Annotated in this window: 40 protein-coding genes and 1 pseudogene (1 of these 41 only partly in view); 25 read left to right on the top strand and 16 right to left on the bottom strand. The window is 63.2% G+C overall.

Features of this window, described 5'->3' with window-relative positions:
• Positions 1–237, bottom strand: partial view of a hypothetical protein gene (locus SIN08_RS17155; RefSeq protein ID WP_322452814.1) — the 5' portion only. It extends 114 nt beyond the left edge of the window; the window shows 237 of its 351 coding nt (coding positions 1–237); the start codon lies at positions 235–237; its stop codon lies off the left edge, out of view.
• Between SIN08_RS17155 and SIN08_RS17160 the strand changes: the two genes are divergently transcribed.
• Together SIN08_RS17160 and SIN08_RS17165 are read left to right on the top strand one after the other, a co-directional pair.
• Positions 182–1615, top strand: coding sequence for a glutamine synthetase family protein (locus tag SIN08_RS17160; RefSeq protein ID WP_416208094.1), 1434 nt, complete (start codon positions 182–184; stop codon positions 1613–1615). The genes SIN08_RS17155 and SIN08_RS17160 overlap by 56 nt on opposite strands.
• 105 nt (positions 1616–1720) lie before the next feature.
• On the top strand, positions 1721–3007 hold the full coding sequence (locus SIN08_RS17165; RefSeq protein WP_322452816.1) for an FAD-binding oxidoreductase: 1287 nt from the start codon (positions 1721–1723) through the stop codon (positions 3005–3007).
• Positions 3008–3026: 19 nt separating this feature from the next.
• On the opposite strand, the gene SIN08_RS17170 is transcribed toward SIN08_RS17165, so the two are convergent.
• A complete protein-coding gene (locus SIN08_RS17170) occupies positions 3027–4346 on the bottom strand; it encodes a homoserine dehydrogenase (protein WP_322452817.1) in 1320 nt (439 codons plus the stop codon).
• Positions 4347–4520: 174 nt separating this feature from the next.
• On the opposite strand from SIN08_RS17170, the gene SIN08_RS17175 reads away from it, so the two are divergent.
• From SIN08_RS17175 to SIN08_RS17185, 3 genes are read left to right on the top strand one after another with little or no spacing between them, the layout of a single operon-like run.
• Complete coding sequence (locus SIN08_RS17175; RefSeq protein ID WP_322452818.1) at positions 4521–5546, top strand: ABC transporter substrate-binding protein; 1026 nt, start codon at positions 4521–4523, stop codon at positions 5544–5546.
• 40 nt (positions 5547–5586) lie between these two features.
• Positions 5587–6357 carry an ABC transporter ATP-binding protein gene (locus SIN08_RS17180; protein ID WP_322452819.1) on the top strand — a complete coding sequence of 257 codons (771 nt, stop codon included), beginning with the start codon at positions 5587–5589 and terminating at the stop codon, positions 6355–6357.
• Complete coding sequence (locus SIN08_RS17185; RefSeq protein WP_416208095.1) at positions 6347–7201, top strand: ABC transporter permease; 855 nt, start codon at positions 6347–6349, stop codon at positions 7199–7201. Before SIN08_RS17180 ends, SIN08_RS17185 begins: the two co-directional genes overlap by 11 nt.
• Before the next feature lie 19 nt (positions 7202–7220).
• Here the strand turns inward: SIN08_RS17185 and SIN08_RS17190 are convergent, their stop codons facing one another.
• Positions 7221–7364, bottom strand: coding sequence for a hypothetical protein (locus SIN08_RS17190; RefSeq protein WP_322452862.1), 144 nt, complete (start codon positions 7362–7364; stop codon positions 7221–7223).
• Between the two features lie 64 nt (positions 7365–7428).
• On the opposite strand from SIN08_RS17190, the gene SIN08_RS17195 reads away from it, so the two are divergent.
• The 5 genes from SIN08_RS17195 to SIN08_RS17215 all read left to right on the top strand — a co-directional run bounded on the left by SIN08_RS17195 (position 7429) and on the right by SIN08_RS17215 (position 14306).
• Entirely contained in the window at positions 7429–8316 is an 888-nt protein-coding gene (locus SIN08_RS17195) for a PhnD/SsuA/transferrin family substrate-binding protein (RefSeq protein WP_322452820.1), read from the top strand.
• Positions 8313–9770 carry a HAMP domain-containing sensor histidine kinase gene (locus SIN08_RS17200; RefSeq protein ID WP_322452821.1) on the top strand — a complete coding sequence of 486 codons (1458 nt, stop codon included), beginning with the start codon at positions 8313–8315 and terminating at the stop codon, positions 9768–9770. Before SIN08_RS17195 ends, SIN08_RS17200 begins: the two co-directional genes overlap by 4 nt.
• A complete protein-coding gene (locus SIN08_RS17205) occupies positions 9760–11097 on the top strand; it encodes a sigma-54 dependent transcriptional regulator (protein ID WP_322452822.1) in 1338 nt (445 codons plus the stop codon). Before SIN08_RS17200 ends, SIN08_RS17205 begins: the two co-directional genes overlap by 11 nt.
• Positions 11098–11253: 156 nt before the next feature.
• Positions 11254–11775 (top strand): arsenate reductase (azurin) small subunit, encoded by a 522-nt coding sequence (locus tag SIN08_RS17210; RefSeq protein WP_322452823.1) that lies wholly within the window; start codon positions 11254–11256, stop codon positions 11773–11775.
• Between the two features lie 11 nt (positions 11776–11786).
• Positions 11787–14306 (top strand): arsenate reductase (azurin) large subunit, encoded by a 2520-nt coding sequence (locus tag SIN08_RS17215; RefSeq protein ID WP_322452824.1) that lies wholly within the window; start codon positions 11787–11789, stop codon positions 14304–14306.
• 52 nt (positions 14307–14358) lie between these two features.
• Here the strand turns inward: SIN08_RS17215 and phnE (SIN08_RS17220) are convergent, their stop codons facing one another.
• The 4 genes from phnE (SIN08_RS17220) to phnD all read right to left on the bottom strand — a co-directional run bounded on the left by phnE (SIN08_RS17220) (position 14359) and on the right by phnD (position 17839).
• Positions 14359–15174, bottom strand: a complete 816-nt coding sequence (phnE, locus tag SIN08_RS17220; RefSeq protein ID WP_322452860.1) for a phosphonate ABC transporter, permease protein PhnE — start codon at positions 15172–15174, stop codon at positions 14359–14361.
• Positions 15174–15983, bottom strand: a complete 810-nt coding sequence (phnE, locus tag SIN08_RS17225; protein WP_322452825.1) for a phosphonate ABC transporter, permease protein PhnE — start codon at positions 15981–15983, stop codon at positions 15174–15176. Before phnE (SIN08_RS17225) ends, phnE (SIN08_RS17220) begins: the two co-directional genes overlap by 1 nt.
• Positions 15980–16819, bottom strand: a complete 840-nt coding sequence (gene phnC / locus SIN08_RS17230) for a phosphonate ABC transporter ATP-binding protein (protein ID WP_322452826.1) — start codon at positions 16817–16819, stop codon at positions 15980–15982. Before phnC ends, phnE (SIN08_RS17225) begins: the two co-directional genes overlap by 4 nt.
• 72 nt (positions 16820–16891) lie before the next feature.
• Positions 16892–17839 (bottom strand): phosphate/phosphite/phosphonate ABC transporter substrate-binding protein, encoded by a 948-nt coding sequence (phnD, locus tag SIN08_RS17235; RefSeq protein WP_322452827.1) that lies wholly within the window; start codon positions 17837–17839, stop codon positions 16892–16894.
• Positions 17840–18015: 176 nt separating this feature from the next.
• On the opposite strand from phnD, the gene SIN08_RS17240 reads away from it, so the two are divergent.
• The 7 genes from SIN08_RS17240 (at position 18016) to SIN08_RS17270 (ending at position 22999) form a co-directional block, all read left to right on the top strand.
• Positions 18016–18348, top strand: coding sequence for a metalloregulator ArsR/SmtB family transcription factor (locus SIN08_RS17240; RefSeq protein WP_322452828.1), 333 nt, complete (start codon positions 18016–18018; stop codon positions 18346–18348).
• 11 nt (positions 18349–18359) lie between these two features.
• The gene (locus SIN08_RS17245; protein ID WP_322452829.1) at positions 18360–18869 is read left to right on the top strand and encodes an arsenate reductase ArsC; all 510 of its coding nucleotides are present in this window, start codon (positions 18360–18362) and stop codon (positions 18867–18869) included.
• A 64-nt stretch (positions 18870–18933) separates the two neighbouring features.
• Positions 18934–19977, top strand: a complete 1044-nt coding sequence (gene arsB, locus SIN08_RS17250) for an ACR3 family arsenite efflux transporter (RefSeq protein WP_322452861.1) — start codon at positions 18934–18936, stop codon at positions 19975–19977.
• Between the two features lie 166 nt (positions 19978–20143).
• On the top strand, positions 20144–20875 hold the full coding sequence (arsH, locus tag SIN08_RS17255; protein ID WP_322452830.1) for an arsenical resistance protein ArsH: 732 nt from the start codon (positions 20144–20146) through the stop codon (positions 20873–20875).
• 82 nt (positions 20876–20957) lie between these two features.
• A complete protein-coding gene (locus tag SIN08_RS17260; protein WP_322452831.1) occupies positions 20958–21278 on the top strand; it encodes a metalloregulator ArsR/SmtB family transcription factor in 321 nt (106 codons plus the stop codon).
• 424 nt (positions 21279–21702) lie between these two features.
• Positions 21703–22683 carry a sodium-dependent bicarbonate transport family permease gene (locus SIN08_RS17265; protein WP_322452832.1) on the top strand — a complete coding sequence of 327 codons (981 nt, stop codon included), beginning with the start codon at positions 21703–21705 and terminating at the stop codon, positions 22681–22683.
• 4 nt (positions 22684–22687) lie between these two features.
• Positions 22688–22999 (top strand): P-II family nitrogen regulator, encoded by a 312-nt coding sequence (locus tag SIN08_RS17270; protein ID WP_322452833.1) that lies wholly within the window; start codon positions 22688–22690, stop codon positions 22997–22999.
• 247 nt (positions 23000–23246) lie between these two features.
• Here SIN08_RS17270 and SIN08_RS17275 read toward each other — a convergent pair whose 3' ends face one another.
• Entirely contained in the window at positions 23247–24254 is a 1008-nt protein-coding gene (locus SIN08_RS17275) for a TerC family protein (RefSeq protein ID WP_322452834.1), read from the bottom strand.
• 98 nt (positions 24255–24352) lie between these two features.
• Positions 24353–24616, bottom strand: a complete 264-nt coding sequence (locus tag SIN08_RS17280; protein ID WP_322452835.1) for a zf-TFIIB domain-containing protein — start codon at positions 24614–24616, stop codon at positions 24353–24355.
• Between the two features lie 349 nt (positions 24617–24965).
• On the opposite strand from SIN08_RS17280, the gene SIN08_RS17285 reads away from it, so the two are divergent.
• Positions 24966–26153 carry an AI-2E family transporter gene (locus tag SIN08_RS17285; RefSeq protein WP_322452836.1) on the top strand — a complete coding sequence of 396 codons (1188 nt, stop codon included), beginning with the start codon at positions 24966–24968 and terminating at the stop codon, positions 26151–26153.
• Positions 26154–26472: 319 nt separating this feature from the next.
• On the opposite strand, the gene SIN08_RS17290 is transcribed toward SIN08_RS17285, so the two are convergent.
• Positions 26473–29106 (bottom strand): tetratricopeptide repeat protein, encoded by a 2634-nt coding sequence (locus SIN08_RS17290; RefSeq protein ID WP_322452837.1) that lies wholly within the window; start codon positions 29104–29106, stop codon positions 26473–26475.
• 314 nt (positions 29107–29420) lie between these two features.
• Here SIN08_RS17290 and SIN08_RS17295 point away from each other — a divergent pair, with 314 nt between their 5' ends.
• A complete protein-coding gene (locus tag SIN08_RS17295; protein ID WP_322452838.1) occupies positions 29421–33926 on the top strand; it encodes an autotransporter domain-containing protein in 4506 nt (1501 codons plus the stop codon).
• A gap of 176 nt (positions 33927–34102) precedes the next feature.
• Positions 34103–34357 (top strand): hypothetical protein, encoded by a 255-nt coding sequence (locus SIN08_RS17300; protein WP_322452839.1) that lies wholly within the window; start codon positions 34103–34105, stop codon positions 34355–34357.
• On the opposite strand, the gene SIN08_RS17305 is transcribed toward SIN08_RS17300, so the two are convergent.
• The 3 genes and pseudogenes from SIN08_RS17305 to SIN08_RS17315 form a co-directional block, all read right to left on the bottom strand.
• Positions 34296–34430, bottom strand: a complete 135-nt coding sequence (locus SIN08_RS17305) for a hypothetical protein (protein WP_416208098.1) — start codon at positions 34428–34430, stop codon at positions 34296–34298. The genes SIN08_RS17300 and SIN08_RS17305 overlap by 62 nt on opposite strands.
• 518 nt (positions 34431–34948) lie before the next feature.
• Positions 34949–35179, bottom strand: a complete 231-nt coding sequence (locus tag SIN08_RS17310) for a hypothetical protein (protein ID WP_322452840.1) — start codon at positions 35177–35179, stop codon at positions 34949–34951.
• 297 nt (positions 35180–35476) lie between these two features.
• A pseudogene (locus tag SIN08_RS17315) lies at positions 35477–36371 on the bottom strand (LysR family transcriptional regulator).
• 104 nt (positions 36372–36475) lie between these two features.
• Between SIN08_RS17315 and SIN08_RS17320 the strand changes: the two are divergent.
• Positions 36476–37339: an NmrA/HSCARG family protein gene (locus SIN08_RS17320; protein WP_322452841.1), complete on the top strand. Its 864-nt coding sequence runs from the start codon at positions 36476–36478 to the stop codon at positions 37337–37339.
• 40 nt (positions 37340–37379) lie between these two features.
• On the top strand, positions 37380–37853 hold the full coding sequence (locus SIN08_RS17325) for an SRPBCC family protein (protein WP_322452842.1): 474 nt from the start codon (positions 37380–37382) through the stop codon (positions 37851–37853).
• A 418-nt stretch (positions 37854–38271) separates the two neighbouring features.
• On the opposite strand, the gene SIN08_RS17330 is transcribed toward SIN08_RS17325, so the two are convergent.
• Positions 38272–38658 (bottom strand): helix-turn-helix domain-containing protein, encoded by a 387-nt coding sequence (locus SIN08_RS17330; RefSeq protein WP_322452843.1) that lies wholly within the window; start codon positions 38656–38658, stop codon positions 38272–38274.
• Positions 38659–38766: 108 nt separating this feature from the next.
• On the opposite strand from SIN08_RS17330, the gene SIN08_RS17335 reads away from it, so the two are divergent.
• Positions 38767–39474, top strand: a complete 708-nt coding sequence (locus SIN08_RS17335) for a glutathione S-transferase family protein (protein WP_322452844.1) — start codon at positions 38767–38769, stop codon at positions 39472–39474.
• 561 nt (positions 39475–40035) lie between these two features.
• Positions 40036–41022 carry a hypothetical protein gene (locus tag SIN08_RS17340; RefSeq protein ID WP_322452845.1) on the top strand — a complete coding sequence of 329 codons (987 nt, stop codon included), beginning with the start codon at positions 40036–40038 and terminating at the stop codon, positions 41020–41022.
• Here the strand turns inward: SIN08_RS17340 and SIN08_RS17345 are convergent.
• Positions 40981–42213: a winged helix-turn-helix domain-containing protein gene (locus tag SIN08_RS17345; protein WP_322452846.1), complete on the bottom strand. Its 1233-nt coding sequence runs from the start codon at positions 42211–42213 to the stop codon at positions 40981–40983. The two genes, SIN08_RS17340 and SIN08_RS17345, sit on opposite strands and share 42 nt — an antisense overlap.
• Before the next feature lie 132 nt (positions 42214–42345).
• On the opposite strand from SIN08_RS17345, the gene SIN08_RS17350 reads away from it, so the two are divergent.
• On the top strand, positions 42346–42849 hold the full coding sequence (locus SIN08_RS17350; protein WP_322452847.1) for a DUF6647 family protein: 504 nt from the start codon (positions 42346–42348) through the stop codon (positions 42847–42849).
• A gap of 75 nt (positions 42850–42924) precedes the next feature.
• On the opposite strand, the gene SIN08_RS17355 is transcribed toward SIN08_RS17350, so the two are convergent.
• Positions 42925–43240 (bottom strand): hypothetical protein (locus SIN08_RS17355; protein ID WP_322452848.1); only part of this gene is annotated, 316 nt, incomplete at its 5' end.

Genomic DNA, 43240 nt, shown 5'->3' on the forward strand with positions numbered 1-43240 from the left:
CGTCAATTCTTTCAGACTTCCTCCGGCCGTGGTGCACGGCAGATGCGCGGCCTGTCCTGGCCGCCACTGCGCTTGGAGCCATTGAGGTTTAAGGCGCTTGCTCGACCAAACCGCGTCATGCCCTTCCCAATCTCTTTTCTGGACGTCTATACTCGCGCATCCGAAAAACGCCTGGTGATCGATGCTGGACAACAAGAAGACGATACGGCCCCGCGGGCGCAACGGACGCACGCGCATGCCCGCATTCCTGAAAAATCTGCGCGGCGTGAAGAACTGGAAAGAGGCTTCGGCCTGGCTCGAGTGGCGCGGCATCGAGGATATCGAGTGCATCACGCCGGACCAGGCGGGTGTGGCGCGCGGCAAGATGATGCCGTCGAAGAAATTCACCTCCAACACGTCGCTGGCGCTACCCTCGGCGGTGTTCATGACCACGATCTCCGGCGGCTACCCGGAAAGCGGCAACGGCTTCATCTATCCGGAAGACGACGGCGATCTGAAGCTGGTGCCGGACCTTTCGACCCTTTCGGTCGTCCCGTGGGAAAGCGACCCAACGGCGCAGGTCATCTGCGACCTCGTCCACCAGGACGGGCGCGTCGTCGCATTCAGCCCACGCAATGTCTTGAAACGGGTGATCGCGAAATATGCTGAGCACGGGCTGAAGCCCATCGTGGCGCCGGAGATCGAGTTCTATCTCGTGCACAAGAACCCCGACCCCGACTACCCGCTGACCCCGCCCGTCGGCCGCTCGGGGCGACCCATCGGCGGCGGTCAGGGCTATTCGATCGCCGGCGTCAACGAGTTCGACGAGCTGATCGACGACATCTACCATTTCTCCGAAAGCCAGGGGCTGGAGATCGACACGCTCATCCACGAGGAAGGAGCGGGGCAGCTCGAGATCAACCTGCGGCACGGCGACCCGATGGAACTCGCCGACCAAGTGTTCATGTTCAAGCGCACCATCCGCGAGGCGGCGCTGAAGCACGACACCTACGCGACCTTCATGGCCAAGCCGATCCAGGAGCAGCCGGGCTCGGCCATGCATATCCACCAGTCCGTGGTCCAGGCAAAGACGGGCAAGAACGTCTTTTCCGACGCGCACGGCGAGGAGACGGACGCCTTCCGCCACTTCATCGGCGGCCTGCAGCGGCATATTCCCAACGCCCTCATCATGCTGGCGCCCTACGTGAACTCCTACCGCCGGCTGACCCAGGGCAACGCGGTGCCGGTCAACACGCGCTGGGGTTACGACAACCGCACGACGGCCTTCCGCGTGCCGCGCTCGGACCCGGGCTCCCGGCGCGTGGAAAACCGCATCCCCTCCTCCGACGCCAACCCCTATCTGGCGCTGGCTGCCTCGCTCGCCTGCGGCCTGATCGGCATTCTGGAAAAGACCCCGCCGGATGCGCCTGCCGGCACGGCGGTGAACCAGGATGAGATCGAACTGCCCCGCGGCCTTCTCGAGGCGGTGGCGCTGTTCGAGGGCGACGCGGCGTTGTGCGACATATTGGGTGAGCCTTTCACCACCACCTACGCGGCGATCAAGCGAGCCGAGTTCGAAACCTTCATGCGGGTGATCAGCCCGTGGGAGCGGGAGTATCTGTTGCTGAATGTGTGATTTGGGAAAAGGTGAATGGCTGACAGCATTTCGTAATTCTGCAGCCGCTCCAAATATCGGTCGCACCTCCATTCTCCATTTACCATTCACCATTCATCTATCCCCATGCCCTACCAATCCCCCATCTCTCCCGGCTACTCCTGGTATGAGGCCAGTATCGGCGAACGTCCGGAATATCCGGCACTCGATGGTGACCTGCAGGTCGATGTCGCCGTCGTCGGGGGCGGCTTCACTGGGCTTTCGGCGGCCGCGCATCTCGCCAAGGCGGGCGTGAACGTCGCACTGATCGACGCCCACCGCTTCGGCGACGGCGCCTCCGGGCGCAATGGCGGCCAGCTCGGCACCGGCCAACGGGCCTGGCCGGAGGAATTGGAAGCCGATCTCGGCTTCACGCGCGCCAAGGCGCTGTTCGATCTCGGCGAGGAGGCCAAGGCGCACCTGCTTTCCTTCGCCGAGGCGAACGGGATCGACATCGACTACATGCCGGGGCAGATGTCAGTCGTCCACAAGCGGCGCTACCTCGACGACTACCGCGCTCATGCCGGGATCATGGCCGAGCGCTTCGACTATCCGCACGTCACTTTCATGGATCGCCGGGAAACGGCGGAGCGACTCGGCTCCACCCACTATTTCGGCGGCATCCGCGATACCGGCACCGGCCATATCCACCCTTTGAAACTGGTCGTGGGCACCGCTCGCGTCGCGACCGCCGCGGGGGCGCGGCTTTTCGAGAAGACGCGGGCCGAGAGCATCAAATCGGACTGCGGCAAGGTGCGGATCGCCGCGGCGCGCGGCACCATCACCGCCGACAAGTGCCTGATCGCCACCAACGCCCATGGGGGCAAACTTGAGCAGACCACGGCGGCGCATCTGATGCCCATCGGCTCCTTCATCGGCGCCACCGTACCCCTGGGGGGCGACAGTCCCGTCCTGCCCGGCGGCGAAAGCGTCGACGATTCGCGCTTCGTTGTGCGTTATTTCCGCAAGACCGGGGATGGCCGGCTGCTCTTCGGCGGCCGGGAGGCCTATTCCAGAAACAACCCGGGCGGCATTGAAAAGGCGATTCGCCGCCAGATCGCCGATATCTATCCCGCGCTGGCCGATGTGGAGATCACCCACACCTGGGGTGGCTATGTCGGGATCACGCTGCCGCGCCGGCCTTTCGTGCGCGAGGTGATGCCGAACGTGATCGCCGCCGGGGGCTATTCGGGCCACGGCGTCATGCTGGCGAACTTCACCGGCAAGCTTTATGCCGAAACGGTGGCCGGCAATCGGGACCGGCTCAAGCTCTTCGAAGAGCTGAACATCCCGCCATTTCCCGGGGGTACGCGCCTGCGCCCCATCCTGCTTTTCCTGGCGCTCAACTGGTATGCGCTGCGCGACAGGATCTGAACAAACCCGATAAGCGCCCTCACCCGGCGGCCAGCACCATCTCATCCTGCCTGCGGCGCAGTTCCATGAGTTTGGTGCCGGGCACGGGCGCGGCATTGTCATAGGTCAGGAGCGCGCCCTTCCTTACCGGTGCGGTCACCGTGCCGCCTTCCAGGAGGCCGCAGGGAACCGCATTGGCCGCGCGCGCGTCCTCCACCGTCATGATCCAGGAGCGGTAGGTGTATTCGCCGATCGCGTCCAGCCTCTCCCCCCGCTGCAGGTCGCGCTTGGCTACCGCGCAAACCTCCGCCACCGGCCGGTCGAGCGGCACCATGTCGGCCTTGCCGTAAAGAACCGCGCGGGCGCAGGTGAGCGGCACCTCGAGGCTTGTCAGGTGATGCGGGCGGTAGAAGGTGAAGTAGGGCCCATCCCCGAGCTTCAGGTCCGCCATGCGCTCATGGAGCCGCGGATGAGCCATGTCGGCGATGACGAAGACCCCCGGGGCGACGCCCGGACCGACGGAGAAGTCCACGCAGCCCTTCTTCGACAACACGCCGCCATCGGAAACGGGGCACAGAACGCGCGGCAGGTCCTCCAGTGAGGCCATCGGGCCGTGCATGCCGGGCTTGTCCGGCACGAGGCCGGTTGCGTTGGCGATCGCCGCCATCTCCACCATGGTCTTTGAGCCGTCGACGAACTCCACCAGCATGCGCGGGTTCATGTTGCGGCGGGCGGCCTCCTCTCGATAATCGTCGGGAACGGCGTCGGGATTGAACGGGTTGTTCTTGCCCTTGCCGGCGGCAACGATCTCGTGGCCCATCGCCGTGACGAACTCGATGAGCTCCATGCAGGAGGACGGCTCGTCGCCGGCACCCACGGAATAGACCACGCCCTGCCTGTCCGCCATGCGCCGAAGATAGGCGCCAATGGTGACATCGGCCTCCACGTTCATCATGACGAGATGCTTGCCCGCCTCGATCGCCGCAAGGCCCAGTTCGGCGCCGGCGGCAGGCCTGCCGGTGGCGTCCACGACCACCTCGACGTCCGCGCATTCCATGAGCTGCATGGCGTCACCCACAATCGCCGTGCGGCCGGAGCGGATGACGTCCGCCATGGCACCCGGCGAGGCGGCCCGCGCGGCGCTTTCCGGCGGACGGCCGGCGATGCGGATCGCGGCTTCCGCGTTCACATAACGCCGGTCGACGATCGCCGCCACCTCGATGCCCTGCATCAGCGCGACCTGAGTGACGATGTCCGTTCCCATTTCGCCGCAGCCGATGACGCCGATACGCACGGGCCTCCCCTCTTCCGCGCGGCGGGCGAGGTCGCGCGCCAGTCCAGTCAGGGCCACATTGGTCATCGGCTTAGTCCCGGTATCGAATATGCGGCGGAGATAGAGGGGCCGCAGGAGGCTTTGTCAACCGTCGTGATCGCCGCGCCGCATGCCGCTGCAATCCGCGCAAATTTCCCTTGCCCCCCGGGAACCGCTGTGCGAGACCCCAGCGAAAATCCTAAAAGCCGAAGGGAGAGGCCCATGCCTATGATTTCGCGCAGGACATTCACCGCGCTGGCGCTCGCCGGAACCGCCGCCGGCATGCTGTCCGGCGGTGCTTCGGCGGCGGACAAGATCAATGTGGGCATCATTCCTTCGCTCACGTCCCATTCGCCCAGCATCATCGCCGAAGCCAAGGGCTATTTCGCCGAAAAGGACCTTGAGATCGAATTCGTCAGCTTTCAGTCCGCACAGCCCATGGCGGTGGCGATCGCCTCGGGCGACGTCGATTTCGGCATGACGGCGATCTCCGGCGGGCTCATCAGCCTGGCCGACAAGGGCGTCATCAAGGTGATCGGCGGCGCTCTGCAGGAAACGCCGGACATCGAAGGCCAGAAGATCCTCGTCTCCAAGGCCGCCTTCGACGACGGCGTAAAGACGCCGGCCGACCTGGAGGGCCGCAGCTTCGGCATCACCAGCACCGGTTCGTCCTTCCACTACATGGCGCACAAGATCGCCAATGGCGAGGGTTTCCCCCGCTCCGCGATCAGCCTGAAGCCGCTGCAGAAGGTGCCGGCCGTCATCGCCTCGCTGCAAACGGGGCAGATCGACGCCTGGTCCATCGTGCCCAGCATCGCCGGCAACCTGACGGCCGGCGGAGATGTGATCGAGATCGGAAAGATCTCGGACTACATCGACAACTATCAGGTGACGACCGTCTTCACTTCGGCGGCCAACACCCAGGAAAAGCCCGATCTGGTGGAGCGCTTCCTTGCGGGTCTTTCCAAGGGCATGGCCGACTATAACGCCGCGCTTGTCGACAAGTCGATGAGCGAGGACGAGACGGCCGAGATCGTCGCCGCGATCCACGAATATATCTATGCCGACCAGCCGCTCGAGAAGGCCGGTCCGCGCATTCGCGCCGGCGCCATGCGTATGAGCCCGGGCGCGGCCCTGAACCTTGCCAGCGTCGAAGACCAGCTCGAATGGTTCAAGTCCGAGGGTCTCGTTCCGGAAGGCGTAACCATGGACAAGCTCGTCGATCCAGGCTTCGTGGAAACCCGCTAAGCGCTTCCGCCGCCGGAGCGGCTAAGCCGGAACGGATGAAATGCAGCTCATCCTCACAGGCATCCGCCACTGCTATGGCGGCACGAGCGTCGTGGACGACATCTCGTTCACCGTCGGCGACGGGGAGATCGTCTGCATCGTCGGGCCGTCGGGTTGCGGCAAGTCCACCTTGCTCAGGATTGCCGGCGGGCTGGAACGGCCGGACGCGGGCGAGGTGCTGGTGGCGGGCCAGCCGGCGGACGGCTCGCTGAACCCCCTCACCTACATCTTCCAGGATTTCGCGCTCCTGCCGTGGCGCACGGTGGAGGGCAATGTCAGCCTCGTCCTTGAAGACCATGCCGTCGGGCGCGAGGACCGGCGTGCCATCGTCAAGGATGTGCTCGCCCGCACCAATCTTTCCGAGTTCGCCCGCGCCCTGCCGCGGCAGCTTTCCGGCGGCATGAAGCAGCGCGTGGCAATCGCCCGCGCGCTTGCGGTGAAGCCCGCAATCATGCTGATGGACGAGCCGTTGTCGGCGCTCGACAGCCAGACCCGTGAACTCCTGATGGACGACCTCGTAGCGCTGTGGCAACGCGAGCGCTTCTCGGCCTGCTACGTCACGCACAACCTCAACGAGGCAGTGCGGCTCGGCCGGCGCATCATCGTGCTTTCACGGCGGCCGGGTCGCATCCGCGAGGTGGTGGAGATCGACATGCCGCTGGCGCAAAGGCCGCAGCGGCTTGCGGAACTGGAAAAACTGCAGCGGCGGGTCTGGGAGATCATGCGCGAAGAAGCGCGCGAGGCCGACAGGGAGATTTCCGATGTCGCGTGAAGTGGTCGATGCCGATGACGAGAGGGCCGAGGGCAACCCGACGGCCGACATGCAGGCGGTGCGCCCCGTGCCTTTCCGCGGCGGCGGCTTCACCCATGGGCGGCGGCTGGGGCCCGTCGCGCCGCTGGTCTTTCTCTCGGTGCTTGTTCTTTGGGAGGCCGGCTCGCGCAGCGGCATCATCAGCCCCGTCGCCCTGCCCGCGCCGTCGGAGGCGCTCGGCGCGCTGGCCGATCTCGTCACCACGGGCATGCTGTGGAAGCATTTCGGCGCGAGCCTCTATCGCCTGGCCATCGGCTGGACGCTGGGCAGCCTTCTTGGCATCGCCGTCGGTCTTCTGATCGGACTTTTCTCGCTGGCGCGCGCCGGCCTCCTGCCGCTCGTCTCGGCCCTCTTTCCCATCCCCAAGATCGCCCTTCTGCCGCTCTTCATCATCTGGTTCGGTATCGGCGAAGGCTCGAAAGTGGCGACCATCCTGTTCGGCACGTTCTTTCCGACCGTCATCGCCACCTATGGCGGGGTCGACAATGTCGACCGCAACCTCATCCGCATGGGCCAGTCCTTCGGCCTGTCGTGGCTGTCGATCGTGCGCAAAATCATCGTGCCCGGCGCAATGCCGGCGATCCTGTCGGGCTTCCGAATCTCCGCCTCGATCGCCATCGTGCTTCTGGTGGCGGCCGAAATGATCGGCGCCGAACACGGCATCGGCGCCTATATCCTCATGGCGGGTGCGCTCTTTGCCACGGACCAGCTGATCGCCGGCGTGGCGCTGCTGTCGGCCCTGGGGCTGACGATCGGCTGGCTGATCGGCCGCGCCGAGCGGGCACTCCTGTCCTGGCGCACCTAGCTGGGCGCGCTGGCTGCCATCACCTTGCCGCCGTGTCGCGCATCCGGCTCTCCATCTCGCCGAGCACCTCCGCCGGGACCTTAAGCGCCGCGCCGTTCTCGTCGATACACCTGGCATCGTAACGGGACAGCACAAAGCTTTGAGCGTTGCGCAGTTCTGGCATGACCCAGTCGCATTTTGCGATCGCATACACTAAACTTTGCGGGCGACTTACTTGGGAGGACCTGATGGAAATCTCCGGCCGGCGCAGGAGCGCGGGCCTTTCACGTCGTGACGTTTCGCTCGCGTTGGCTGCGAGCCTCTTGGCCGCCAGTTCTGTCACGGTCCGCGCCGACGAGACCACGTTCAAATTCGGCCTGACGCCGGTCTTCCTGACCAGCGACTTGGAACTGCTTGGTCATTTGAGGAAATACCTGTCCGGTAGGATCGGCGGTCCGGTCGAACTGGTTATGCGGCGAACCTATCAGGAAATCACTGCGCTATTGGTTTCGGGCCAGATCCAGTCGGCATGGATCTGCGGCTACCCCTATGTGCAGTACCGGGAGCGGCTGGATCTGGTGGCCACGCCCTCCTGGCAGGGAAAGCCGCTCTACCAGTCCTATCTGATCGTCCCCTCCGATCGCGCAGCCAGCAACTGGCGGGACCTGCGCGGAGACATCCACGCCTTCTCCGATCCCGACTCCAATTCGGGTTTCCTCGTCACGCGCACGCTGCTTGCCGAGCACAGGATGATGCCGGAAGAATTCTTCGCGCGACACTTCTTCACCTACGGACATCGCAACGTCGTCCGCGCCGTGGCGTCACGCCTGGCGCAATCGGGAAGCGTCGACGGCTATGTCTGGGAGGTTATGCGCGAGACGGAGCCGGACCTTGTCGCTCGGACGAAGATCGTCAGACGCTCCGAATGGCTGGGCTTCCCACCCATAGCGGCGCCGAAATTCCTGGCCGACGAACCCGCGCTTGTGCGCTTGAGAAAGGCGCTTGTCTCGATGGCCGACGATCCCGACGGAAAGAAGGTGCTGAAGCTTTTGAGGCTGGACGGTTTCGTGGTGACAGAGCCTTCCTTGTTCGACACGATCGCCGCCAAGGTCGAGACGGTAAGGCGGTTCGGATGAAGCTGATCAATCGCATCAGATCGATCCCGATCTCCTATCGCATGCCACTGATCGTGGCACTCTTGATGGTAGCGGTCAGCGCGGCGATCTCCGAGCGGGTTCTCGACCGCCTGTCACGCACCCAGGAGCGATTCCTGGACGGGCTGGCGCAGACCTATCTCGACGGGCTCTCTTCCGCGGTTCTGCCTGCGGTGCTGCGTGCCGACGTGTGGGAGGTGTTTGACGCGCTTGACCGGTCCGCCTCTTCCTATGGCGCGCTGGCTCCGCTGGAAACGATCGTGACCGGCGCCGACGGGCGCGTGCTGGCGGCAAGCGATCCTGGAAGGATCGCCGCCTATTCCGAACTGCCGGATGGCTTTGTCGACCGATACGGTCCCGGTCTGGTCACCATCGACGAGACCTCGATGACGGGATTTACGCGTCGCGAGCTCGTCTACCAGGGGCTGCCGATCGGCACGATTCATGCGACATTCAACGTGGCGCACCTGTTTGCCGAGCGGCGCGAGATCCTCATCACGCTTCTCGTCACCAATGGCGCGCTGGCCGCCCTTTTTTCATTGGGGGGATTTCTGCTCGTCAGGCGGATGATCGGCCCGATGCGCGTGCTCGAAAGCCATATGCGGGCCGCAGCGAACGGGACAGCCGAGCCGATCTCACCGGGCGAGTTCCCCTCGCGGAACCCGGAAGTCGCAAGCCTGTTCCGTGGCTATAACGCCCTGGTGCACGCCGAGCGTGAGCGAGCGGACCTTGCAATGCGGCTCGCCGAGGAAGAAAAGGTGGCGAGCCTCGGGCGGCTCGCCTCCGGTATGGCGCATGAGATCAACAATCCGCTCGGCGGTCTGTTCAATGCTCTCGACACGCTGAAAAAGCACGGCAGCACGCCCGGGGTTCGCACAACCTCGATCAACCTGATCGAGCGTGGTTTGCAGGGCATTCGAGAGGTCGTCGAGGCGGCGCTCGCCAATTACCGCCCCGAACGCTCCGCTCGCCCGATTTCGCCGACGGACCTGGAAGACGTTCGCTTGCTCCTCAGGCCGGAGCTGCGGCGCCGCCGCCAGCGCCTTGCCTGGACCGTCGAGTGGAGCGACCAGGGCGAATTGCCGATCAAGAGCGCCCCCGTGCGGCAGGCAATATTGAATCTGCTCCTGAACGCGAGTGCCGTGACAATGGAAGACGGCGAGATCGGTCTTGCGGCCCGTGTCTCCAGCGGAGAATTGAGCATTGAAATTCACGATCAGGGTCCGGGATTTCCCGAAGACATCGCCGGTATACTGGTCGATGATGATCCCGGACCCGCATTGCGCGCTGGCGGCGGATTAGGCCTATGGATGGTGCGGCGCGTGGTTGACGATCTCCGTGGAGAGGTGAGAGTTGGCGAGAAGCCTGAGGGCGGAACCGTGGTGACCTTGATCTTGCCTTTTCCCGCTGAGGAGAGACGGGCCGATGCCGCCTGAACGCCCACGCATAGGATTGGTCGAGGACGACCCGGTGATGGGCGGGTCGATTGTCCAGCGGCTGGAGCTGGAGGGCTGGGATGTGACCTGGTGGCAGACGGGCCGCGCGGCCATCGAGGCCGTAGAGTCCGCTGCCGCCCTTGACCTCGTCGTCTGCGATATCCGCCTGCCGGACATGTCCGGAGAGGCCGTTTTCGGCGAGCTTGCCAAGCGGCCGGACACGCCGCCCTTCCTATTCGTTACCGGCCATGGCGAGATCGACCAGGCAGTGAGGCTTATGCGCTCGGGCGCCGTCGACTTCATGACCAAGCCCTTCATCATGGACGATTTCCTGAAACGCATCGAGGCAGGCCGCCGAACCTCGGCTTCGACCGCTCGCATCACGGGATGTCTCGGGGAATCCACGGCCATCCGGCAGGTCGAGGATTTGCTGCACCGTTACGCCGGCCACGATCTTCCGGTACTGATCACCGGGGAGACCGGATCGGGCAAGGAAGTGGCGGCACGGCTTCTGCACCAGATATCCCCGCGCGCCGCCGAACCTTTCGTCGCCGTCAACTGCGCTGCGATCCCGGCGGAGCTCCTGGAAAGCGAGATCTTCGGTCACGAGAAAGGTGCCTTCACTGGCGCACATGCGCGGCATCTGGGCTATGCCGAGCGCGCCGGCGGGGGCTCCCTCTTCCTTGACGAGATCGGTGACATGCCGCCCGCTCTGCAAGCGAAGCTCTTGCGCCTCATCGAGGACGCCGGCTTCACCCGGCTGGGCGGTGAGGCGATCATCCCTTTCCGGGCACGCATCGTCGCCGCCACCCATCGCGACCTGGCGGAAGGCGGATCGAACACGGGCTTCCGAGACGACCTCTATTTCCGCCTCGCCGTGCTGCCGGTTGAAATTCCACCCTTGCGCAGGCGCCCGGAAGACATCTCCTGGCTGTTGGACCGCTTTCTCGAGAATGCGGTCGCCCGCACCGGCGCGCGCATCCGTGGCTTTAGCGCGCTGGCCGAAGAGGCAGCACTGGCTCATCCCTGGCCGGGCAATGTCCGCGAATTGCGCAACCGGGTCGAGCGCGCGGCCGCACTCACCAACAATGAATGGATCATGCCGGGAGACCTTTTTCCCGAGCAGGCATCGGCCGCAGGCCATGCCGCCTTCACGCCCCTGGCCGAGATCAGGGACGCGGCCGAGCGCCGGCAGATCGAGCGCGCGCTTGCGGAGGCAGGCGGGCAGGTTGGCAAGGCCGCAGGGCTCCTTGCCATCTCGAGGACCACGCTCTGGGAGAAGATGACGCGCTTCGGGATGAAGGAGCGTGCACGTTCGGATTCCTGAACCATGGGCGGTGCGGCATGTCCGGAACTTCGAACGTGTCTCCGCCTGCGCGGCATCCGCTGACGCCACCGACCTTTTGGAAAACTTGCTTTTCACCTTCTGGCACGCAGCTTGCTTCACGTTCCCTGACGTCATCACACGCGAGGGGAGAAAGCCATGTCACGTTGCGACAGACTGGTGGATGTCGGCCGCCGCCAATTCCTGAGGGGAAGCGCCTTTACGGCCGCGGGCGCGGCGGCTGCGGCCACGCTTCCGCAAGAGGCAAGGGCGCAAGTCGCCATGGCCCGGGTTGAATACCCGGCGAACCGCCTGGCGAACATTGCCGACCTCACCGAAAACGAACCGTTCGACGTCGCCTATCCGGACGAGAACGCGCCCGGTGTGCTTCTGAAGCTCGGGACGCGCGTCGAAGGCGGGGCGGGTCCCGACGGCGACATCGTCGGCTTCTCGACTGTGTGTCCGCATAAGGGCTTTCCCCTGATGTACAGCGCCGAGGATCGGACCCTGAACTGCCCCGGCCACTACTCCCGCTTCGACTGCGAGGCGGGCGGCCAGCAGATCTGGGGCCAGGCAACCCAGAACCTGCCGCAATACACGCTGCGCGTCGACGACAAGGGCGACATCCATGCCGAGGGGCTCGACGAGCTTCTCTACGGCCGCCTGTCCAACGTGCTTTGAGGGAGGGGAACATGGCTTACAAAAGACAGATCGACCGCCTGCCGATCATCCCGGCGGATGCCACCCGACACAATGTCGTCTGCCACTACTGCATCGTCGGCTGCGGTTACCACGCCTACTCCTGGCCGGTGAACAAGCAGGGCGGCACCGACCCTTCCGCGAACGTTTTCGGTGTCGACCTCGCCGAACAGCAATATGCCGAGACCGATGCCTGGTATTCGCCGTCGATGTACAACATCGTCAAGCAGGACGGGAAAGACGTTCATATCGTCATCAAGCCGGACCGCGAATGCGTGGTGAACTCTGGCCTCGGCTCCGTGCGCGGCGCGCGCATGGCGGAGATGAGCTATTCCCAGGCCCGCTCCACCCAGCAGCAGCGGCTGACCGATCCGTTGGTCTGGCGCTACGGCCAGATGCAGCCGACGAGCTGGGATGACGCGCTCGATCTCGTTGCTCGCGTAACCGCACGGATCGTCGCCGAAAAGGGCGAGGACGCGCTTTTCGTCTCCGCTTTCGACCATGGCGGTGCCGGCGGCGGCTACGAGAATACCTGGGGCACGGGCAAGCTCTATTTCGGGGCGATGAAAGTGAAAAACATCCGCATCCACAACCGCCCGGCCTATAATTCCGAGGTCCATGCCACGCGCGACATGGGGGTGGGCGAGCTCAACAACTGCTACGAGGATGCCGAGCTTGCCGACACGATCATGGTGGTCGGCGCCAATCCGCTGGAGACCCAGACCAACTATTTCCTCAATCACTGGGTGCCGAACCTGCGCGGCTCCTCGCTCGGCAGGAAGCAGGAACAGCTTGCCGACGAACCGCACGACCGCGGCCGCATCGTCATCGTCGACCCGAGGCGCACGGTGACGGTTGCGGCCTGTGAAGCGGAGGCCGGCAAGGAGAACGTGCTGCACCTGCAGATCAAGTCGGGCACCGACCTGGCGCTCTTCAACGCACTCTTCACCGAAATCGTCGACAACGGCTGGGTCGACCAGGCCTTCATCGACGCCAGCACGACCGGCGAGGCGGGAGAAGGCGACGGCAGCGACCCGGCTCATCCGGCCGTCTTGACTAGTTTTGCCGCCGCCCGCGAGGGCAATCGCATGTCGGTCGAGGGAGCCGCGGAGATCACCGGCCTTGCGCCCGACGACATCCGCAAGGCCGCGAGCTGGATCGCCGAGCCCAAGGAGGGCGGCGCTCGCCGCCGCACAATGTTTGCCTACGAGAAGGGCCTGATCTGGGGCAACGACAATTACCGCACCAACGGTGCGCTGGTGAACATCGCACTCGCCACCGGCAATGTCGGCCGTCCCGGCGGCGGCGTGGTCCGGCTCGGTGGTCACCAGGAAGGCTATGCCCGTCCGGGCGATGCCCATGTCGGACGGCCGGCGGCGTATGTCGACAAGCTTTTGATCGAGGGCCAGGGTGGCGTTCACCATATCTGGGGCTGCGACCACTACAAGACGACGCTGAATGCTGCGGAATTCAAGCGCATCTACAAGCAGCGCACGGACAAGGTGAAGGACGCGATGAACGCCGTGCCCTACGGCGATAGGGAAGCGATGGTCGATGCGATCGTCGCAGCGATCGAGGATGGCGGCCTGTTCGCCGTCGACGTGGATATCGTGCCCACCAGGATCGGCGAAGCCTGTCATGTCGTCCTGCCGGCGGCCACATCGGGTGAGATGAACCTTACCTCGATGAACGGCGAGCGACGCATGCGCCTCACCGAGCGCTACATGGACCCGCCCGGCCGGGCCATGCCCGACTGCCTGATCGCCGCGCGCCTTGCCAACCACATGCAGCGCATATTGGGTGAAACGGGCCACGCCGACCTCGCCGCAAATTTCGACGGCTTCGACTGGCAGACCGAAGAAGACGCCTTCATGGACGGCTATCATGCCATCGCGCATGGGGGCGAGCACGTCACCTATGAGCGGCTGCGTGCCATGGGGACCAATGGCTTTCAGGAGCCGGCAACGGGCTTCGAGGACGGGAAAATCGTCGGCACGCAACGCCTTTATGCCGACGGCAAATTCGGTACCGAGGGTGGAAAGGCACGCTTCATGCACGCGGCATGGCGCGGCCTGCAGGCGCCGGGCAAGAAGGAGCAGCAGGAAAGCTACGACTTCCTGATCAACAACGGGCGCGCCAACCAGGTCTGGCAGTCCGCCTATCTGGATGTGGAGAACGACTTCGTCATGGACCGCTGGCCGTTCCCCTTCATCGAGATGCATCCCGACGACATGGCGAAGGTGGGCGTAAAGGAAGGCGATCTTGTCGAGGTCTACAACGACGCCGGATCGACCCAGGCGATGGTCTATCCGACGTCCTCGGCCCGGCCCGGCGAAACCTTCATGCTCTTTGCCTATCCGACCGGCGTACAGGGAAACGTTGTCAATGCGGGCACGAACGAACTGATCATCCCGAACTACAAGCAGACCTGGGGCAACATCCGCAAGATCGCGGACGCGCCGGCCTCGGTCGCGCATCTGACTTTCAAGTCGAAGGAATACAGCGCCGTCTGATTTGTAGTGCGACAGAGCTGCCGCGGGAGCCACGGCAGCTCGATTGCGTGGCCTATATGATCGCGCGCCGTACCTGCGACGACACCCATTCCGAAAGGATGACGGTGATGAGGATGAGGGCGAAGATGACGGTGACTTGCGACCATGCCAGTACGTTGAGCGAGGCCTGCAGTTGCAGTCCGATACCGCCGGCGCCGACAAGGCCGAGAATGGTGGATTCGCGGATATTGATGTCCCAGCGGAAAACGGTGATGCCCGCGAATGCGGGCAGCACCTGCGGGACGATGCCATAGTCGATGACCTGCCAGCCGCCGGCTCCGGTGGCGCGCACGGCCTCGACCTGGCTCTCGTCAATCTCCTCGATGGCCTCGTAGAGCAGTTTGCCGACGAAGCCGATGGAGCGCAGCGCAATGGCGATGATGCCGGCAAGCAGCCCTGGGCCGAGGATCGCCACGAGCAGCAATGCCCATATCAGGGAGTTGATCGAACGCGAGGCAACGATGATGAACAGCGCGATCGGCCGCAGGACGAGAGCCGAAGGCGTGGTGTTGCGCGCGGCAAAGAAGGCGGTGGGCACCGCCAGCACGGTACCGATCAGCGTGCCGAGCGTGGCGATGTTGATGGTGTCCCAGAGCGGAGCCCAAAGCCTGTTCAGATAGGACAGTCGCGGCGGCCAGGAGCGCGACAGGAGATCGGCTGCCTGGCGCGGCGCGTCCTGCACGAAGGTCCAGATCGTGTTCTCGTTCATGATCCGCCAGGAAATGACGAACAGCACCGCGGCGGCGAACCAGCCGACCCAGACGGCCCATTCGCCCGCCGTCGTGCGTTTCGTCCAGGCTTGCCCCGAGGTGGTGGAGCCGACGGGCATCACTGCACCCACTTACGGATATGGCTGGAGCCGTACTCGGCCAGCATGACGAGGATGATAATAAAGATCAGGATTGCCCCCGCCGTATCGTAATCATAGCGCTGCATGGAGGTGTTGAGCGTGGCGCCGATGCCGCCGGCACCGACGATGCCGATCACCGCGGACTCGCGGAAATTGATGTCGAGCCGGTAAAGAGACAGGCCGATCAGGCGCGGCATCACCTGCGGCTGGATGCCGTAGTTCACAACCTGCCACCAGCTTGCGCCGGTGGCGCGCGTCGCCTCCGCCTGGCTCTCATCGATCTCCTCGATGTCGTCGGCAAGCAGCTTGGCAAGGAAGCCGATGGTGGCGAAGGACAGCGTCAGAAAACCGGCAAAGGGACCGAAGCCGAACATCGCGACGAACAGGATCGCTATGACAATCTCCTGGAACGCGCGGGACACGGCTATGATCGATCGGCAGAAGAGATAGATCGGCGCCGGCACCAGGTTGCGCGCGGCGCCAAGGCCGATGGGTACGGAGATCAGCACGCCGACGATGGTCGAGCAGACGGTCATAGTGACGCTCTCGACCATGCCGCGCCAGATATCTTCGGCGCGCGTGAGGAAATCAGGAAGCAGAAAGCCCTGCGCAAAGCGCGCACCTCGATCAAGGCCTTCGTAGACCCGCTGCCAATTGATCTCCAGCGTGCCGAACGCAGCGACGAAGTAGATCAAGGCCCCGCCATAGATGACCCAGCGCCAGAAGCGGCTCTGGATCAGCACCGGTGGGCGCCGCCATTGGCGCGGTGCAGCGGCGACTTGCGTCATAAAAGGCCTGCCATGCGCTCTTCGCGGGCCTGCTCGAAGGCGGCTACCTCTTCCTCGTCGCGCGCCTCGTCCTCCTTTTCCTCGCGCATGGCGTGCCAGTCCTCCTCGCCGTAGATGGCGGTAAGGGCCTTCTCGTCCAGCGCATCGGGCGGGCCGTCGAAGACGACGCGGCCGGCCTGCAGGCCGACGATGCGGTCGACGAACATCTGCGCCAGCGTGACGTCGTGGATATTGATGATCGCCGGCAACGAACGCTCGCGGCAGACCTCGCAGATGAGCCGCATGATCTGGCGCGAGGTCTTCGGATCGAGCGAGGCGGTCGGCTCGTCAACCAGGAGAAGCTCGGGGTCCTGCTCGAGCGCGCGCGCTATGCCGACGCGCTGGCGCTGCCCGCCCGAGAGCGCGTCGGCACGCTTGTCGACATGGTCGGAAAGGCCGACGCGGTCGAGCAGGGCAAACGCCTTCTCGACGTCCTTTGCCGGAAAGCGGCGGAAGAAGGAGCGCCAGAAGGGAACGTAGCCGAGGCGGCCGGACAACACGTTCTCCATCACCGTCAGGCGTTCCACCAGGGCGTATTCCTGGAAGATCATACCGATGCGGCGGCGCATCTTCCTGAGCGCCGGGACGTTGAGCGTGGTCAAGTCCGTCCCGTTCAGAAGCACCTTTCCGGCAGTGGGCTCGACGAGGCGGTTGATGCAGCGGATGAGGGTCGACTTGCCGGCGCCCGAGGGACCGATGAGTCCGACGACCTGGCCGCGATCGACGGTGAAGGAGACGCCGTTCAGCGCCCTGTCACCCGTCCTGTAGCGCTTTTCCAGATTGTCGATCGTTAGCATGCAGGCCACCTCGCATAGGCCAAGGGCGGGAACCCGGTGGGGGGTTCCCGCCCTTGAGCGTTCAAGCAGTTTCTACTGGCAGTCGTAGGAAACGTCGTTGGCTTCATCAATCTGGCGAATCACGGCCCAGTCATCCTTGAAGGTGATCTCGATGAACTGCGCTTCGCCGGACTTTGAGAACTCTTCCTGCAGTGCAGAGCCTTCCCAGGGGAAGGAGAAGAAGGCCTCCCGGATCTTCTCCTGCAACTCCGGCCGCAGGTTGTAGACGGTGCCGTACCCTGTGGTCGGGAAGGTTTGCGACTTGTAGATGGTCTTGATCTGGTCCGCGGAAATGACCTCACGCTCGATCATGCGGTCCTTCACGGAATTCGCAATTGCTGCAGCTTGATAGTCACTATTGGCGACGCCGAGAATGGAGGTGTCGTGGGAACCCGAGAAGGCGGGCTCGAAGTCTTCGCCGGCTACCATATTGAACTCGCTCTTCAGAATGGCCGACGGCGCCTTGAAGCCCGAATTGGAAGTCTCCTGCGTGAAGGCGATCTGCCCGCCGCGCAGATCCTCGATCTCGTCGGCTTCCGAATCCGCCGGTGCGATGATCTCCATCTCATAGCCGAACGAACCATCCGCGGCGGCCATCATCGCGAAAGGGCGGAAGCCCGCGCAGGCGACGGCGATCGGATTGGAACCGGTGTTGAAGCCGGAGATGTGAAGCCGACCCGCGCGCATGGCTTCCAACTGGGCGGCGTTCGACTGAACCGGGAAGAACTCGACCTTCTTGCCGGTGACCTCTTCCATGTGCTCCAGAAACCCGGCCCAGACGTCAGCGTAAACTGCCGGATCCTCGACAGGCGTGTAGGCGAAGATCAGCGTGTCCGGATCGACGAGCTGGCTTTCGTCGGTGGGAATATCGGCCACGAGATCGCCGTCGGCGTCCTGGTACCGGCTATCAAGCTGGAATTCGGCGTGCGCTGGAAGTGCGAGGGCCACTGTGGCGGCCAGAGCGGCGACGATACTTTTCATGACGTTCTCCATCGGCTGAATGCTTGGACCGAGGCCGAGCTATCGCAGGCGCGTATCAGTTATGTGACAGTTGTTGTGCCGCTCTTCCCTCCCACGCCCCCCTGCCCTCAAAGTTCGAGGTTTACGCGATGTGGTCCTCAATGCTATATGACGCATAAATCGGGAAATACAGATATATGGAAAAGAGATCTGCTCTTGTCGCCCTGGCGGCGCTCGGCCAGGAAACCCGGCTCGAAATCTTTCGACTCCTGGTCAAAGCAGGAGCGGACGGAGTTCCGGCGGGCGAAATCGCTTCGCGGCTCAATACCGTGCAGAACACGACCTCGACTCACCTGAAAACCCTTACCCATGCGGGACTGGTTCGGGCCCAGCGCGAGGGTCGCGTCATCCGGTACTACGCCGATATGACCGGCTTCCGCGATCTTCTCGCTTATCTGATGGAAGACTGCTGCAACGGTGCGCCGGAACTTTGCCGCCCCGTGATCGAGGCCGTGACATGCGACTGCTAGGAGATGGTCCTGTGAATGATAGAGCTTTCAACGTCCTGTTTTTGTGCACGCACAATTCGGCCCGGTCGATTATCGCCGAATGCCTCTTGAACCGGCATGGAGAAGGCCGTTTCAAGGCCTTCAGCGCCGGCAGCCAGCCGCGCGGCAAGGTGCATCCCTACGCGCTCGATCTGCTCCGCCAGAGGGGCTACGAAACCGCCGGGCTGCGTTCGAAGTCCTGGGACGAATTTGCGGGGCCGGACGCGCCGAAGCTCGATTTCGTTTTCACCGTCTGCCACGATGCCGCCAATGAAACCTGCCCGGTCTGGCCCGGCCAGCCGATGACGGCCCACTGGGGCGTTCCGGATCCGTCCACCGCAACCGGAACCGAGGCGGAACAGCGCTTTGCCTTTGCCGATACGCTGCGCATGCTGCGGCAGCGGATTTCGATTTTCGTCAATCTTCCGGTAGGCAGCCTCGACAGGCTCAGCCTGCAGAACCGGCTGGACGAGATCGGCCGTAACATGGCGAAAGCCGGCTGAAACAAAGACAAGGACCACCATGACCGATCATGCGATCGAGACCGGAGAAGCCGCTCCGGCAGGCATCAGCTTTTTCGAGAAGTACCTGACCATCTGGGTGGCGCTGTGCATCGTCGCTGGAATCGCCCTTGGTCATGCGCTGCCGGGGGTCTTCGGCATCATTGCCGCCGCCGAGGTCGCGCAGGTCAACCTTCCGGTGGCTGTGCTGATCTGGCTGATGATCGTGCCGATGCTGCTCAAGGTGGATTTCGCCTCGCTCGCCCGGGTCGGCAACTACTGGCGCGGCATCAGCGTCACGCTGCTCGTCAACTGGGCGGTGAAGCCGTTCTCGATGGCCTTGCTCGGATGGCTGTTCATCGGCTGGCTCTTTCGCCCGTACCTGCCAGCGGACCAGATCGACTCCTATATCGCCGGCCTCATCATCCTCGCCGCCGCTCCCTGCACCGCGATGGTCTTCGTCTGGTCGAACCTGACGCGCGGCGAGCCGAACTTCACGCTTTCCCAGGTGGCGCTCAACGATGCGATCATGATTGTCGCCTTCGCGCCCATCGTCGGCCTGCTGCTCGGCCTTTCGGCGATAACAGTGCCTTGGGAAACGCTGCTTCTGTCCGTGGTGCTCTACATTCTTCTGCCGGTCATCGTGGCACAGGTGCTGCGCCGCAGGCTGCTGGCGACGGGCGGCCAAGCCGGGCTGGACGGGTTTCTTGCGAAATTGCAGCCGCTCTCGTTGGTGGCACTGCTTGCCACGCTGGTGTTGCTCTTCGGCTTCCAGGGCGAGCAAATCATTGCCCAGCCGCTGGTGATCGCGCTTCTGGCGGTGCCGATCCTGATTCAGGTCTATTTCAATTCCGGTCTCGCTTATCTGCTCAACCGCCTTTCCGGCGAGCAGCATTGCGTGGCCGGCCCTTCGGCGCTGATCGGGGCATCGAACTTCTTCGAGCTCGCCGTCGCCGCGGCCATCGTGCTCTTCGGCCTCAACTCGGGTGCCGCCCTTGCCACGGTCGTCGGCGTGCTGGTGGAAGTTCCGGTGATGCTGTCGGTGGTCTGGATCGTGAACCGCAGCAAGGGATGGTACGAACGCGGCGGGGCAGTTCGGGCGAAGACTTAACGGGGGTCGCGCCGTGGTGCTCGATGCGGACGGCCGGCGCGTCCGTTAAATTCCATATTCTTCGAAATAGGGTTGACTGCGTTTTCCAGTACCGCTATCGGTATTTCGAGTTAAGTCGAAATACCGATAGCGGGTGACGCACCTGCGCTCGTCCGGGAGAATGCGAATGACCGATACCGCCCAGCCGGTGGACAGTTTCCCCAGCCTCGTTGAAGAGCAGTTCCGGCCGATCGATCCCACGGCATTGTTCGTTGCGCCCCGCTCAATCCATCCGCCGCGCATCCTCATGCTCTACGGTTCGCTGCGACAGCGCTCCTATTCCCGGCTGGCGACGGAGGAAGCGGCGCGGATTCTCCGGCGGTTGGGCGCGGAGGTGCGGATTTTCAGTCCCGCGGGCCTGCCGCTGCCGGACTCCACATCGGCCGACCACCCGAAAGTGCAGGAACTGCGGGACCTTTCCATGTGGTCCGAAGGCCATGTCTGGTGCTCGCCGGAACGTCACGGGTCGATGACCGGCATCATGAAGGCGCAGATCGATTGGCTGCCGCTCTCGCTCGGCGGTGTGCGGCCGACCCAGGGGCGCACGCTCGCCGTCATGCAGGTCTGCGGCGGTTCGCAGAGCTTCAACGCCGTCAACCAGCTTCGCGTGCTCGGCCGCTGGATGCGCATGTTTACCATCCCCAACCAGTCCTCAGTCGCCAAGGCGTTCGCCGAGTTCGACGAGGCCGGACGCATGAAGCCGTCGCCCTACTACAACCGCATCGTCGACGTGATGGAGGAATTGACGAAGTTCACGCTGCTCCTGCGCGACCGTGCGGGCTATCTCACTGACCGCTATTCAGAGCGGGTGGAGAACGCGGAAGAGGTGGCGAAACGGGTCAACCAGCGTTCGCAGTGAGGCCTCTTGCTCCAGTCGCGTAATTTCGATCTTCATCGAAACTCAATTGACCCGCCCCCGCACGCGCGCATAGGCTAATTCCATGAACCACGAACAGGCCGCAGCACAGCTTGAGGCACTGGGAAACCCGACCCGACTGAAAATCTACCGCATACTGGTGCGCGCCGGCGCGGAGGGTATATCGGTTGGCCGGGTACAGGAGAAGCTTGGCATTCCGGCTTCGACGCTCTCGCACCATTGCAAGCGCCTTTGCGACACAGGCCTGGTTACCCAGGAGCGGCAGGCGACGACGCTGATCTGCCGGGCCAGTTATCCGAGCATGCAGGCGCTCATCGGGTACCTGGCGGACGAGTGCTGCCTCGATGGAACCTGTCCGCCGGTGGCAAGAGAAACGGCATCCTGAGCGGCTCTTTTTGCCTCAGTCGTTCGAATTTACGAGAAAATTCATATGGGTGATGTGCCAGCAGCCTCTCCCGTGGCCGTCATCGGCACTGGCCCTGTCATACCACGCGCACGTAGCCTTAGAGGGTGAAACCGCTCAGGACCGCATTTTCGGAACCTGGGCCGCAGTCGCTGGAATCTGGTGGTCGAAAACATCGCCACCTGTTCCCGCTGTCAAACTCCACCCAGCCTGGAACCGTCGAGCGTTTCAGGAAGGGTAAAAGGACGGGTGACCTTCAGCATGTCAGACGCGGAATCCGCTTAGGCTGACGCTCTAAAGCCGGTGCGGCAATAGATCGCCTATGCGAGCTGGTCGCCGAATGACCGGCTGCCTTTTCGTACCGCAAACTTCCCTCTATGTTCCCGCGAGTTTTCAAGGAACGGGTATGGACGGTATCCTGGCGCTGGCGGCGGCCAATCTGGTTTCGCCGATCATTCTGAGTTTCGTGCTCGGGCTCGCGGCGGCTCTCGCCCGTTCCGACCTGAGCTTTCCCGAAGCGATCGCCAAGGGGTTGTCGCTCTATCTCCTGTTCGCCATCGGCTTCAAGGGCGGGGCGGGCGTGGCGGCCCATGGGGTCGATGCGCGGCTGGTGGCGGCGCTGCTTGCGGGTGTGGTGCTTTCTCTCCTCCTGCCCTTCATCGCCTTCGTGCTGCTGCGCTCCCTTTCGAAAGTGTCCGCCATTGATGCGGCAGCGGTTGCCGGCCACTACGGATCCATCTCGATCGTCACCTTCGTCGCCGCAAGCTCGCTTCTTACCGGGCTAGGAATCGCGGCCGAGAGCTACATGGTCGCGGTGGCCGCGGCGATGGAGGCACCGGCGATTCTTTCAGCGCTGTGGCTTGCGACCAAGCGTGGCGGCAAAGCCGAGCAGGTGGGAGGCGAGCTGTGGCGCGAAATCCTGCTCAATGGCTCGATTGTCCTGCTTCTCGGCGCGTTCGCCATCGGTTGGGTCACGGGTGAAAAGGGGCTGGCGGAGATCGGCAGCTTCATCGTCGAGCCGTTCAAGGGGGTGCTGTGCCTGTTTCTGCTCGATATGGGCCTGGTGGCGGGCCGGGGGCTGCGCGGCAGCCGGGGCGTGCTGTCGCCGGGTGCCGTCGCCTTCGGCCTTCTGATGCCGCTCGTCGGCGCCGTGCTCGGCCTTGCCGGCGGGCTGGCGCTGGGGCTGTCCTTGGGCGGTGTGGTGCTGCTCATGGTCCTGGCGGCGTCCGCCTCCTATATCGCCGTGCCCGCAGCCATGCGGGTGGCGCTGCCCGAGGCCAATCCCGCCTTGTCGCTGACGCTCGCCCTGGGAGTGACCTTTCCGTTCAACCTGACGTTCGGCATTCCGCTCTATATGATGCTGGCCGCCGCCGTGACGGGGAGCTGAAGACATGAAGATGCACAACGCCAAGCGCGTGGAGATCATCATCGAAGCGGTGATGGAGCGGCAGCTTACCAACGCGCTGAACGGTGCCGGCGTGACCGGCTACACCGTACTGCCGGTGAGCGGTGGATCGGGACGCTCGGGCCAGTGGAGCCGAGAGGGCCAGGTTGGACGCGCCGGCGGCATGGTCGCCGTCATCTGCCTCATCCGCCCGGAGCGACTGGACGACCTGCTCGAAGCTGCCTTTGCTGTCGTCGAACGTCACATCGGGGTCGTCAGCGTGTCCGACACGCAGGTGCTCCGAGCCGAGCGCTTCTGACCGGCCCTGCGGGCCAAAGGGTCAGGGCCACCATGGATATTGCCACGACCGCCACTTCAGCCAGCCGCGCCCACAGCGGCGGGCCGGCATACCGGCCCGCGCAGCGAATAAACCATCACGACCGTGACCAGCAGGTACGGCAGCGGAAGGAGATGAACGGCAAGCGCCGCCGCTGCCGGAATTCCGGCAGCGAGCAGTGCGAGGACTATCCCCGGGAAAGCTGGCCCGCCCGCAACGCGCGCATCGGCTACTCCGTATCGGCGGGCTTCTCGGCCGCTCTCTCGGCGGGGCTCCCCGGCACCCAGCCCGTGGGCAGGGCCTGGGGCTCCGGAGCCATGCCGCGCGTGCGGATGAGCGACAGGACGATCGAGCCGCCGATGAGCACCACCGTAATCAAAAGCGCAAGCTCCGTGGGCACGAATTTGCCGCCATAGAAGTAGTTCGCGATCATCTTGAAGCCGATCACGACCAGCACCAGCGACAGCGCGTATTTCAGATAGATGAAGCGCGGCACGATGCCGGCCAGCGCGAAGTAGAGCGCGCGCAGGCCCAGGATGGCGAAGACGTTCGACGTGTAGACGATGAAGGGGTCCGTGGTGATGGCGATGATTGCCGGAATGGAATCCACAGCGAAGACGAGGTCCGTGAACTCGATCATCACGAGCACGAGGAACAGCGGCGTGGCGGAGAGCAAGCCGTTCTCGCGGATGAAGAAGCGCTTGCCGTGAAAGGTCTCGGTCAGACGAAAACGCCGCCGAACCGCTCTCAATACGATATTGTTTTCGAGGTCCGGCTTCTGATCGGCCACGATCAGCATCTTCACCCCGGTCACGATGAGGAAGGCGCCGAACAGGAGGGCCATCCAGGCGAACTGGTGGATGAGCTGCACGCCGGCGAAGATGAGGACGCCGCGCATGAAGAGCGCGCCCAGGATGCCCCAGAAGAGCACCCGGTGCTGGTACTGCGCCGGCACCGAGAAATAGGTGAAGATCAGGACGATGACGAAGATGTTGTCGACGCTGAGCGACTTCTCGATGAAATAGCCCGTCAGGAAGTCGATGCCGTCCTGACTGCCCCGCAGCCAGAACAGGCCGGCGCCGAACAGGAGGGCGAGCACGATATAGAAAAGGCTCAGCCACAGGGCTTCGCCGACCTTGATCTCGCGCTCCTTGCGGTGGAGGACGCCGAGGTCGAAGGCCAGCAGCGCCAGGACGAACAGGTTGAACCCGACCCAGAGCCAGATATTCGATTCCATGGATTTGCTTCCGCTGATCCTCCCGTGCCGGGAGGGGAAAAATGGAGATGGACGAAGAATGGCCGGGCCCTGGCGGGCCGGCCGTCACCGGATGGCTGTCAGAAATCGAACAGTTCGCCGAGCAGCGACTTGCGCTTCTTGTGGCGCGGCTGGTCGTATCCGGACTCGCGATATTGCGGCCGAGCCTCTTCCTGCCGATGTGGCCTCTCCGCGCGCGGCGCTTCGGCGGCGCTGGACCGCTCGATCAGCTTGTCGAGCTCCCCGCGGTCAAGCCACACGCCGCGGCATTTCGGGCAGTAGTCGATCTCGATCCCCTGCCGCTCCGTCATCATCAGTTCTGTCTGGTCGATCGGGCATTTCATAGTGTCGCTCCATGATCCGGCCGTGCCGCGGCCAATCGGGCTGCGGCTTGCGACCATACCTGGAGGACGACGGGGCTTTGAAAAGGGTCGGCCAACAAGCAAGATGCGCGTATCGCAGCTAACTCGAAGTCCGACATCACAATGCCGATGGCACTGCCAGAGGGGCCCGGACCGGGGGAAATCTGGGAGTGCGTCGGGCGGCTTTCAAGCCCGTGCGCTGAGAATTTCCCGAAGATCCTTCGGCTTGTTCTCGATGCCTTGCTGCCCTGACGGTCATGCGCCGGTTTTGCCCTTGCATTATGGCTCATCTCATGGCTCCGATGCTCGATGGCTTTGGAAAGGTTCGGTTATGGATCCACGCGACGGTGAACTTTCGAAGAGACGCTTGGAGCCTCGCTGGCTCGGCTCCTCTTCTCCGTCGCGCATTGCTCTGATCCCGCCGCTGTCGGTTGCTCGTTGGCTTCTGGTCCTCGTCCTTGCCGCCGGAATCTATTTCTTTCGCGACTTTTTGGTGCCCGTCCTTGCCGCGCTGGTCATCGGCTTTGCGAGTTGGCCGCTCTACAGGACGCTCCTGAAGCAGGTCGGCGGCAATCGAACGGTCGCGGCGACCATCGCCATCCTCCTGATCCTCGCCTTTCTCATCGTACCGATCGTCCTGGCGATGAGCTACGCAATCAAGGAGATCGGCATCTGGTTCACCTGGGCGGTGGAGACGAACGAATTGGGTGCGCCCACCCCAGACTGGATCGCGGCCTTGCCCGGTGTCGGTGAATGGCTGAGCCGGCAGTGGGGCAGATATGTCGGCGAACCGGGCGCGATCGGCGAGATGGTGCAGATCATCAGCGGCGCCAATATCGGCAACATCTCCCGCGCGGTGCTGGCGGCTGGGAGCGGGCTGTTCGATCTGTTCCTCACGCTGCTGTTCATGATGATCGTGCTCTTCTTCGTCTACCGCGACGGCGAGAGCTTCGTTGCCCAACTCGACAGGCTGGGCGAGCGCATTCTACCGGCGCGCTGGGAGCGGATCTCGCGTGTGGTGCCGGCAACCATCGGTTCCACGGTGACAGGGATGACGCTGATCGCGATCGGCGAAGGCATCGTGCTCGGGATCGCCTATTGGCTCGCCGGTGTGCCTTCGCCCGTGACACTGGGCGTCCTCACCGGGTTCATGGCGCTCGTGCCCGGCGGCGCGCCGCTGTCCTTCACGCTGGTGTCGATCTACCTCGTGGCGAGCGGTTCGCCCATCGCGGGCCTCGCCCTCTTTGCATGGGGCAGCACGGAGCTCTTCATCGTCGACAAGACCCTCAGACCAAGGCTGGTCGGCGGGCCGATCCAACTGCCTTTCCTGCCGACCTTCTTCGGCCTCGTGGGCGGCGTGAAGACCATGGGCTTCCTTGGTCTGTTCGTCGGCCCGGTCCTCATGGCGTTGCTGGTGGCCATCTGGCGCGAGTGGCTTTTCGAGACGATGCCGCCGACATTGCCCTCCAGGGATCCCGATCCCGTGGGGTCAGGTCGGACGTCCGAGCCTGATCAGTGACCGATACCAAATGGAAACCCGACCGACGCTTCGCTGGTCCGGTTCCACGGGAGCATTCCAACTCGTGTTGCCGGTTCTCGGACGATTTGATCCGCATGAAGCAGCACTCTGCGAGAATGCAACCATTCGCTTCATGAGTTACTCCGTCCAATGTGGCACCGCATCGCCACCCGCTACGACAAGCTCGCCGAACGTTCTTTAGCTTCGTAAAGCTCGCAACCGTCATGCTCTGGCTCAAATGACCAAACTGTCACTACAGCCTAGTCTAGAAGGAGCATATCGCTTCCTCTACGTCCTTTACTTGCCTGTTCGATCGCACTCAATCTGTATGCGACCCGGATGGCTCCGCCGGTTTCAAGGCAGTCAGCAGCGGCATAAGATATTGCTCATAAGCTCGCCAGCGGCCAACAGAGCTTCCATAGATCGGCCGGCGAACCTGTGTGGCGCTGGCTGTGCGCACGGGTCGCGCCGTTTTGTGAAAGGCGAGGCAGCGCGGGTTCCAGTCAAGATCGCAATGGGCGAGGAGGCGCCGTGCCTGGACTTCCAGATCGTCCACCAGCTCTTCATAGCGCACGTCGAGAATCCGCCCCGGGGGCAGTACCTCGTACCAATGCGCCATGAGACCCTGATAGCGCCGGTAAAAGCGGCCCAGCTCGCCAAGGTGATAGGAGTAGTTCAACTCGTCTGAAAACAGTTTCGAGAAGCAGGATACGCAAGTGTCCACGGGATCGCGCACCGTATGGATGATTACCGCATTCGGCAGCGCAAGATGTATCAATCCGGCAAAGAAGAAATTGGCAGGCATCTTGTCCGTCACGCGCGGCGCGTCGCCGGCAAGCTTGCCGAGCTGCTCGACATAGCGAGCGCCGAGTTGACGGAACTCTTCGCCCTTAAACGCGGTGACAAACTCGGGATAGGCTATGGGAGCCCCGTTTCCCGCGCGCACCTCTTGGGCGAGGTGATCGAGTATCTTGAGCTCGCCCGCGCCATGGACGGCAGGATGGCTCGCCAGAATCTGTTCGACCAGCGATGTCCCCGAGCGCGGCATGCCGAGAATGAAGATGGGCAGCCGGGACGGGTCGCCTGCGCCCCTTTTCGCTTCCATGAGATCGGGGGTAAATGTCCGCTCGATACGGTCGAAAAGCGCGAACGTCGCCGCCTCGTCATAGTCGATCTGTTCGCGCTTGGCGGCATTGCCCTTCAGCAAATGTTCGAACGCGCGGTCGTGGTCCTTGAGATCGGAATACGCCTTGCCGAGCGCAAAATCGAGCGGCATGCGTTCGGTTATAGGAAGATCCGCCTTGGACGCAGCCGCCTCCATGGCGGCAAGATGCGGGTCGTCGGCGGTGAATTTTTTGCAGTCGGCCAGATTGACGAAGACACCCGCGCTTTCAGGCTTCAGCGCCCGAACCTCGTCAAAAGCTTCCAATGCCTCGGAGAACTGCCCGAGCTGTTTCAACGCGTTGCCGATCGTGTTCCAGGCACCGCTGGTCTTTGGATCGATTGTCAGCGCTCGGCGGGCATGGGCAAGTGCGGCGTGAGGATCGCCTTGTTCAAAGGTGACGCGAGCTTTCAGCTCAAGGGCTTCGGGGTCGTCCGGTGCCAGCGCGATTGCGCGCTCGACCGTCTCCGCTGCCGTGTCGAACTTGCGCTGGCGTATCGACAGGCTGGCTGCGTGAATATGCAGTTTGGGGTTGCGCGGGGCGATTGCGCATGCCCGGCGAAGAAGCTCAAAGCTCTCATCCAGCCGGTCGAGATCCTTTAAAAGAAGGGCGAGATTATCGAGTGTGCCGGGGTCGTCGGATGCCTCCTTGAGCGCATTGCGATAGGCATCCTCCGCCTCTTCCGGCCGCTCCATCTCCCGCAGCGCCGTGCCGAGATTGTTCCAGGCGGAGGCGAAGCGCGGCTTGAGCTGCAATGCGCGGCGAAGGGCGGTTTCTGCCTCCTGCAACCGCCCGAGGGCGCGCAGCGCATTGCCGCGATTGCTGTGGGCATCGGCGAAATCCGGATCGAGCGCGATTGCACGGTCGTAGCAGGTGAGCGCTTCCCCGTAGCGCTCCAACTCGTAAAGCGCGACACCGAGATTGTTGAGGGCTGCAGGATAGTCCGGCCGCAACGCGAGGGCGCGGCGCGCTTCGGCCGTTGCTTCCTGCGGATTTCCGCTCAGCCGGTACATCTCGCCGAGATCGGCATGGATGACCGCGCTGTCATCGCGCTCAATGGCATGGCGCAGATGGGCGATTGCGGCGTCGAGCCGGCCTCTGCGGTAGGCAAGAATGCCCAGAAAGTGCTCGGCATCGGCCCTCTGCGGTGCGGCGGCGAGGACGCGGCGGCACAGCGCCTCCGCCTCATCGAGGCGCCCCGCGCGCGCATGCTGTCCCGCCAGCGCAAGTGCCTGCGCGGGCGTATGCCGTTGCGCCGGTGCTGTTCCCGCCGCCGAGGCCGTTGCCGTTGCATAGCGGGGGTCCAGTGCCGCGGCGCGGCGCCGGCTCTCCGTGGCTTCCTCAAAACGCCCGAGGCTGTGAAGCGCGCTGGCGAGATTGGCGTGGGCGAGCGCGAAATCGGGTTTCAGCGCAATAGCCCGGCGGTGGCATTCGGCCGCTTCCTCGTATTTCCCCGCGTCGAACAGTGCCGCACCGAGATTGCTATGGCCTTCCGGGTGGTCCGCTTTCAGCCTGACAGCACGGCGCGCTGCCGCGATAGCCTCCTCGATGTGCCCGGCAAGACGGTATAGTTCGCCCAGATTGGCATGATAGGACGCCACCTTCGGTGCCAGCGCGACGGCCCGTTTCAGATGATCGAGCGCCTCGTCGCGCCGGCCCGACTGATAGGCGATGAGCCCGAGTAAATGGAGCGCTTCAGCATCGTCGCGCCGGGCGGCCAGGATCTGCCGGCAGTGTGCCTCCGCCTCCACCAGTCGCCCGGCGAGTCGCAGTCGTTCAGCGTGCGCCAAAGCTTCTCGCCGCATTTTCGAGGCTGTATTTCGCATGATGGTAGATTTTCCCACCCAGAATTATCCGCCTAGCGCGGAGTTTTCAATTCGGGTAATGCGTTCAGAAAAGCATGTCGAGGCAAATAGCCTCCAATTTCTGCTTCAATATTGCATTCTACCGGCGTTTTCTGAAACAGCCCGTATTTTGCTGAAATAAATCTGCCCCGTTTGTTGCTACTCGGATATGCGGCGATCGATCCCATCGATTCGCCCAAGGGGGGCGTGCCCGCGCGGGTGTACCCAAAGAGTGTGCACGGGAATTGGAAGGATTACATATGAACATATGGATCGGTGAAGCGTCGGGCATTCACGCTGTGAAGTCGCGGTTGCTGTTGACTTCGACCGCGCTTGTGGGAGGCGCGTTTCTCGCAATGCTCGAGACCTCGCCGGCCACTGCGCAATGTGCCGTCACGCACAGCGGCACCACCGAGCCATCCGTGACGAACGCGACGACGATTGACTGTATCGACCTTACAAACGTGACGGTCGAGGGCGATGTCACCAATTCGGGCACCATCACCGGAGCGGGTGGCGGGACCGACGTAGGTATATCTATTTTTGATTCGACCATCGACGGCGCGATCGACAACTCAGGCTCGATTTCGGGCAGCGACAACGCGGTTCAGATCAGTAACACATCGATCGGCAACGGTATTACCAACAGCGGGTCCATCAGCGGTGGCGATCACGGGATAACAATGATCGGAGGATCGTTGTCGGGCGGCATCGTCAACGCGGCAAGCGGCGTTATTGAGAATAGCAGCACCGTTAGCAGTCACGGCGTTGTTCGCCTAAATGGCCTTACTTCCTTTACCGGCGGTTTTGTCAACGACGGCACGATCAACGGAAATTATGGTTTCTTCCTCGACAATGTGGTTACGACGTCGGGAGGCATCGTCAACAATGGCGTGATGAATGTCTCGGGCGGCGGGCTCGTCACCGCTGGGGCCAGTATCGACACTATCACCGGCGGAATGACCAATAATGGCACTATTACCTTCGGAACATCGGGCCTTTCGGTCGGAGATGCCGCGACTTTCTCGGGCGGCATCACCAACACCGGCGTGCTCGAAGGGACTGAATCCTGGTCAAGTGGCATCATTCTAGCCGGTGTGGGGGATTTCTCCGGCGGTATCGACAATAGCGGCTCGATCTCAGCGGGCACCGGCATTGCCGTATGGGACTTTGGGACGACAATCACGACTTTCAGCGGCGGCATCAACAACAGCGGCACGATCACCGCCGATACGGGCATCCTGGTCGAAGCGATAACGGATTCTTTCCTCGGCGGTATCGTCAACAGTGGAACGATCACCGCTGCTGATGGGACCGGCATTCACGTCGAAGGGCAGCAGAACTTCGAAGGCGGCGTGACGAACACCGTCGACGGCGAGATAACAACCAACTCAGCCCCGTTTTTCGGTTCGGCAAACGGTATTACCCTGGAGAATATTGTTTCCTTCACAGGCGGCGTGACCAATGCCGGTGTCATCTCGGCGGTCGAAAACGGTCTTTATATAAACAATGTCTCCTCCTTCGAGGATCCTGTTTTCAACGCCGCCACTGGCGAGATCACCGGCTCATCGGGCATCGTGGTATCGGGGTCGGATTCGATCACCATCACCAACGCCGGCACCATCACCGGCACGGACGGAACGGCCATCGACCTGAGCGGCACGTCGAACGCAAACACCATCGAGCAGCAGGATGGCGCCATCGACGGCGATATCCTGCTGTCCAGCGCCGCCGACCAGCTCACCGTGACCGGCGGCGATATCCAGGGCGACATTACCGGGCAGGGCCCGGCCAACATCGATTTTCAGATGGGTGCCGGCACCTTCACCTATGGCGCGCCGCACACGATCAGCGGCATCGACAATATCTCGGTGCATTCCGGTACTGTGCAGCTCGACGGCGCTTCGACCTCCAATACCGTCGACGTGCTCGGCGGCACGCTTCTGGCCAACAACACGCATGGCGGCGATGTTTCGGTGGCGAATGGCGGCAGCCTGGGCGGCACGGGCAGCGTCGGAGATACGGTGGTTGCCGATGGCGGCACGCTTCTGGGCGAGGCGGGACAGGTGCTCTCGCTGGCCTCGCTCTCCCTTGCGCCGGATGCGCAGGTCAACGTGGCACTGAGCGCGCCAAGCACCAACGGTCTTTTCGATGTCACCGGTGACCTGACGCTCGACGGCGAACTGAACATCACCGATGTTGGCGGCTTCGGGGACGGTGTCTATCGGCTGATCGACTATGGCGGCGGCCTGACGGATAACGGCCTGGAGATCGGCTCGACGCCTGGCGGGGTGATCGCGGCGGATCTGACGGTGCAGACGTCGGTCGCCAACCAGGTCAACCTGATCTCGACGGCTGGCATCGATTTCTGGTTCTGGGACGGCGGCAACGCCGCCCTCCACGAAAACAACCAGGTCGACGGCGGCACGGGCGTCTGGGACGCGACGAACGGTAACTGGACCGATCAGGACGGCATTCACAGCGGGCCGATGAAACCTGTGCCGGGCTTTGCCATCTTCCAGGCGAATGCCGGGAACGTGACGGTCGACGATGGCGCCGGCCAGGTCAGCGTCACGGGAATGCAGTTCGCCAGCGACGGATACACGGTCGGCGGCGATGCCGTCGAGCTCGCCGACCCCGATGGCGCGAGCACCATCCGCGTCGGCGACGGCACGGCAGCAGGCGCGGGCTTCACCGCCACGATCGCGTCCGAGCTGACGGGTGCGAACGATCTCGTAAAGGACGATTTGGGCACGCTCATCCTGACGGGCGCCAACAGCTATGGCGGTGATACGCTGGTTGCAAACGGCACGCTGATCGGCGATGCGGGCTCGATCCGCGGCGACCTCCAGAACGCCGGCACCACGGTGTTCGACCAGGCGGCCGATGCGAACTTCACCGGCGACGTTTCCGGCCTCGGCGGCACGGACGGCTCCATGATCAAGCGCGGCGCCGGAACCCTGGCGCTTGCCGGCACCAGCACGCTCGACTGGACCGTCGAGGCGGGCGGCCTTTCTTCTTCGGCGGAGGGCTTCACCGGTGACGTGGACATCGACACCGGCGCCGCCTTCATCTTCGACCAGGCGACCGCCGCCGCCTATGCCGGTATCGTCTCCGGCGATGGCGACTTCTCCAAGACCGGCGGCGGCACACTGACCCTGACCGGCAATTCCGGCGCGTTTGGCGGCCAGACCGATCTCGCCGGCGGCACGCTTGTGGTCGACGGCACGCTGGGTGGTGCCTTGTCTGTACGTTCCGGGGCAACCCTTGGCGGCAGCGGCACGGTCGGCTCGACCACGGTGCATTCCGGCAGCACGCTGAACGCTGGCGGAGTCGACAACGTAGGCACCCTGAAGGTCGAGGGCGACGTCACCTTTCAGTCCGGCTCGGTCTACGCGGTGGATGTGGAGCCAGGCGGGACGGGCAGTGACCTGCTCGACGTTGCCGGCCAGGCGTTCCTTGGCGAAAGCGTTGCCCATGTTGGGCTGGACGGCGCCTACGATCCGGTCTCCGTCTACACAATCCTTACGGCGGATTCGGGTGTTCGCGGCACCTTCGCCTCGGTCTCTAGCGACTACGCCTTTCTCGATCCACTCCTGAGCTACGATACCAACAACGTGTATCTGCAGCTCGAGCGCAACAACATCGATTTCGCGGCTGTCGCGCAGACATTTAATCAGCGCAATACGGCGCAGGCCTTGGATGCCCTTGGTTCCAATAGCGCGGTCTGGAATGCTGTCGTTCAGCTTGGCGAGGACGAGGCAAGCGTGGCCTTCGACAGCCTTTCGGGCGAGGTGCACGCGTCGACCGCGGGCATGCTGCTGGACGACAGTAGGTTCCTGCGCGAGGCGGTGTCGAAGAGGGTCAACTCCGCCTTCGATACGGAAGCCACGTTGCCGGAGCCGCTGGCCTTTGGCCCCGATGGGGTCAAGGCGCTCCCCGGCGATGAGCGACTGGTCTTCTGGACCAGTGGCTACGGTTCATGGGGAGAACGCGAAGGCGACGATAATGCTGCTGACTTTGATCGCTCGCTCGGCGGACTTTTCCTGGGCGCGGATGCACAGGTCTCGGACAACTGGCGTGTGGGCGCCATCGCCGGCTACGGTCGGTCGAGCTTCGATGCTGACGACCGCGCTTCCAGCGGTTCCGTAAACAGCTATCATCTGGGCTTGTACGGTGGAGCTCGTTATGGAGCTGTGGGAGTGAACCTCGGCACCGCCTACACTTGGCATGACGTGGAAACCGAACGCATGGTTGACTTCTCCGGCTTCCAGGAGACGCTGTCGGCCGATTACGACGCCTCGACCGCCCAGGCTTTCGGCGAAATCAACTATCGGATCGAAACCGAAAGGGCGACCTTCGAGCCGTTCCTGGGCCTCGCCCATGTCAGGGTCGACACCGACGGCTTCCGTGAGAATGGAGATGCGGCGTTGACCGGAGATGGGTCGGTCGACGCCACCTTCAGCACGATAGGTGTCCGGGCCGCCACGGAGTTTTCGGTTGGCGAAACGCAGGCGCGGGCACACGGCCTGGTGGGCTGGCGCCACGCCTTCGGTGATACGACGCCCCAATTCAGCCATTCCTTCGCAGGCGGTGACCGCTTCAGCGTCGCCGGAGCGCCGATTGCAAAGGATGCAGCGGTGCTACAGGCGGGGATCGATTTCGATCTTTCGCCGGATGCCACTCTGGGCGTGTCCTATTCCGGGCAGTTTGCCGACAATGTGTCGGACCACGGGTTCAAGGCTGATTTCAAGGTAAGGTTCTGACGATACGGCAGACTGCGCTGGCGTCGCCAATGCGGTCTGCTGCAGGACAAGGTCGACGACATTGCGGCTGCCTTTGGCTTTGTTCTCCGGCTCCACATCATAGACATCGGCGTGGGTGGGAAGCTGGAACGCTCGAACTGACCCGGACGCTGGAGCAGGAGTGCCAGCGCATCGGCATGGACCAGTACGATCAGACGCTGGACCTGACCCGCATCATGCGCGACATGGAACTGGCCGATGGCGCGGGCGGACCGCGCGCACGTCGTCAACCGTCTACAGGATTGCATCTAGGATCTGATCTCCGGCGCATCATCGATACCGCGGTGCCGACGCTCCTCGAACTGTTCTGCTTCGTTCACGCGCGGCGCATCAATCTGGAGCGGGCGGTGGGCGACAGGGCCGCACCTCCGAACGGAAGCTCGGATCGCTGATACAAGTGGTCCCACCGCCGATAAGGACGATAGGCCTATGGCCTGGCTGCTGAAGGCGGCGAAGCGTTATGATCGGAAGAAGGTGGCCTACATGAAGACTGACGGCTGTTGCATCGGAACTCTCTTAGTTTGCCGTCAGGGGTTCTCCAGAAATGAGTAAAGTCGCCCGACGGGGCTTGTTTCAAAGCATGATCGAAACGCGCCGCTCCTTATGGAAGCGTCACATAATAGATGGCAGTGGTGAACGCGGTTTCGATCATGCGGCGGCTCACACCGAACTTCGTCCCGAACATGCCGAAGCTGAATGGCTTTTTGGACTTGAACCACGACTTTCCAGAAGAGGCATCTAAGGGCAGCAAAGGTCGTGAACGGAACGACCGTTTATCGATCGCACCATTCCGAAAGTCAGCTGACGGCTCTCGGCCCCCGATCAGACGGAAGTCGAGGTCCGGTTTGCATCCCGCGACTGAAGTAGTGCAACGTCGGAGCGTCGGTTTGGGATTCCGCTTCGGCCAGAACCACAGCGCTAGCACACTCGCAAAGGCAGCACCGGATCCGCCGCAAAACGCTCAAACACGGTGGGTGGTCCTACTAGGTTGAGAACTTCACGCTCACACCGCGCTGCCGAAAATAGGCCTGCATCATCTTGCGTCCCGAACGGTTGTTTTGTGCCAGCTTGGTCGGATCGAAAACTGCTTCTTTGGCGCCCTCCCGGGCCAGTGCTAGCTTGAGGGTCGCTATATGTTCGTCGATGTCAGCATTGTCCGATTGGAGCGATGCATAAATGTTGTCGGTTGCTTCGGCCACGGTCGGCTCGCTCACGGTTTGTACTCCTTCGCCTATTAAACTGACCGGCTACAACAAATTGGCGGATGGACCTACCGCAGGGCCGCAAGTGATCATCAGCATATACGCACCGCAAGGCCTCGATCGTCGTCGCTCTGCTTTCGGTCCCGCATAGCCGGAAATCGATTTCCGCTTTCAGCGTGCCGCTATTCTCGGACAACGTCCCGGATTGATGGTTAGCGCCCTGTCCGCTTCAGAAGGCATGTGCAGCAAACCAGACGTGGGCGTGTCGCGAACCGCCCTCGACGCTAAGGCCATTCGGCAAGCTTCGCTTTACCTTCCCATATACGCGGCCAGTTCGTCCGGTGTCCCTTGCGGAAAGGCTTCTCTCAAAAAGTCGAGAAACGCCGACACACGGGCGCTCAGCAGCCGACGTGTTGGATAGAGCGTCCACAGAGCGATGTCCGGTCCTTCCACGTCACCCCAATGCACCAGCGTGCCGGCAGCGAGGTCGTGACCTACCAGCGACACGGGAAGACGCCCGGCGCCCACCCCCATTCGCACTGCATCGCGGACCATGACGAGTGATGACAGGCTCAGGACAGGATTGACCGCGATCCTCGATTTTCCCGTCGGCGTCGTCACGTTCCAGACATCGCTTTGGCGGACCGGCCCGCGCACGACGGCCGGAACGGCCGAGCCGTCCGCGGCTGGCGTCAGGTCCGGGCTCGCCACGACCACCAGCCGATCGTGAAGGAAGACCCGTCCGACAAGGCTTTCATCCGGCTCCGGGTTGACCCGGATCACCAGATCATAGGCTTCCTCGATCAAGTCGACAGACCGGTCCTCGGTCGTGACCTCAAGCCGGACCTCCGGATATTTCAGCGCAAAACCAGCGGCGAGCTTTCCCATCGCGATCTGAGAAAAGAGCAAAGGCGCACTTATCCGCAATCTACCCCGGGGACTGTGTCCACCCGAGGCGATCGCCGCAGCCCGTCTCGTCGAGTTGGGTGAGCAACTGGCCCGTCCGCTCAAACAGTGCCCGTCCTTCCTCGGTCAGCTTCAGTGTGCGCGTCCCCCGCTCGAACAGGCGCAAGTCGAGGCTGGCCTCCAGTTCCGCGACACGGCGAGACAGCGTCGCCTTCGGGCGCCCCGCGGCTCGCGAGGCTTTTCCGAACCCGCCATGACGGGCAACCAAGTTGAAATCGACGAGGGCACGAAGGTCCATTCGTTCCACCAGTGAGACGGTTTGTCTAGATATAGCGTCTATCACCGTGAATGTGGATCGCTAATTTCGGGACAGCCAAACGGCTCAACCAAGGAGTGACCCCAATGACTATTCTGGTAACCGGCGCGACCGGGAATGTCGGCCGCAACGTCGTCGAACAACTCGTGAAGCGTGGCGCCGATGTGCGCGCTCTGGTGCGCGACCCTTCGAAGGCCGACTTCCCCGGCTCCGTCATTGTCGTTCAGGGTGACCTGCTCGACGTCGACTCGCTGCGCAGCGCTTTCTCAGGCGTCTCCACGCTGTTCCTGCTCAACGGAGTTGTCGCGGACGAATACACCCAGGCGCTGATAGCGCTCAACGTCGCCCGCGAGGCCAAGATCGAGCGGATCGTCTATCTCTCGGTTATTCACAGCGACGTCTACGTGAACGTGCCGCACTTCGCCGGCAAGTACGGCGTCGAGCGGATGATCGAGCAGATGGGGCTCAACGCCACTATCCTGCGCCCGGCCTACTTCATGGACAACGACGTCACGATCAAGGACATCATCGGCAGTTACGGCATCTACCCGATGCCAATCGGCAACAAGGGCCTCGCCATGATCGACGCGCGCGATGTCGGCGAGATTGCCGCCATCGAGCTGATCCGCCGCGAGCAGTCGTCCACGCCGCTCCCGCTCAACCGCATCAATCTGGTCGGTCCGGACACGCTGACGGGCGCAGGTGCTGCGGCCATCTGGACCGACGTCCTCGGCCATCAGATCGCCTATCCGGGCGACGACACCGCGGGGTTCGAGCAGAACCTGAGGGCATTCATGCCAAGCTGGATGGCGCTCGACATGCGCCTGATGGCCGAGCGCTTCCTGACGGACGGCATGGTCCCGGATGCCGGTGACGTTGACCGGCTGACCAACTTACTGGGTCGCCCGCTGCGCTCCTATCGCGATTACGCCGCCCAGATCGCGGCTTGATCGCCACGGGCGACAAACATCCCCATCCAGGAGACATACCATGATCTATTCGACCGCCACCGTTCCGGTGAACCCGCACGGCGAAACCAAGCTCACCCGCGAGGAGGCCTGGAAGGGCCTCGAGCTGAAGGCGCGCGATGCGCGCCCGTTTCTCCCGCCCGGCCTTTGCACGCGCTGCGATGTCGTGGAGGAGAGCGCGACCCACTTCGTGCGCGAGGCTACGATCGCCGGCGCCGACCTGCGCGAGATCATCACCCTCGAGCAGCAGAGCAAGGTTACCTTCTTCCAGGCGGCCGGTCCTCGCGAAGGCGCGATCATCAACGAACTGTTCGAGGATGATGCCGGCGAATTGCAACTTCGGTTCTACTGCTACATCGGCCTGCGCGGCAAAGAGCCGAACGGCCCCGAGGAGCAGGCCGAGCAGGCGCAGTTCGACAGCGACCAGGGCTACAAGGCTGCCCTCTTCTCGACGCTGAAACGCACCCGCGAGTTGCTGGCGGATGGTTCGCTCTAAAACGGGTTGAGCGACCAGGTGGCCTGTCTCATTTCCAGCAGGCAGGCCCGCCCTCCTTCCATGAAGCAAGCGCCTATCGCGACCGGTAACGACATTCGCGACGATGCGATATTTGCGCCAGCGCCTCCTGGATGAACGGCCGCTTCCGGGCACTGACAGATGTGGCGGTATGACCGGATGCGGGCTCGGTCGCCGAACGGCGGCTTATTGCAAGTCTGAACCGGACCCGGACAGTCTGGTATGCGGCCCCCTAAGCTGCCGAGCAGCAATGCGCTGAACTTAACCCGACAACGGACAGACCGCTTGCGGCCCCGAAGTCGCCTAATCGGCTGCCATGGGTGGATTGCGGAGTGTCCTCTTATTGCTTCGGCGCTGAGAAAACGGACAAGTTCTCCCGGATGGTAACCCGATCAAATAATCAATTCGCAGCCTGACGAATGTGAGCCGTTTGCGTGCCTGCTGCACCGGAGCTTACCGCGTCCTGTCCTTCATCATTACCATTGGTCGCTACCCACCAATCGCCCAGCGCATCCATGAGCGGCACAAGTCGCTCTCCGGCGGGCGTCAGATCGTATTCGACACGAAGCGGATAGCCTCCGAACTCTGTGCGGCGGACAATGCCGGCGTCCTCCAGCTTGCGCAGTTCGAGCGCCAGCATCTTGTGCGAGATGGTGGGATTGTCCCGGCGCAGGTCGCTGAAGCGCTTGATGCCATCTTTGAGGTAATAGATGAGCAGCGTTGGCCAGCGGCCGCTCAAAACCTGCATCACTTCTTCGATGGGACAGCGGGAGACAAGATCTTTCATCAGCGCCTCATGGTTACAAAAAGGTGCGTAATTTACTTGGCGACGCAACCCTATATGGTCCGGCTTCGCTGCGCAGCGTGATCAGAAGAAATCACGGAGAACTAGAACATGGAACCCATCCTCATATACGGCTTCCCGGCCGGAAGCTCCATGGGGCTCGTCGCCGCCCTTGAATGGCTTGGCAACCCCTACAAGCTCTGCCGCGTGGATATGTTCGGCGAAATGCGCGACCCGTCCTACAAGCGGGTAAATCCCCGCGTCGAGACGCCTGCATTGATCACCGACCGCGGCAACGTGCTCACCGAAACCATGGCGATTGCAGCATGGCTGGAAGCGCGGGACACGGATAGGCGGATTAGCTTCGACCCGCTTTCGCGCGAGGCCGACCGGATGCACCAGTTGATGGCGTTCATCAACACCGGGTTTACCAGCGCGTTTGGCCCTCTTTGGGCTGCGATGGAAATGCAACCGTCCAACCCGACGATGCAAGCCGCCCTGCAGGAATGGGGCAGCGAAGGTGTCATCGAACGTCACGGTCGGCTCGAGGAGATGATCGGAGATACCCGATTTCTGATCGCCGATCATCCCACGGTGGCCGATGGCATTCTGGTTGGCGTGGCCCGTTGGCTCGATTTCCATCAGGTGGCCGATAAGTCCCGCTGGCCGAAGCTCGCTGCCCTCAGAGGCCGCATCGAGGCCGAACCTGCCGTCATATATGCGACCGCGCTTGAGAGTGGCGAGATGCAACCAGGCAACGGGGCGTGCCGAGGCCATGTCGAGTTGACGGATGTGATCGACCGGTTCGGCTCGAAGTAACAGTCGCAGCACGCGGGTCACGATGAGCATCGTCGACCCGCGCGCCAACTTCTTCGCTTGGGCAAGCGGCGCAATCAGGTCCTTTCCATCTCGAGCCAGCGCCACGGTGTCGAACTACCGGCAGCTTTCGGGATCAGCATAAATCGTTCTCAACGTCCGCCAAGAGGTCGTGAACGGAACGGTCGCTTTTCGATAGCATCATCTCGAAAGCTGACCGACGGCTTCTCGGCCCCAGTGTGCCAAGCAGGAATACGCCCAGACGTAAAGGCAAAGCCGGCTCTCGACCCCCATAGCTGGCATCTGCCCACCAGCCACCATAACCAGCCATCACCGCGCCTTTCGCCATCACTACGTCTCCGGTACAACTTGCTTCTTGCACTCTCCGGTGGCTGAAATGCAAAACTAAACAACAGACGGGAAAGCCTCGACCGGCCGCCGCACAGGACGTTTGGAACGATGACGAAGTTTTCCAACATCATTCGTGCTCTTGGTGGGCTCGCTCTCGCCCTCTGGCTTGCAGCAGGTTCGGCCGCCGGCCAGGAGGATGTCCTGCGCTGGCGCATGAACAGTCTGCTCTACCCGAAGCTCTTTGGCGAAGCCGGAGAACGATTTGCCGAGACGGTGCGGCGATTGTCGGGCGGCAGCTTTGTCATTGAGGTTCACGATCGGCTCGTGCTCGACCAGGATACCTTCGGCGCCCTGGAATCCGGCCTGATCGACGCGGTGTGGGGGTCGGCGGGCCACCACCACCGCGAGGATCCGGCGCTGACGATTTTCACCGGCTTCCCCTTTGGTCCCGATCCGGCGAGCTTCACGGCCTGGATGCAAGTGGGCGGCGGCGCCGAGGCGCTGCAGGCGATCTATGCCCGCCACGGTTTGAAGAGCCTCTATTGCGGCATACTGCCGGCGGAAGGCGGAGGCTGGTTCCTCGAGCCGATCGAGGGCATTGAGGACCTGCAGGGACTGGCAATGCGCAGCTTTGGCTACGGCGCCCGGGTGCTGCGAAAGCTGGGTGTCGTCACCTACGAGCTGCCGGCCCACGAGATCCGCCCAGCGTTCGAGACCGGCCTAATCAGCGCGGCTGAATTTTCTCTGCCGTCGATAGATGCGGATCTTGGGATCGCCGAGACCGCCAAACACCTCTACTTTCCCGGCTGGCAGCAGCCTGTCACCTCGCTCGAGATACTGATGCCGGAGCGGAGCTGGGCGTCGCTCTCAGATCACCATAAGACGGTGCTCGAGGTGGCCTGCGGCGACACCCTGTCATGGACCGCATCCGAGGCGGTCATGCGGCAGGTCGACGCTCTTGCTCGTTTCCGTGCCATGGGCGTCAAGTTCCACCATTGGCCCGACGACGTGCTCCTCGAGCTGCGCAAGGCTTGGGATGAGGTGATGGCGGAGGAAGTCGCTGGCGACCCGCTGCTCGCGGAAGCCTGGACTGAGTATCTCCGTTTCCGCGACGGCTATGCCGGATGGCAGTCACGTGCCTACGCCGACTGGGCGGGCTCAGCCCGGCATGCCGGCGAGTCTGAGCCCATCGAGGACTAGAGCGAGACCGGTTTCGTCGGCAAAGCCGTCGAAGGACTGTGCCACGGCTGAGACGCTGTACTCGGGCCGGCGCCCCTGCGCGGCCTTTACCACTCCCGCCGCCTCATCGATCCGGCCGGCATGGGCGAGGCTCGCGGCGAAGAGCCATCCCGGCCACCACCGCGCATTGGCAAAAGTCCCCGCGCCATAGAGTGGGCCGAGCTTTTCCGCTGCGCGGGCCGGTTCGCCCGCGAGTAAGTAGCTGAGGCCAGCGACCTGGCGGTACCAGTCGGGGGGACTCGGACTCATGCGCAGGGCCTGCTCGATCATGCCGACCGCATCCTTCGAGCGGCCCGTCAGGGCCAGCGCCTGGGCCAGCACCGCCATGTTGTCAGCGTCGCCGGGGTCGATGGCAGCCGCCGCACGGGCACTTGCCAGCGCGTCGACAGGTGAGCGCAGTTCCCTGAATGGCGCTAGCAGCCGCATCTCCGCAAGCAGCCGGTGAGAGCGATCACTTCCGCCGAGTGCCAAGGAACGTTCCACCAATTCAAGCGCCCGTTCCATCTCACGCCGGCCGCCTCCCCAGGCGAGGTGCTGGACTTCCAGCCAATAGGTGAGCCCCAGACTCGCCAGCGCGCGCGGATTCTCGGGATCCTCGGCGACAACCTGCTCGAGCAGTCGTCTTGCCCGCTCGTTGTCCTCGCGCCGCCGCCAGTCGCGTGCCTCCAGCAGTGACTCCGCCTGCTGCATGGTCGAGACAGTGACATCGGGCGCCGCCTCGATCGCGATGCGCGGCGTAGCCCACCAGAGGCTGCCAGCAACCAGCAGCAATCCCGCGGCCAACCCGCCGGCCCGAACCATCCGGAGTTTCGAGGTTCGTTGCACCAGCGACGCCAAATTCGGTTCCGAATCCAACAGCATGTATCCCCGCCGCGGCACCGTGCGCAGCAATTTGGCCCCATCCGGGCCGAGTACGCGTCGGATATCAGCCACGCAATGGGCAAGGGAATCATCGGATACGAATACGTCCGGCCAGACCTCGCGGACGAGATCGTCCTTGCTTACCAGCCTTCCACGCCGTTCGCACAGGACCTCGAGCGCCCGATAGGACTTCGGCCGGAGGAAACGCTCACAGCCCGTTCTGTCTTCAAGGCAGCCGCGCACCCGGTTAAGGACAAAACCGCCGAAGCGAATCCTGTGTGGATCATCCATGCCGGGCTCCAAGGCCATATTTCCCCATATTTGTAGCACAATTTCAGCCGTCTTTCAGGGTTCTTTCGATACTTCGCGCGCCGCTCGGCTGATCCTCGTCGATGGACAACCATCCGAGGAAGAAGAATCGCAATGCACATCTCCGCCCTACGATCCGCCGCCGTCGCCCTGTGCCTCGGTGCCGCTGCCTCGGTCGCAGCCGCCGAGACCCAGGATCCGCCTCCTTTGCTCGACACAATCGAGCTGTGGCTTGTGGCGAATTTCGGTCTGACGCCGGCGTCCGAGGCTCCCGACCTCGTGACGGCCCCCGCCTCCAGGCTTGTCGAGATCCGCTACGGCTCCGGGAGTCAGGTTTCACCCGGCGAAGTGGTGGCAGCGTACGACGAAGCCAGCCGCATCATCTATTTCACCGAAGGCTGGACCGGACGCACCCCGGCCCAGCTTTCGGTGCTGGTGCACGAGATGGTTCACCACCTGCAGGCGTCTGCAGATATGCGCTTCGCCTGTCCGGCAGAGCGGGAAGTGCTCGCCTACCGGGCGCAGGATGCTTGGCTCCAGCTGTTCGGCATGGACTTGGAGAGCACGTTCGGCATCGACCCAGCAATGTTGCTCGTCTCTACCGTCTGCACGCATTGATGCGGCTCGGGAGGCGATCGCCGCGCTTACGCAACGCCGCACCATCCCGATGATCGTTCCGTCGCGAATCGTGGGTCAGATCACGTCGATGCGCGCGGGGGCCTGAAGGTCCGCTTCCGAAACTCCGAGCCTCCAAGCTGCCGGTCCCGTTCCCGGCCTCACATTTCGCGAACAGCGGTTCAAGAGCGTGTCGATGAGCGGATGCGCTGTGGACTCTTCACCGCCGGGAACCTTTCGCGTCGACCTCCATCCAATCAGGTAGCGCCCTAGCAATTCGGTGCGCCCAATCGGAAGGACAACGCGGCGGGATTGACCGTCAGCATTTATTGGCCGTTCCGCGGCGAACCGGACCTGCGTGCGCTCGTCGAGCATATCGCCCGGCACGGCGGCC

Origin of the sequence: Chelativorans sp. M5D2P16 (assembly GCF_034427935.1) — a bacterium.
In the GTDB taxonomy this organism is placed as follows: Bacteria; Pseudomonadota; Alphaproteobacteria; order Rhizobiales; family Rhizobiaceae; genus Chelativorans.

Coding starts and splice junctions, on each gene's coding strand:
- SIN08_RS17210 (WP_322452823.1), top strand. CDS start 11,254: ATGTCACGTTGCGACAGACTGGTGGATGTCGGCCGCCGCCAATTCCTG.
- SIN08_RS17190 (WP_322452862.1), bottom strand. CDS start 7,364: ATGCCAGAACTGCGCAACGCTCAAAGCTTTGTGCTGTCCCGTTACGAT.
- SIN08_RS17280 (WP_322452835.1), bottom strand. CDS start 24,616: ATGAAATGCCCGATCGACCAGACAGAACTGATGATGACGGAGCGGCAG.
- SIN08_RS17160 (WP_416208094.1), top strand. CDS start 182: ATGCTGGACAACAAGAAGACGATACGGCCCCGCGGGCGCAACGGACGC.
- SIN08_RS17335 (WP_322452844.1), top strand. CDS start 38,767: ATGGAACCCATCCTCATATACGGCTTCCCGGCCGGAAGCTCCATGGGG.
- SIN08_RS17200 (WP_322452821.1), top strand. CDS start 8,313: ATGAAGCTGATCAATCGCATCAGATCGATCCCGATCTCCTATCGCATG.
- SIN08_RS17240 (WP_322452828.1), top strand. CDS start 18,016: ATGGAAAAGAGATCTGCTCTTGTCGCCCTGGCGGCGCTCGGCCAGGAA.
- SIN08_RS17270 (WP_322452833.1), top strand. CDS start 22,688: ATGAAGATGCACAACGCCAAGCGCGTGGAGATCATCATCGAAGCGGTG.
- phnE (WP_322452825.1), bottom strand. CDS start 15,983: ATGACGCAAGTCGCCGCTGCACCGCGCCAATGGCGGCGCCCACCGGTG.
- SIN08_RS17170 (WP_322452817.1), bottom strand. CDS start 4,346: ATGACCAATGTGGCCCTGACTGGACTGGCGCGCGACCTCGCCCGCCGC.
- SIN08_RS17330 (WP_322452843.1), bottom strand. CDS start 38,658: ATGAAAGATCTTGTCTCCCGCTGTCCCATCGAAGAAGTGATGCAGGTT.
- SIN08_RS17325 (WP_322452842.1), top strand. CDS start 37,380: ATGATCTATTCGACCGCCACCGTTCCGGTGAACCCGCACGGCGAAACC.
- SIN08_RS17205 (WP_322452822.1), top strand. CDS start 9,760: ATGCCGCCTGAACGCCCACGCATAGGATTGGTCGAGGACGACCCGGTG.
- arsH (WP_322452830.1), top strand. CDS start 20,144: ATGACCGATACCGCCCAGCCGGTGGACAGTTTCCCCAGCCTCGTTGAA.
- SIN08_RS17350 (WP_322452847.1), top strand. CDS start 42,346: ATGCACATCTCCGCCCTACGATCCGCCGCCGTCGCCCTGTGCCTCGGT.
- SIN08_RS17175 (WP_322452818.1), top strand. CDS start 4,521: ATGCCTATGATTTCGCGCAGGACATTCACCGCGCTGGCGCTCGCCGGA.
- SIN08_RS17180 (WP_322452819.1), top strand. CDS start 5,587: ATGCAGCTCATCCTCACAGGCATCCGCCACTGCTATGGCGGCACGAGC.
- SIN08_RS17300 (WP_322452839.1), top strand. CDS start 34,103: ATGGACCAGTACGATCAGACGCTGGACCTGACCCGCATCATGCGCGAC.
- SIN08_RS17285 (WP_322452836.1), top strand. CDS start 24,966: ATGGATCCACGCGACGGTGAACTTTCGAAGAGACGCTTGGAGCCTCGC.
- SIN08_RS17345 (WP_322452846.1), bottom strand. CDS start 42,213: ATGGATGATCCACACAGGATTCGCTTCGGCGGTTTTGTCCTTAACCGG.
- SIN08_RS17260 (WP_322452831.1), top strand. CDS start 20,958: ATGAACCACGAACAGGCCGCAGCACAGCTTGAGGCACTGGGAAACCCG.
- phnE (WP_322452860.1), bottom strand. CDS start 15,174: ATGCCCGTCGGCTCCACCACCTCGGGGCAAGCCTGGACGAAACGCACG.
- SIN08_RS17275 (WP_322452834.1), bottom strand. CDS start 24,254: ATGGAATCGAATATCTGGCTCTGGGTCGGGTTCAACCTGTTCGTCCTG.
- SIN08_RS17265 (WP_322452832.1), top strand. CDS start 21,703: ATGGACGGTATCCTGGCGCTGGCGGCGGCCAATCTGGTTTCGCCGATC.
- SIN08_RS17195 (WP_322452820.1), top strand. CDS start 7,429: ATGGAAATCTCCGGCCGGCGCAGGAGCGCGGGCCTTTCACGTCGTGAC.
- SIN08_RS17340 (WP_322452845.1), top strand. CDS start 40,036: ATGAACAGTCTGCTCTACCCGAAGCTCTTTGGCGAAGCCGGAGAACGA.
- SIN08_RS17215 (WP_322452824.1), top strand. CDS start 11,787: ATGGCTTACAAAAGACAGATCGACCGCCTGCCGATCATCCCGGCGGAT.
- phnD (WP_322452827.1), bottom strand. CDS start 17,839: ATGAAAAGTATCGTCGCCGCTCTGGCCGCCACAGTGGCCCTCGCACTT.
- SIN08_RS17295 (WP_322452838.1), top strand. CDS start 29,421: ATGAACATATGGATCGGTGAAGCGTCGGGCATTCACGCTGTGAAGTCG.
- SIN08_RS17185 (WP_416208095.1), top strand. CDS start 6,347: ATGTCGCGTGAAGTGGTCGATGCCGATGACGAGAGGGCCGAGGGCAAC.
- SIN08_RS17320 (WP_322452841.1), top strand. CDS start 36,476: ATGACTATTCTGGTAACCGGCGCGACCGGGAATGTCGGCCGCAACGTC.
- phnC (WP_322452826.1), bottom strand. CDS start 16,819: ATGCTAACGATCGACAATCTGGAAAAGCGCTACAGGACGGGTGACAGG.
- SIN08_RS17165 (WP_322452816.1), top strand. CDS start 1,721: ATGCCCTACCAATCCCCCATCTCTCCCGGCTACTCCTGGTATGAGGCC.